The 55,649-nt window shown below is 67.1% G+C and carries 54 protein-coding genes (2 of these 54 running past the window's edge); 23 read left to right on the plus strand and 31 right to left on the minus strand.

The window, feature by feature from the left end:
- The 8 genes from hisG to F3I62_RS08220 form a co-directional block, all read right to left on the minus strand.
- Positions 1-348, minus strand: the 5' portion of a protein-coding gene (gene hisG, locus F3I62_RS08185) for an ATP phosphoribosyltransferase (RefSeq protein ID WP_160489149.1). It extends 285 nt beyond the left edge of the window; only the first 348 of its 633 coding nucleotides appear in the window; it begins with the start codon at positions 346-348; the stop codon falls past the left edge of the window.
- Between the two features lie 71 nt (positions 349-419).
- Positions 420-1,685, minus strand: coding sequence for a UDP-N-acetylglucosamine 1-carboxyvinyltransferase (gene murA / locus F3I62_RS08190; protein WP_160489150.1), 1,266 nt, complete (start codon positions 1,683-1,685; stop codon positions 420-422).
- A 22-nt stretch (positions 1,686-1,707) separates the two neighbouring features.
- Complete coding sequence (locus tag F3I62_RS08195; protein ID WP_160082024.1) at positions 1,708-1,947, minus strand: BolA family protein; 240 nt, start codon at positions 1,945-1,947, stop codon at positions 1,708-1,710.
- A 139-nt stretch (positions 1,948-2,086) separates the two neighbouring features.
- Positions 2,087-2,395, minus strand: coding sequence for a lipid asymmetry maintenance protein MlaB (locus F3I62_RS08200; protein WP_160489151.1), 309 nt, complete (start codon positions 2,393-2,395; stop codon positions 2,087-2,089).
- Positions 2,392-3,036 (minus strand): phospholipid-binding protein MlaC, encoded by a 645-nt coding sequence (locus F3I62_RS08205; RefSeq protein WP_160489152.1) that lies wholly within the window; start codon positions 3,034-3,036, stop codon positions 2,392-2,394. Before F3I62_RS08205 ends, F3I62_RS08200 begins: the two co-directional genes overlap by 4 nt.
- Before the next feature lie 11 nt (positions 3,037-3,047).
- Complete coding sequence (gene mlaD / locus F3I62_RS08210; RefSeq protein WP_160489153.1) at positions 3,048-3,515, minus strand: outer membrane lipid asymmetry maintenance protein MlaD; 468 nt, start codon at positions 3,513-3,515, stop codon at positions 3,048-3,050.
- Positions 3,515-4,312 (minus strand): lipid asymmetry maintenance ABC transporter permease subunit MlaE, encoded by a 798-nt coding sequence (gene mlaE / locus F3I62_RS08215; protein ID WP_160489154.1) that lies wholly within the window; start codon positions 4,310-4,312, stop codon positions 3,515-3,517. Before mlaE ends, mlaD begins: the two co-directional genes overlap by 1 nt.
- On the minus strand, positions 4,312-5,121 hold the full coding sequence (locus F3I62_RS08220; protein WP_160489155.1) for an ABC transporter ATP-binding protein: 810 nt from the start codon (positions 5,119-5,121) through the stop codon (positions 4,312-4,314). Before F3I62_RS08220 ends, mlaE begins: the two co-directional genes overlap by 1 nt.
- A gap of 245 nt (positions 5,122-5,366) precedes the next feature.
- On the opposite strand from F3I62_RS08220, the gene F3I62_RS08225 reads away from it, so the two are divergent.
- The 10 genes from F3I62_RS08225 to F3I62_RS08270 all read left to right on the plus strand — a co-directional run bounded on the left by F3I62_RS08225 (position 5,367) and on the right by F3I62_RS08270 (position 12,491).
- Complete coding sequence (locus F3I62_RS08225) at positions 5,367-6,341, plus strand: KpsF/GutQ family sugar-phosphate isomerase (RefSeq protein ID WP_160489156.1); 975 nt, start codon at positions 5,367-5,369, stop codon at positions 6,339-6,341.
- Entirely contained in the window at positions 6,342-6,866 is a 525-nt protein-coding gene (locus F3I62_RS08230; protein WP_160489157.1) for an HAD family hydrolase, read from the plus strand. It begins immediately after the preceding gene.
- 8 nt (positions 6,867-6,874) lie between these two features.
- Positions 6,875-7,444, plus strand: a complete 570-nt coding sequence (lptC, locus tag F3I62_RS08235) for an LPS export ABC transporter periplasmic protein LptC (protein WP_160489158.1) — start codon at positions 6,875-6,877, stop codon at positions 7,442-7,444.
- On the plus strand, positions 7,431-7,994 hold the full coding sequence (lptA, locus tag F3I62_RS08240; RefSeq protein WP_160489159.1) for a lipopolysaccharide transport periplasmic protein LptA: 564 nt from the start codon (positions 7,431-7,433) through the stop codon (positions 7,992-7,994). The genes lptC and lptA overlap by 14 nt, the downstream gene beginning before the upstream one ends.
- The gene (gene lptB, locus F3I62_RS08245; RefSeq protein WP_160082044.1) at positions 7,994-8,719 is read left to right on the plus strand and encodes an LPS export ABC transporter ATP-binding protein; all 726 of its coding nucleotides are present in this window, start codon (positions 7,994-7,996) and stop codon (positions 8,717-8,719) included. Before lptA ends, lptB begins: the two co-directional genes overlap by 1 nt.
- A 146-nt stretch (positions 8,720-8,865) precedes the next feature.
- Positions 8,866-10,359 (plus strand): RNA polymerase factor sigma-54, encoded by a 1,494-nt coding sequence (locus tag F3I62_RS08250; protein WP_160489160.1) that lies wholly within the window; start codon positions 8,866-8,868, stop codon positions 10,357-10,359.
- A gap of 182 nt (positions 10,360-10,541) precedes the next feature.
- Positions 10,542-10,850 carry a ribosome hibernation-promoting factor, HPF/YfiA family gene (gene hpf, locus F3I62_RS08255; RefSeq protein WP_160489161.1) on the plus strand — a complete coding sequence of 103 codons (309 nt, stop codon included), beginning with the start codon at positions 10,542-10,544 and terminating at the stop codon, positions 10,848-10,850.
- Positions 10,851-10,862: 12 nt separating this feature from the next.
- On the plus strand, positions 10,863-11,327 hold the full coding sequence (ptsN, locus tag F3I62_RS08260; protein ID WP_160082050.1) for a PTS IIA-like nitrogen regulatory protein PtsN: 465 nt from the start codon (positions 10,863-10,865) through the stop codon (positions 11,325-11,327).
- Positions 11,328-11,346: 19 nt separating this feature from the next.
- Entirely contained in the window at positions 11,347-12,204 is an 858-nt protein-coding gene (rapZ, locus tag F3I62_RS08265) for an RNase adapter RapZ (RefSeq protein ID WP_160489162.1), read from the plus strand.
- Between the two features lie 14 nt (positions 12,205-12,218).
- Positions 12,219-12,491 carry an HPr family phosphocarrier protein gene (locus F3I62_RS08270; protein WP_160489163.1) on the plus strand — a complete coding sequence of 91 codons (273 nt, stop codon included), beginning with the start codon at positions 12,219-12,221 and terminating at the stop codon, positions 12,489-12,491.
- Between the two features lie 64 nt (positions 12,492-12,555).
- Here the strand turns inward: F3I62_RS08270 and pmbA are convergent, their stop codons facing one another.
- Positions 12,556-13,902 carry a metalloprotease PmbA gene (gene pmbA, locus F3I62_RS08275; RefSeq protein WP_160489164.1) on the minus strand — a complete coding sequence of 449 codons (1,347 nt, stop codon included), beginning with the start codon at positions 13,900-13,902 and terminating at the stop codon, positions 12,556-12,558.
- A gap of 116 nt (positions 13,903-14,018) precedes the next feature.
- Here pmbA and yjgA point away from each other — a divergent pair, with 116 nt between their 5' ends.
- Complete coding sequence (gene yjgA / locus F3I62_RS08280; RefSeq protein WP_160489165.1) at positions 14,019-14,540, plus strand: ribosome biogenesis factor YjgA; 522 nt, start codon at positions 14,019-14,021, stop codon at positions 14,538-14,540.
- Between the two features lie 60 nt (positions 14,541-14,600).
- On the opposite strand, the gene F3I62_RS08285 is transcribed toward yjgA, so the two are convergent.
- The 9 genes from F3I62_RS08285 to mreB form a co-directional block, all read right to left on the minus strand.
- The gene (locus tag F3I62_RS08285; RefSeq protein ID WP_160489166.1) at positions 14,601-14,807 is read right to left on the minus strand and encodes a hypothetical protein; all 207 of its coding nucleotides are present in this window, start codon (positions 14,805-14,807) and stop codon (positions 14,601-14,603) included.
- Positions 14,807-16,264 (minus strand): metalloprotease TldD, encoded by a 1,458-nt coding sequence (tldD, locus tag F3I62_RS08290; protein ID WP_160489167.1) that lies wholly within the window; start codon positions 16,262-16,264, stop codon positions 14,807-14,809. The genes F3I62_RS08285 and tldD overlap by 1 nt, the downstream gene beginning before the upstream one ends.
- Entirely contained in the window at positions 16,261-17,115 is an 855-nt protein-coding gene (locus F3I62_RS08295) for a carbon-nitrogen hydrolase family protein (RefSeq protein ID WP_160489168.1), read from the minus strand. Before F3I62_RS08295 ends, tldD begins: the two co-directional genes overlap by 4 nt.
- A gap of 82 nt (positions 17,116-17,197) precedes the next feature.
- On the minus strand, positions 17,198-21,028 hold the full coding sequence (locus tag F3I62_RS08300) for a YhdP family protein (RefSeq protein ID WP_160489169.1): 3,831 nt from the start codon (positions 21,026-21,028) through the stop codon (positions 17,198-17,200).
- 30 nt (positions 21,029-21,058) lie between these two features.
- Positions 21,059-22,516: a ribonuclease G gene (gene rng, locus F3I62_RS08305; RefSeq protein WP_160489170.1), complete on the minus strand. Its 1,458-nt coding sequence runs from the start codon at positions 22,514-22,516 to the stop codon at positions 21,059-21,061.
- A gap of 60 nt (positions 22,517-22,576) precedes the next feature.
- A complete protein-coding gene (locus tag F3I62_RS08310) occupies positions 22,577-23,176 on the minus strand; it encodes a nucleoside triphosphate pyrophosphatase (RefSeq protein ID WP_160489171.1) in 600 nt (199 codons plus the stop codon).
- Between the two features lie 56 nt (positions 23,177-23,232).
- Positions 23,233-23,721 carry a rod shape-determining protein MreD gene (gene mreD, locus F3I62_RS08315; RefSeq protein ID WP_160489172.1) on the minus strand — a complete coding sequence of 163 codons (489 nt, stop codon included), beginning with the start codon at positions 23,719-23,721 and terminating at the stop codon, positions 23,233-23,235.
- Positions 23,721-24,650 (minus strand): rod shape-determining protein MreC, encoded by a 930-nt coding sequence (gene mreC / locus F3I62_RS08320; RefSeq protein ID WP_372240096.1) that lies wholly within the window; start codon positions 24,648-24,650, stop codon positions 23,721-23,723. The genes mreD and mreC overlap by 1 nt, the downstream gene beginning before the upstream one ends.
- A 139-nt stretch (positions 24,651-24,789) precedes the next feature.
- A complete protein-coding gene (gene mreB / locus F3I62_RS08325; protein ID WP_160082072.1) occupies positions 24,790-25,830 on the minus strand; it encodes a rod shape-determining protein MreB in 1,041 nt (346 codons plus the stop codon).
- Positions 25,831-26,049: 219 nt separating this feature from the next.
- Here mreB and gatC point away from each other — a divergent pair, with 219 nt between their 5' ends.
- From gatC to F3I62_RS08350, 5 genes are all read left to right on the plus strand, one after another.
- Positions 26,050-26,337 (plus strand): Asp-tRNA(Asn)/Glu-tRNA(Gln) amidotransferase subunit GatC, encoded by a 288-nt coding sequence (gene gatC, locus F3I62_RS08330; RefSeq protein ID WP_160489173.1) that lies wholly within the window; start codon positions 26,050-26,052, stop codon positions 26,335-26,337.
- Between the two features lie 16 nt (positions 26,338-26,353).
- On the plus strand, positions 26,354-27,805 hold the full coding sequence (gatA, locus tag F3I62_RS08335) for an Asp-tRNA(Asn)/Glu-tRNA(Gln) amidotransferase subunit GatA (protein WP_160489174.1): 1,452 nt from the start codon (positions 26,354-26,356) through the stop codon (positions 27,803-27,805).
- Positions 27,806-27,816: 11 nt separating this feature from the next.
- Positions 27,817-29,265 carry an Asp-tRNA(Asn)/Glu-tRNA(Gln) amidotransferase subunit GatB gene (gene gatB, locus F3I62_RS08340; RefSeq protein ID WP_160489175.1) on the plus strand — a complete coding sequence of 483 codons (1,449 nt, stop codon included), beginning with the start codon at positions 27,817-27,819 and terminating at the stop codon, positions 29,263-29,265.
- Positions 29,266-29,410: 145 nt separating this feature from the next.
- Positions 29,411-29,782 carry a septal ring lytic transglycosylase RlpA family protein gene (locus F3I62_RS08345; protein WP_160489176.1) on the plus strand — a complete coding sequence of 124 codons (372 nt, stop codon included), beginning with the start codon at positions 29,411-29,413 and terminating at the stop codon, positions 29,780-29,782.
- Between the two features lie 28 nt (positions 29,783-29,810).
- Entirely contained in the window at positions 29,811-30,188 is a 378-nt protein-coding gene (locus tag F3I62_RS08350; protein WP_160489177.1) for a carboxymuconolactone decarboxylase family protein, read from the plus strand.
- A gap of 95 nt (positions 30,189-30,283) precedes the next feature.
- On the opposite strand, the gene F3I62_RS08355 is transcribed toward F3I62_RS08350, so the two are convergent.
- From F3I62_RS08355 to F3I62_RS08395, 9 genes are all read right to left on the minus strand, one after another.
- A complete protein-coding gene (locus F3I62_RS08355; protein WP_160489178.1) occupies positions 30,284-31,084 on the minus strand; it encodes a YfaP family protein in 801 nt (266 codons plus the stop codon).
- 5 nt (positions 31,085-31,089) lie between these two features.
- Positions 31,090-32,727 (minus strand): DUF2300 domain-containing protein, encoded by a 1,638-nt coding sequence (locus F3I62_RS08360; RefSeq protein WP_160489179.1) that lies wholly within the window; start codon positions 32,725-32,727, stop codon positions 31,090-31,092.
- A 3-nt stretch (positions 32,728-32,730) separates the two neighbouring features.
- Positions 32,731-37,287, minus strand: a complete 4,557-nt coding sequence (locus tag F3I62_RS08365) for an alpha-2-macroglobulin (RefSeq protein ID WP_372240097.1) — start codon at positions 37,285-37,287, stop codon at positions 32,731-32,733.
- Positions 37,284-37,949 (minus strand): DUF1175 domain-containing protein, encoded by a 666-nt coding sequence (locus tag F3I62_RS08370; RefSeq protein WP_160489181.1) that lies wholly within the window; start codon positions 37,947-37,949, stop codon positions 37,284-37,286. The genes F3I62_RS08365 and F3I62_RS08370 overlap by 4 nt, the downstream gene beginning before the upstream one ends.
- Positions 37,919-39,760: a DUF2138 domain-containing protein gene (locus F3I62_RS08375; RefSeq protein ID WP_160489182.1), complete on the minus strand. Its 1,842-nt coding sequence runs from the start codon at positions 39,758-39,760 to the stop codon at positions 37,919-37,921. The genes F3I62_RS08370 and F3I62_RS08375 overlap by 31 nt, the downstream gene beginning before the upstream one ends.
- Before the next feature lie 37 nt (positions 39,761-39,797).
- Positions 39,798-40,586, minus strand: coding sequence for a YfaP family protein (locus F3I62_RS08380; RefSeq protein ID WP_160489183.1), 789 nt, complete (start codon positions 40,584-40,586; stop codon positions 39,798-39,800).
- Positions 40,587-40,897: 311 nt separating this feature from the next.
- Positions 40,898-41,839, minus strand: a complete 942-nt coding sequence (locus tag F3I62_RS08385; protein WP_160489184.1) for an AEC family transporter — start codon at positions 41,837-41,839, stop codon at positions 40,898-40,900.
- Positions 41,840-42,016: 177 nt separating this feature from the next.
- The gene (locus tag F3I62_RS08390) at positions 42,017-42,577 is read right to left on the minus strand and encodes a response regulator transcription factor (protein ID WP_160082103.1); all 561 of its coding nucleotides are present in this window, start codon (positions 42,575-42,577) and stop codon (positions 42,017-42,019) included.
- Positions 42,570-43,847 (minus strand): ATP-binding protein, encoded by a 1,278-nt coding sequence (locus F3I62_RS08395; protein WP_160489185.1) that lies wholly within the window; start codon positions 43,845-43,847, stop codon positions 42,570-42,572. The genes F3I62_RS08390 and F3I62_RS08395 overlap by 8 nt, the downstream gene beginning before the upstream one ends.
- A 166-nt stretch (positions 43,848-44,013) precedes the next feature.
- On the opposite strand from F3I62_RS08395, the gene F3I62_RS08400 reads away from it, so the two are divergent.
- The 7 genes from F3I62_RS08400 (at position 44,014) to F3I62_RS08430 (ending at position 51,420) form a co-directional block, all read left to right on the plus strand.
- Positions 44,014-44,727: an SIMPL domain-containing protein gene (locus F3I62_RS08400; RefSeq protein WP_160489186.1), complete on the plus strand. Its 714-nt coding sequence runs from the start codon at positions 44,014-44,016 to the stop codon at positions 44,725-44,727.
- A 222-nt stretch (positions 44,728-44,949) separates the two neighbouring features.
- A complete protein-coding gene (locus tag F3I62_RS08405; protein WP_160489187.1) occupies positions 44,950-46,551 on the plus strand; it encodes an ABC transporter substrate-binding protein in 1,602 nt (533 codons plus the stop codon).
- 182 nt (positions 46,552-46,733) lie between these two features.
- Positions 46,734-47,744: an ABC transporter permease subunit gene (locus F3I62_RS08410; protein ID WP_160489188.1), complete on the plus strand. Its 1,011-nt coding sequence runs from the start codon at positions 46,734-46,736 to the stop codon at positions 47,742-47,744.
- A gap of 12 nt (positions 47,745-47,756) precedes the next feature.
- Positions 47,757-48,668, plus strand: a complete 912-nt coding sequence (locus F3I62_RS08415) for an ABC transporter permease subunit (protein ID WP_160489189.1) — start codon at positions 47,757-47,759, stop codon at positions 48,666-48,668.
- Positions 48,669-48,678: 10 nt separating this feature from the next.
- The gene (locus F3I62_RS08420) at positions 48,679-49,653 is read left to right on the plus strand and encodes an ABC transporter ATP-binding protein (RefSeq protein WP_160489190.1); all 975 of its coding nucleotides are present in this window, start codon (positions 48,679-48,681) and stop codon (positions 49,651-49,653) included.
- Positions 49,653-50,624, plus strand: coding sequence for a peptide ABC transporter ATP-binding protein (locus F3I62_RS08425; protein WP_160489191.1), 972 nt, complete (start codon positions 49,653-49,655; stop codon positions 50,622-50,624). Before F3I62_RS08420 ends, F3I62_RS08425 begins: the two co-directional genes overlap by 1 nt.
- 325 nt (positions 50,625-50,949) lie before the next feature.
- Positions 50,950-51,420 carry a heme utilization protein gene (locus F3I62_RS08430; RefSeq protein ID WP_160489192.1) on the plus strand — a complete coding sequence of 157 codons (471 nt, stop codon included), beginning with the start codon at positions 50,950-50,952 and terminating at the stop codon, positions 51,418-51,420.
- Positions 51,421-51,515: 95 nt separating this feature from the next.
- Here F3I62_RS08430 and F3I62_RS08435 read toward each other — a convergent pair whose 3' ends face one another.
- From F3I62_RS08435 to F3I62_RS08450, 4 genes are all read right to left on the minus strand, one after another.
- Positions 51,516-52,436, minus strand: coding sequence for a biotin-dependent carboxyltransferase family protein (locus tag F3I62_RS08435; RefSeq protein ID WP_160489193.1), 921 nt, complete (start codon positions 52,434-52,436; stop codon positions 51,516-51,518).
- Complete coding sequence (gene pxpB, locus F3I62_RS08440; RefSeq protein ID WP_160489194.1) at positions 52,433-53,110, minus strand: 5-oxoprolinase subunit PxpB; 678 nt, start codon at positions 53,108-53,110, stop codon at positions 52,433-52,435. The genes F3I62_RS08435 and pxpB overlap by 4 nt, the downstream gene beginning before the upstream one ends.
- Entirely contained in the window at positions 53,107-53,850 is a 744-nt protein-coding gene (locus F3I62_RS08445; RefSeq protein ID WP_160489195.1) for a 5-oxoprolinase subunit PxpA, read from the minus strand. Before F3I62_RS08445 ends, pxpB begins: the two co-directional genes overlap by 4 nt.
- 153 nt (positions 53,851-54,003) lie before the next feature.
- On the minus strand, positions 54,004-55,649 hold the 3' portion of the coding sequence (locus F3I62_RS08450) for a sulfite reductase flavoprotein subunit alpha (protein ID WP_160489196.1). 727 nt of this gene lie beyond the right edge of the window; the window shows 1,646 of its 2,373 coding nt (coding positions 728-2,373); its start codon lies off the right edge, out of view; the stop codon is at positions 54,004-54,006.

Below are 55,649 nucleotides of genomic sequence, written 5' to 3' on the forward strand. Positions count from 1 at the left end.
GACGAACTTGGTGGCCACGCGCAGGCGGCCTTTCGGCTCCGGCGCGCCGACCTTGCCGGCGGTCATCAGCTTGCACTTGGCGATCTGCAAATCCAGCGGCTCGTAGAGCTGGCCGCCGTACTCGAGCAGCACGTCCTTGCCGGCCACGCCGATATCGGCCGCGCCATGCTCGACATAGGTAGGCACGTCGGTGGCCCGCACGATCAGCAGCTGCACATCCTCCTGGGTGGTGGGGATGATCAGCTTGCGGCTCTTTTCCGGGTTCTCGGTGGGCACGATGCCGGCTTCGGCCAGCAACGGCAGGGTGTCATCGAGAATGCGGCCTTTGGACAGGGCGATGGTCAGCATGAAGCGGTTTCCTTAGAACAATGACCAGCCCGTTCGGGCTGGCTGTTGGGCTTCGCCAGGCTCAGCCCAACCTACCCCGGCACGCGGCGGATCTTGGCGCCGAGCAACTGCAGTTTTTCCTCGATGCACTCGTAGCCACGGTCGATGTGGTAGATGCGGTCGATCAGGGTTTCGCCTTCGGCGACCAGGGCGGCGATCACCAGGCTGGCGGAAGCGCGCAGGTCGGTGGCCATCACCGGGGCGCCCTTGAGCATCGGCACGCCGGTCACCACGGCGGTGTTGCCCTCGACCAGGATCTGCGCGCCCATGCGGTTCATCTCGTAGACGTGCATGAAGCGGTTCTCGAACACGGTCTCGATGACGGTACCGGTGCCCTCGGCAATCGCGTTGAGGGAGACGAACTGGGCCTGCATGTCGGTGGGGAAGGCCGGGTACGGCGCGGTGCGCACGTTGACCGCCTTCGGCCGCTTGCCCTTCATGTCCAGCTCGATCCAGTCCTTGCCGGTGGTGATCTCGGCGCCCGCTTCCTGCAGCTTGGCCAGCACGGCCTCGAGAATGGTCGGATCGGTATCCTTCAGCTTGACCCGGCCACCGGTGGCGGCGGCGGCCACCAGGTAGGTGCCGGTCTCGATGCGGTCGGGCATCACGCTGTAGCGACCGCCGCCGAGGCGTTCGACGCCGTCGATGGTGATGGTATCGGTACCGGCACCGCTGACCTTGCCGCCCATGGCGTTGATGAAGTTGGCCAGGTCGACCACCTCCGGCTCACGCGCGGCGTTTTCCAGCACGGTACGGCCCTTGGCCAGGGCCGCGGCCATCATGATGTTCTCAGTACCGGTGACGCTGACGATATCGAAGAAGAAGTGCGCGCCACGCAGGCCGCCTTCCGGCGCCTTGGCCTTGATGTAGCCGCCTTCCACGTCGATCTTCGCGCCCATGGCCTCCAGGCCGCGGATGTGCAGGTCAACCGGACGCGAACCGATGGCGCAACCGCCGGGCAGCGCCACTTCGGCCTCGCCGAAACGGGCGACCATCGGCCCGAGCACCAGGATCGAGGCGCGCATGGTCTTCACCAGCTCATAGGGCGCGACCAGGGTCTTGATGCTGCTGGCGTCGACTTCGACGCTGAGTTTCTCGTCGATCACCGGTTGCACGCCCATGCGCCCGAACAGCTCGATCATGGTGGTGATGTCGTGCAGGTGCGGCAGGTTGCACACGGTGACCGGAGTATCGGCCAGCAGGGTGGCGGCGAGAATCGGCAGGGCCGCGTTCTTCGCCCCGGAAATGCGGATTTCGCCGTCGAGGCGGATACCGCCGGTAATAATCAGTTTATCCATTGCTATCTCGCTGCCCGCAGGCTCAGGAGCGCTCGGCCCAGGCGGCCTGGCTGAAGAATTTCATGGTCACTGCGTGGATACTGCCATCGGCGATCCAGGCATTGAGGTGGGCATAGACTTGCTGCTGGCGCTTGACCGGGCTGAGGGCGGCCAGCTCATCGCTGATCAGGTTCAGCTGGAAATTGCAGCCCTCGCCTTCCACCTCGATACGGGTGTTCGGCATTTTGGCTTCCAGGAGGCTTTTTACTTCGACGGCCTGCATGCTCAACCTCGATCGGCGCATAAGGAATCATTGGCGGGCCGAGGCTCGCGGGCCGGCCATGATACAAAAAAGCCCCCCGCCTGCGAAGCCCGGATGCCGGGATCGCTGACGGAGGGCTCTGCGGCCTGCGACGCGGCGCTCAAGCCGGCGGAACGAGCAGCTCGAGCAGGCCGGAAACCTTGGCGATTTTCTGCATGTCCGCCGGCAAGCCGCGAATGCTCAGGGTCTTGCCCGCCGCCCTGGCATCGCGCAGAAAGGCCAGCAGCAGCGACAAGCCGACGCTGCTGGACTTCTCCACCGCCGCACAATCCAGCACCAGGCTCGCCTGCTGGCTGGCCTGGATCAGCCGGCGCCCGGCCTCGCGCACGGCCGGACCGGTGCGGTAGTCGAGCGTACCGAGCAACTGCAGCTCGCCGCTGTCGGCCTGGCGCACGGAGCCGCCGTTCATTGCCCGGCGGCCTGCTGGCCTTCGGCGCTGTCCTTGGCCTTGGCGACCACGTCGGCCCAGCCGTCGATGGTCTTGTCCAGGTCGTTGCCGTTCTTCTGCATGCTGTCGGCGAACTGGTCGCGGAACAGCTTGCCGATGTTGATGCCGTTGATGATCACGTTGCGCAGCATCCACTGGCCGTTGATCTGCACCATGGTGTAGGACACCGGGTAGATGGTGCCCTTGCTGTCCTTCACTTCCATGCCGACGCTGGCGCGCTCGGCGCCCTCGGCCTTGGCCGGCAGCACGCGGATGCCCTGGTTGTCGTATTCGAGCAGGGCATTGCCGTAGAACTGCATCAGGCTGCGCTTGAAGTTGTCCTCGAAGCGCTTCATCTGCTCGGCATTGGCCTTGCGCGAGTACTTCACGGTCATGATGCTGCGCGAGATGCCTTCGCTGTCGACCACCGGGCCGAGGATGCGATCCAGCGCCGCATAGAAGTCCTGCGGGGCCTGCTTGTAGGTGGCCTTGTTGGCCTTCAGGTCGCCGAGCAACTGATCGGTGGTCTGCTGCACCACGTCATGGGCGCTGGGCGCCGCCTGGGCCAGCAACGGTAGGGCGGCGAGCATCACCAGCAGGCCGTTTCGCAGAGTCTTCAACATGGTGAAAATCCTCATTTGCTTTCTTTGTTCACCGAATTGATCAGGAACTTGCCGATCAGGTCTTCCAGCACCAAGGCCGACTGGGTGTCTTGGATCACCCCATCCGCCTTCAGCACCTCCTCTTCGCCACCGACGCTGATGCCGATGTATTTCTCGCCGAGCAGGCCGGCGGTGAGAATGGACGCCGTGGAGTCGGCCGGCAGGTTGTCGACGCGATTCTCGATTTCCATGGTCACCCGACCGGTGTAGCTGTCGCGGTCCAGGTCGATGGCGGTGACCTTGCCGATGGTCACACCGGCCATGGTTACCTTGGCTCTGACCGTCAAACCGGCAATATTGTCGAAATTCGCGTAGAGCTTGTAGGTGTCGCCCGAACTTGCGGCGGACAGGCCGCTGACGCGCAGGGCCAACAGCAGCAGGGCCAGCAATCCAGCCAGCAGGAACAGGCCGACGCCGATTTCCAGGGAGCGGCTTTGCATCAGAGATCTCCAAACATCAGGGCGGTCAGAATAAAGTCGAGGCCAAGTACGGCCAGGGAGGCGTACACCACGGTCTTGGTCGTGGCGCGACTGATGCCTTCCGAAGTGGGTTCGCAGTCATAGCCCTGGAACACGGCGATCCAGGTCACCACGAAGGCGAAGACGATGCTCTTGATCACGCCGTTGAGCACGTCTTCGGTGAATTCCACGCTGTTCTGCATGTTCGACCAGAACGAACCGTCGTAGACACCCAGCCAGTCCACCGCGACCATCGCCCCGCCCCAGATGCCGACCACGCTGAAGATGGTCGCCAGCAGCGGCATGGAGATGAAGCCGGCCCACAGGCGCGGGGCGATGATGTACTTGAGCGGATCGACGCCGATCATTTCCAGGCTGGACAGCTGTTCGGTGGACTTCATGTTGCCGATTTCGGCGGTCAGCGCCGAACCGGCACGCCCCGCGAACAGCAAGCCGGTCACCACCGGGCCCAACTCGCGCAACAGGGTCAGGGCAACCATCTGCCCGACCGCCTGCTCCGAACCGTAGCTGCTGAGGATGTTGAAGCCCTGCAGCGCCAGGACCATGCCGATGAACAGGCCGGCAACCACGATGATCGGCAGCGACAGCACGCCGACCGAGTACAGCTGGCGCACCAGCAGCTGGAAGCCATTGCGCAGGCCGCTGCGGCCGAACAGCGAGCTAAGCAGAAACAACGACGAGCGCCCGAGGACCTGGATCACATCGATCCCGGACCGGCCCAGCAGGCGGATGCGCTCGAGCGGGGACGACTTACGCATCAACGCGCTCCCAACAAATCATCAAGGTAATCCGGCGCCGGATAGTGGAAAGGCACCGGACCATCCGGAATGCCCTGCATGAACTGCTGGATGCGCGGGTTGTCCGAATGCATCAGCTCGGCCGGGGTGCCCTGGCCGAGCACCTGGCCATCGCCCACCACATAGAGGTAGTCGGCGATGCTGGCGGTTTCCGCCAGGTCGTGGGACACCACGATGCTGGTGATGCCTAGGGCATCGTTGAGCAGGCGGATCAGGCGCACCAGCACGCCCATGGCGATCGGGTCCTGGCCGACGAACGGCTCGTCATACATCAGAATCTGCGGATCCAGGGCGATCGCCCGGGCCAGCGCCACGCGGCGCTTCATGCCGCCGGACAGTTCGTCCGGCATCAGCTCGTAGGCGCCGCGCAGGCCCACGGCCTGCAGCTTCATCAGCACGATGTCGCGGATCATCTCGTCGGACAGGTGCGTGTGCACCCGCAGCGGAAAGGCCACGTTCTCGAACACATCGAGATCGGTGAACAGCGCGCCGCTCTGGAACAGCACGCCGAACTGCTTGCGCATGTCGAACAGCTCGCTGCGCGACAGGGTCGGCAGGTTCTGCCCGTTGACCCATACCTGGCCGCTGGCCGGCTTGAGCTGGGCGGCGATCAGGCGCAGCAAGGTGGTCTTGCCGCAACCGGAAGGCCCCATGATGCCGGTGACCTTGCCCCGCGGGATGCGGATATCGACGTTGTCAAAGATGGTGCGTGCGCCACGCTTGAAGGTCAGGCCCTTCAGCTCGACGGCGTAGGCATTTTCGGCGCTCATCCAAACTCCTTGTGATACAGCCTTCCATGGGCAGACGCAGCATTCCCGGGGCGGGATAGCACGCGACGCGGGCAGGCCGAACAGGCCGCGCAATATATCACTCCAGCCCGGCGCACCCAAGGCGCCGCGATGTTTTCAGGGAATTTCGCCGGCGCGTCGCGCAACCTGCGATCCACTAGAGGTGAGGCTGCGTCGCTTTCCCGTTATAATCGCCGACTTTTCTGCCGGCCACCGTGAATCCAGCCATGAGCCAGTCCACCGATCTGATCCAATCCGCCCAGCGCACCATGCGCCTCGAACTCGACGCCATCGAGGCCCTGCTGGGACGCATCAATGGCGATTTCGTCCGCGCCTGCGAACTGATGCTGGCCTGCAAGGGCCGTATCGTGGTGGTCGGCATGGGCAAGTCCGGGCATATCGGCAACAAGATCGCCGCCACCCTGGCCAGCACCGGCACCCCGGCGTTCTTCGTCCACCCGGCCGAGGCCAGCCATGGCGACATGGGCATGATCACCCGCGACGACGTGGTGCTGGCCCTGTCCAACTCCGGCTCCACCGCCGAGATCGTCACCCTGCTGCCGCTGATCAAGCGCCTCGGCATCACCCTGATCAGCATGACCGGCAACCCCGATTCGCCGCTGGCCAAGGCCGCCGAAGTCAACCTGGATGCCCAGGTCGCCCAGGAAGCCTGCCCGCTGAACCTGGCACCGACCTCTTCCACCACCGTATCCCTGGTGCTCGGCGACGCCCTGGCCATCGCCCTGCTGGAAGCCCGCGGCTTCACCGCCGAAGACTTCGCCTTCTCCCACCCGGGTGGCGCCCTGGGCCGCCGTCTGCTGCTCAAGGTGGAGAACGTCATGCACAGCGGCACCCGCCTGCCGCTGGTACAGCGCGGCACCAGCCTGCGCGACGCCCTGCTGGAAATGACCCGCAAGGGCCTGGGCATGACCGTGGTGGTCGAAAGCAACGGCCAGCTGGCCGGGATCTTCACCGACGGCGACCTGCGCCGCACCCTGGACAAGGGCATCGACGTGCGCGAAGCCAGCATCGACGCGGTGATGACCGTCCACGGCAAGACCGCCCGCGCCGAGATGCTCGCCGCCGAGGCCCTGAAAATCATGGAAGACCACAAGATCAACGCCCTGGTCGTGGTCGATGGCGAGGAGCGCCCGGTCGGCGCCCTCAACATGCACGACCTACTGCGCGCCGGAGTGATGTAAATGAACGATCAACTGCAACAGCGCGCCAAGGCGATCAAACTGGCCATCTTCGATGTCGACGGTGTACTGACCGACGGCCGCCTCTACTTTCTCACCGATGGCAGCGAGTTCAAGACCTTCAACACCCTCGACGGCCATGGCATCAAGATGCTGATCAACTCCGGGGTACGCACCGCCATCATCAGCGGACGCAAGACCCCGGTGGTCGAGCGCCGTGCGCAGAACCTGGGCATCCAGCACCTGTACCAGGGCCGCGAAGACAAGCTGGTGGTGCTCGACGAGCTGCTCGGCGAGCTCGGGCTAAGCTACGAGCAAGTCGCCTATCTGGGTGACGACCTGCCCGACCTGCCGGTGATTCGCCGGGTCGGTCTGGGCATGGCCGTGGCCAGCGCCGACGGCTTCGTCCGCCAGCACGCCCACGGCGTCACCGCAGCACGCGGCGGCGAAGGCGCGGCGCGCGAGTTCTGCGAATTGATCATGCGCGCCCAGGGCAGCCTTGAAGCCGCCCAAGCCGCCTACCTCTAGGATCAGTCATGCCTGCCAAACTGCGACCGCTCCTGATCTACAGCCTGATCGCCGCCCTGCTGGGCGCGATCGGCTACTGGAACATCCGCCCGGAAAGCTTCCTCGACAAGCCGACCGTCGGCGAAAGCAACAGCACCATCGACTTCTACGTGGTCAACGCGCGCACCCTGCAATATCAGGAGGACGGCCAACTGCAGTACGAGATGACCGCCGACAAGCTGGAACACATCAAGGCCAGCGACATCACCCTGCTGAGCCAGCCGGACCTGCAGCTGTACCGCGGCAGCGCCTACCCCTGGCACGTGCAGAGCGCGCGGGGCGAAGTGGCCCCGCAAGGCAAGGAAGTCGAACTGATCGATGACGTGCGCGTGGCGCGCACCGATGCCAAAGGCCGACCGACCGTGATCACCAGCAGCCGGATGACCGTATTTCCGGACAAGGAATATGCGCAAACCCAGCAAGCCGTTAGAATCGAGGCCGCCAACGGGGTGACCACGGCACAAGGAATGAAAGCGTACATGAATGACGGCCGGATACTCCTGCTGTCCAACGTAAGAGGCCAGCATGAGGTTCGTTAACCGTTTCCCCCTCCGGACCCTCCCCCTGTTGCTCATCGGCCTCGGCGCCGCGCTTGGAAGCGCGGGTGCCTGGGCTCTGCCGAGCGACCGCGAGCAACCGATCCGGGTTCAGGCCGACAGCGCCGAACTGGACGACAAGCAAGGCGTGGCGGTGTACCGCGGCGGCGTGGTGATCACCCAGGGCACCCTGAAGATCACCGGCGACACCGTGACCATCACCCAGGATGCCAACGGCGACGTCGAAGTCTTCACCTCGGTGGGCAAACCGGCCTACTACGAGCAGAAGCCCGCCGCGGACAAGGAGATCGTCAAGGCCTACGGCCTGACCATCCAGTACTTCGCCAGCAACGAGCGCATCGTGCTGATAGACCAGGCCAAGGTGATCCAGGAAGGCAACACCTTCGAAGGCGAGAAGATCGTCTATGACACCCAGCGCCAGATCGTCAACGCCGGCCGCGCCACTGGCACCGCCCTGAGCACGCCGCGGCCACGCATCGACATGGTCATCCAGCCGCGCAAGAAAACCGGCCAGCCGGAGCAAGCGCAGTAATGGCGACCCTCAAAGCCCAGCATCTGGCCAAGAGCTACAAGGGCCGCCAGGTGGTACGCGACGTCAGCCTTTCCATCGACAGCGGACAGATCGTCGGCCTGCTCGGCCCCAACGGCGCCGGCAAGACCACCTGTTTCTACATGATCGTCGGCCTGGTGCAGGCCGACCAGGGCCGCGTGCTGATCGACGACCTCGACGTCAGCCACCAGCCCATGCATGGCCGCGCCCGCGTCGGCATCGGCTACCTGCCGCAGGAAGCCTCGATCTTCCGCAAGCTGACGGTGGCCGACAACATCATGGCCATCCTGGAAACCCGCAAGGACCTCGACCGTGCCGGCCGCCGCGCCGCCCTGGAGAGCCTGCTGCAGGAATTCCACATCAGCCACATCCGCGACAACCTCGGCATGAGCCTGTCCGGCGGCGAACGCCGGCGCGTGGAAATCGCCCGCGCCCTGGCCACCGAACCCAAGTTCATCCTGCTCGACGAACCCTTCGCCGGCGTCGACCCGATCTCGGTCGGCGATATCAAGCAGATCATCCATCACCTCAAGGCCAAGGGCATCGGCGTACTGATCACCGACCACAACGTGCGCGAGACCCTCGACATCTGCGAGACCGCCTACATTGTCAATGACGGCCAACTGATCGCCGAAGGCGATGCCGAAAGCATCCTGGCCAACCAGCTGGTTAAAGAAGTCTACCTCGGGCACGAATTCCGCCTCTGATGCAGGCGCCGCCGCACTACATGGACGTTGTCAAGCCTAGGCAAAGCCGTCAGATTCAGGCATATAATTTGCTTACTGGCGGCGCCCCGGCGCCCTGTAGTGAATGGCGCGACTGCGCCGGCAAATAAGGTGCAAAGCTTCCTGCCATGAAACCTTCGCTAGTCCTCAAGATGGGCCAGCAGCTGACGATGACCCCGCAGCTGCAACAAGCCATTCGCCTCCTCCAGCTGTCCACCCTGGATCTGCAGCAGGAAATCCAGGAAGCCCTGGAATCCAACCCCATGCTGGAGCGCCAGGAAGACGGCGAAGATTTCGACAACAGCGACCCGCTGGCCGATGGCGAAGAGCAGAACACCCAGGCCGCCCCCCAGGACACCTACCAGGAAACCAACAGCACGCCCGCCGATGCCATCGAGGACGGCGAGTGGAACGAACGCATCCCCAGCGAGCTGCCGGTCGATACCGCCTGGGAAGACGTCTACCAGACCAGCGCCAGCAGCCTGCCGAGCAACGACGATGACGAGTGGGACTTCACCACCCGCACCTCCGCCGGCGAGAGCCTGCAGACCCATCTGCTGTGGCAGCTGAACCTGGCACCGATGTCGGACACCGACCGCCTGATCGCCGTGACCCTGATCGACTGCATCAACGACCAGGGCTACCTGGAAGAGTCGCTTGAGGAAATCGTCGAGGCCTTCGACCCGGAAATGGACGTCGAACTGGACGAAGTCGAAGCCGTCCTGCACCGCATCCAGAACTTCGACCCGGCCGGGGTCGGCGCCCGTGACCTGCGCGAATGCCTGCTCCTGCAGCTGCGCCAGCTGCCCGCCAGCACGCCCTGGCTGAGCGAGGCCCAGCGCCTGGCCGGCGACCACCTCGACCTGCTCGGCAGCCGCGACTACAGCCAGCTGATGCGGCGCATGAAGCTCAAGGAAGACGAGCTGCGCCAGGTCATCGAGCTGATCCAGAGCCTCAACCCGCGCCCCGGCTCGCAGATCGAAGCCAGCGAACCGGAATATGTGGTGCCGGACGTCATCGTGCGCAAGCACAACGAGCGCTGGCTGGTCGAGCTGAACCAGGAAGCGGTGCCGCGCCTGCGGGTCAACGCGCAGTACGCCGGCTTCGTCAAACGCGCCGACTCCAGCGCCGACAACACCTTCATGCGCAACCAGCTGCAGGAGGCGCGCTGGTTCATCAAGAGCCTGCAAAGCCGCAACGAAACCCTGATGAAGGTCGCCTCGCAGATCGTCGAGCACCAGCGCGGCTTCCTCGAGTACGGCGACGAGGCGATGAAGCCGCTGGTCCTGCACGACATCGCCGAGGCGGTGGGCATGCACGAGTCGACCATCTCGCGGGTCACCACGCAGAAGTTCATGCACACCCCGCGCGGCATTTACGAGCTGAAATACTTCTTTTCCAGCCACGTCAGCACCGCGGAAGGCGGCGAATGCTCGTCGACGGCGATCCGCGCCATCATCAAAAAACTGGTCGCCGCGGAAAACGCGAAAAAGCCATTGAGTGACAGCAAGATCGCTGGTTTACTGGAAGCACAGGGCATTCAGGTAGCCCGTCGCACCGTCGCCAAATACCGCGAATCACTCGGGATAGCGCCTTCGAGCGAACGCAAGCGGTTGATGTAACCCGCAAGCATTGCGGTGTGATGCGGCACTGAGGGAAGGCTTTTGCAAAACTGGATACGTGCCATGCGCCCTGCCCTTCGGGGGGATCCCAGGACAGTTCTGCAAAAGCCTTCTCGCGCCAGAGTGTTACGGTGGCAGGCCCGCTAGCCTGTCTCTTACACAAGGCAACAAGGAGAAGCGGTATGCAAGTCAACATCAGTGGACACCAACTGGATGTGACCGACGCCCTGCGCGACTACATCGGCGAAAAACTCGGCCGACTGGAGCGCCATTTCGACAAGATCACCAACGTGCAGGTGACCATGGCAGTCGAGAAGCTCAAGCAGAAAATCGAGGCGACCCTGCACGTTGCAGGCGGCGAAGTAGTCGCCAACGCCGAACACGACGACATGTACGCGGCGATCGACCTGCTCGCCGACAAACTCGACCGCCAACTGATCAAACACAAGGAAAAGCAGCTCGGCCGCCTGCAAGGCGCGACAGCCCGCTGAAATCCCCCACCCATGATCCGACTTGAAAATATCCTGACCGCCGGCCGTTCCCTGGTGAACGTGCCGGGCGGCAGTAAGAAGCGCGTCCTCGAACAGATTGCCAACCTGGTCGCGCGCGAACTGCCCGATCTCGACTCGCAGGACATCTTCGAAAGCCTGATAGCCCGTGAAAAACTCGGCTCCACCGGGTTCGGTAACGGCATCGCCATTCCCCACTGTCGCCTGCCCGGCTGCAGCGCCCCCATCAGTGCGGTGCTGCGCCTGGATGCGCCGGTGGACTTCGACGCCATCGACGGCGCCCCGGTCGATCTGCTGTTCGTCCTGCTGGTTCCCGAAGCGGCGACCGACGAGCACCTGGAGCTGCTCCGCCAGATCGCCAGCATGCTCGACCGCAGCGAAGTGCGTGAGCGCTTGCGCCAGGCGCCAAGCAGCGAGAACCTCTACCAGGTGGTTGTCGACGTACAGAGCGGCCAATAGGCCAGGGTAGGACAGCGTCATGCGCCTGATCATCGTCAGCGGTCGCTCCGGCTCGGGCAAAAGCACCGCCCTCGACGTGCTCGAGGACAACGGTTTCTACTGCATCGACAACCTGCCGGCGATCCTCCTGCCGGAACTGGCCGAGCGCGCCCTGCTGCAGACCGAGCTGCTGCACCCGCAGGTCGCCGTATCGATCGACGCACGCAACCTGCCCAGCCAGCTCAAGCGCTTCCCCGAACTGCTCGCCGAAGTGCGCTCGCGCCACATCATCTGCGACGTACTGTATCTGGATGCCGACGAAGAGACCCTGCTCAAGCGCTTCTCCGAGACCCGCCGGCGCCACCCACTGACCAGCGAGACGCGCTCCCTCGCCGAAGCCATCCGCGACGAAGCCGCCCTGCTCAGCCCGATCACCGACCTGGCCGACCTCAAGCTCGACACCACCCACCTGAACCTCTACCAGCTGCGCGACAGCCTCAAGCTGCGCCTGCTGAACAAGCCCGAGCCGGGCACCGCGTTCCTCATCGAGTCCTTCGGTTTCAAGCGCGGCATGCCGGTGGATGCCGACCTGGTGTTCGACGTGCGCTGCCTGCCCAACCCGTACTGGAAGCCCGATCTGCGCGAAATGTCCGGGCTGGAACAGCCGGTCGCCGAATACCTGGCCGCCCTGCCGGATGTCGAGGAGATGTACCAGGACATCCATGCCTACCTGCACAAGTGGCTGCCCCGCTTTGCCTCCAGCAATCGCTCCTACGTGACCATCGCCATTGGCTGCACCGGCGGCCACCATCGCTCGGTGTACCTGGCCAACCGCCTCGGCGCTGCCCTCAAGCCCACCCTGAAGAATCTCCAGGTTCGCCACCGCGAACTGGGTTAAGGACTGTCCGCCGCATGCCCGCCTGCGAAATCACCATCATCAACAAGCTCGGCCTGCATGCGCGCGCGGCGGCCAAGTTCGTCGGCGTGGCCGGCAGCTTCCCCTGCCAGATTCGCGCCGGGCGCTCGGCCGAGAGCCTGGTCGACGGCAAGAGCATCATGGCGGTGATGATGCTGGCCGCCGGCAAGGGCACCAGCCTGCACCTTCATACCGAAGGCGAGCAGGCGGACGAGGCGCTGAATGCGCTGGTCGAACTGATCAACAACCGCTTCGACGAAGGCGAATAAGTCGCCGACATGCAAAAGGGGCTGCCCGGCGAACCGGGCAGCCCCTTTTTCGTGGTGTCGCCGCTCAGCTGCCGGCGACGGTCATCTTCTCGATCAACACCGACCCGGTGCGGATATTGCCGCGCAGCTCCAGGTCGCAGCCGACCGCGACGATCTGCCGGAACATCTCGCGCAGGTTGCCGGCGATGGTCACCTCCTGCACCGGGAACTGGATCTCGCCGTTCTCCACCCAGAAACCGGCGGCACCGCGCGAGTAGTCGCCGGTGACCATGTTCAGCCCCTGGCCCATCAGTTCGGTCACCAGCAGGCCGCGGCCCATGCGCTTGAGCAGGGCCTGCTGGTCTTCGGCGCCATGGCTGACGAACAGGTTGTGCACGCCCCCCGAGTTGGCCGTGCTGGGCAGGCCCAGCTTGCGCCCGGAGTAGGTGCCGAGGATGTAGGAAACCAGCTCGCCTCCGGCGACGAAGGGCTTGGCATAGGTGGCCAGGCCGTCGCCATCGAAGGCCGCACTGCCCATCGCCCGCGGGATATGCGGACGCTCGTCGAGGCTCAGCCACTCGGGAAACAGCTGATGGCCCAGGGCGCCCTCGAGGAATGACGACTTGCGATACAGGTTGCCGCCGGAGATTGCCGCCAGGAAGCTGCCGAACAGCCCGGTGGCCAGCTCGGCGGCAAACAGCACCGGCACCTCGCAGGTCGGCACCGGCCGCGCGCCCAGCCGTGCCGCCGTGCGCCTGGCCGCATGGCGGCCGATCTGCAACGGATCGGCGAGCAGCTCGCCCTGGCGATTGACATCGTACCAGTAGTCGCGCTGCATCTGTCCCTCGCCCTCGGCGATCATCACGCAGCTCAGGCTGTGCCGGGTGCTGGCGTAGCCGCCAATGAAGCCGTGGCTGTTGCCATACACGCGGCAGCCCTGGTGGGTGTTGAGGGTGGTGCCGTCGGCCTTGGTGATCCGCGGATCGGCAGCGAACGCCGCCTCTTCGCAGGCCAGGGCCAGCTCGATACCCTGCTCGGGCGCCAGGGCCCAGGGATGGTAGAGGTCCAGTTCGGGGAACTCGCGCGCCATCAGTCCGGCATCGGCCAGGCCGGCGCAGTCATCCTCGGACGCGTGCCTGGCGATGGCCAGGGCCGCCGCCACGGTTTCGCGGATCGCCGCCTCGCCGGTCGCCGAGGTACTCGCCGAGCCCTTGCGCTGGCCGACATACAGGGTGATGCCGAAGCCCTCGTCACGATTGAACTCGACCGTTTCCACCTCGCGCTGGCGCACCGTGGTCGACAAGCCCTGCTCCATCGATACCGCCACCTCGCAGGCGCTGGCACCCTGGCGCCGCGCCTCGGCGATGATCTGCGCGACCTGCGCCTGCAACGCCGGCAATGCCTGCGGGCCAACCACTTCTGCTGCACTCATAAATCACTCCAGAAACTGCACTCTGGCAGCCCGCCGGCCAAGCCCTGTGCTTGCCGTGTGAGGCTTGCCGCTACCCTTGCTGCTATCATGGCGACGTTTCCCTCTGGACCGCCCCCATGGCTGATTCTTACGACGACGACTTCTCCGGCGAGAAGAGCAAAACCCAGATCAAGCGCGAACTGCATGCGCTGCAGGAACTGGGACAACGCCTGACCACCCTCAAGCCCGACATGCAGGCCAAGCTGCCGCTGACCGACGGCCTGCGCAAGGCCCTGGCCGAAGCACCGAAACACACCGCCAATGCCGCCAAGAAGCGCCATGTGCAGTTCATCGGCAAGCTCATGCGCGACCAGGACATCGAGGCGATTCTCGCCCTGATCGACCAGGTCGACAGCTCCACCCGCGAGTACAACGAGCGCTTCCATGCCCTCGAACGCTGGCGCGACCGCCTGATCAGCGGCGACGACACCACCCTGGAAAGCTTCGTCAGCGAATACCCGCAAGCCGACCGTCAGCAACTGCGCAGCCTGATCCGCCATGCCCAGCATGAGGCGGCGCACAACAAACCGCCGGCCGCCGCACGCAAAGTCTTCAAATACATCCGCGAACTGGACGAGGTCCAGCGCGGCCTGCGTTAACCTCCCGAGCGGGCCGGGCTGAGCGCAGGCGAAGCAGCGCCTCGCTCAATCCGCCTCCACTCAACCCGGCAACCCGCTGCTGCGGCTGCCCAGCCAGATGATCAACGGCACCACCCAGGCCAGCGTGAACGCCAAGCCAACCAGCGCCACCAAGCCTTCATTCCAGCGCCGCGGCTCGATGCGTCCACCCGACAGCACCCGCAACAGCCAATAACCCTGGCCGTACAGCAGCACCTCGACCAGGGCGTGAAACAGGGCCTCCCCCATCAGCCGCCGGTGCCGCCCACGGTGATCGCATCGATCTTCAGGGTCGGCTGGCCGACGCCCACCGGCACCGACTGGCCGTCCTTGCCGCAGGTGCCGACGCCGCTGTCCAGGGCCAGGTCGTTGCCGACCATCGACACCCGGCTCATCGCCTCCGGGCCGTTGCCGATCAGCGTGGCGCCCTTGACCGGGGCGGTGATCCTGCCGTTCTCGATCAGGTAGGCCTCGCTGGTGGAGAAGACGAACTTGCCGCTGGTGATATCCACCTGGCCACCGCCCAGGTTGGCGCAGTAGATGCCGTTCTTAACCGAGCGGATGATCTCTTCCGGATCGCTCTCGCCGGCCAACATGTAGGTGTTGGTCATGCGCGGCATCGGCAGGTGCGCATAGGACTCGCGGCGGCCGTTCCCGGTCGGCGCCACGCCCATCAGGCGCGCGTTCAGCTTGTCCTGCATGTAGCCCTTGAGCACGCCGTTCTCGATCAGCGTGGTGCAATGGCTCGGCGTGCCTTCGTCGTCGACGCTGAGCGAACCGCGGCGCCCGGCCAGGGTGCCGTCGTCGACTATGGTGCACAGGCTGGAGGCGACTTGCTCGCCGACCCGGCCGCTGTAGGCCGAACTGCCCTTGCGGTTGAAGTCGCCTTCCAGGCCGTGGCCGACCGCCTCGTGCAGCAGCACGCCGGACCAGCCCGGGCCCAGCACCACCGGCAGGGTGCCGGCCGGTGCCGGCTGCGCCTCGAGGTTGACCAGGGCCTGGCGCAGCGCCTCGCGGGCATAACCCATGGCGCGCTCCTCGCCGAGGCTGCCCGGTTCCAGGAAGAAGCGGTAGTCGGTACGCCCGCCACCGCCCTGGCCGCCACGCTCGCGGCGGCCGTTGTGCTCGACGATCACGCTGACGTTGAAGCGCACCAGCGGGCGGATATCGGCGCCCAGGCTGCCATCGCTGGCGGCCACCAGGATGCGGTCCCAGACCCCGGCCAGGCTCACGGTGACCTGCTTGATGCGCGGATCGAGGGCACGCGTGGCAACATCGATGCGCTTGAGCAGCTCGACCTTGGCCGAGCGATCGAGCACCTCCAGGGGATTGTCCGGGGCATACAGCGCGGTTGCCGGCGGGCTGCTGAACGCCTGCACGCTGCCGTGCTGGCCGGCCCGGGAGATCGAGCGGGCGGCCTGGGCGGCCTGGCCCAGCGCCGTGGCGGTGATCGCGTTGCTGTAGGCGAAGCCGGTCTTCTCGCCGGACTGGGCGCGCACGCCAACGCCCTGGTCGAGGTTGAAGCTGCCTTCCTTGACGATGCCGTCCTCCAGCACCCAGGTCTCGGAAATCTGGCTCTGGAAGTACAGGTCGGCCGCATCAATGCCCGGCCCGGCCAGATCGCCGAGGATCGCCGGCAACTGCTCGATGCTGAGGCCGCCGGGGGCCAGCAGGTGTTCGCTGACCGCTAACAACAGGTTGCTCATAACTTCTCCGTAGGCGCCGGCCCTGGAACGGCCGGTGCAAAAAATCGTCGGTGGCTGGCCACCGGCATGCGCTGGCGGATCGCCGCCTGCTCGGCGCTGTCGCGCGCGCCCAGCAGCACCGCCTCACCGCTCGGCTGTTCGGCCTGCACGCGCCCCCAGGGGTCGATGATCGCCGAGTGGCCGAAGGTCTCGCGCCCGCCCGGGTGCCCCCCGCCCTGCCCCGCAGCCAGCACATAGCACTGGGTCTCGATGGCACGCGCGCGCACCAGCACCTGCCAGTGCGCCGCGCCGGTCACCGCGGTAAAGGCCGCCGGCGCCGTGATCAACTCGGCCCCGGCCGCGCGCAGCCCGCTGTACAGCTCGGGGAACCGCAGGTCGTAGCACACCGTCAGCCCCAGGCGGCCCACCGGGGTCTCGGCGACCACCACCCGGCTGCCGAAGGCGTAGTCGTCCGACTCGCGGTAACGCCCGCGGCTGTCCGCCACGTCCACATCGAACAGGTGCAGCTTGTCGTAGCGGGCCACGCGCTGGCCATGCTCGTCGAACAGCAGCGAACAGGCATGTGCCTTGGCATCCGCCTGGCCATCGGGCGGCAGTGGAATGGTGCCGGCCACTATCCATAGCCCGAGGTCGCGCGCGGTCCGTTGCAACCAGGGCAGGATCGGTCCCTCACCGCTGGCTTCGGCACGGCCGAGCGCGGCCAGGTCGCGACGCCCCATGGCGGCAAAGTTTTCCGGCAACACGGCAAGGCGCGCGCCATTGGCGGCCGCCTGCTCGAGCAGACGGTGGGCGGTGGCGAGGTTGGCCAGCACATCATCCTGGCTGACCATCTGAATCACGGCAAACGACATAAAAACTACCGACTGGGTGATGACTGCATGCTACCCCATGTCGGCCTGCCTGGCCGCAGAACCTGCTCGGGTTCTGCGCGGTTCAGCGGGCCTTCTCGAAGGGTTTGTCGAACGTAATGCTCGGGTTCTGCCACGCCCCCTTGACGCTGTACTGCACGCTGGCGAAGCGGGCCACCCGATCGCCCAGCAGCTTGTCGACGACGAACAACGCGCCGCCGATTGCCGGCGCGCCGACGATCAGCGCCGCCAGCGGCAGGTTGTTGGTCACCGGCAGGGTCACCAGCAGCTTGGCGTCGATCTGGTCGTGGGCCATGTCCAGGGTGCCGTTGAGCTCCAGGCCGGTGGACGGCCCTTCCATCTTGATCGGCTTCTGGGTGAGGAACACTCCGTCCTTGGCCACCAGCAGGCCCTTGACCCGGTCGTAGCTGAGGCCCTTGCCGAGCAGGTCGGAGAAGTCCAGGCGCAGGCGCCGGCCGATCGAGTTGAAGTTGAGCAGGCCGAACACCCGTAACGCCGAGGCCGAACCCTGCACCTCGACGAACTGGCCCTTGCGCAGGCTGGCGTCCAGGCTGCCACTGAAGCGCTTGAGACTCATCCAGGCCGGCGAGCCCGGGGTACGCCCGTCGATATCCACCCGGAAGCGCTCGCTGGTGGCCGTCGGCGCGAAGTTCCAGGCCAGCAGCACATCGGCCAGGTTCTCGCCCTCGATGCGGCCCTTGTACCAGGTGCTGCTGGCCCCCGGCGCGCCTTCCCAGCCGGCATTGCCGCCGACCTGCAGGCCCTTGAGCTGTAGCGACAGCTGGTTGAACGCCACCCCCTGCGCCGTCGGCCGGGCCTGGAGTGACCAGGCGCCGAGCAGCTGCTCACCCTGCAGGACCCGCTCGATGCGCAGGTCCAGCGGCGGAATCTGCCGGGGATCGACGGCCGCCAGGCTGTCGGGCTTGTTCGGGTCGACCGGCTCGTTGGGCTTGCTCGGCGGGAAACTCAGGCGCTGCAGATTGACCTGGATCGGTGCGCCCTGGGCATCGGGCAAGCCGATGCGGCCCTGCAGCAGGTCGCTGTCGAGGTGCAATGCCCAGGCCTGCTCGGCGCGCGTCAGCTGCGCCTGCAGGTTGTCGAGCTGCAGGCCGAAGCCGGTAAAGCGCTCGATCTGTACATTGGCCCCGCGGAACGCCTGCACGCCGCTCGGGTTGCCCGGCCCGCCCAGGTAGCGCTTGCCCACCGCCTGCCAGGCACCCCAGTCGAGCGCACTGAGCCGCCCGTTGACGCGCAGGCCGGGGTCGCCCGGCAAGCTGGCGGCGCCGCCGCCCAGGCGCAGTTCGCCACGGCCCTGCAACAGCTGCCCCGGCGCGGCGGCAAAGGCCAGGCTGGCCAGCTCGGCGTAATCGAACCAGTAGCGCCGCTCGTTGCCCTGCAAGGTCATGCGCCAAGTCGCCGAGCCGCTGTCCGCCGCCGCCTTGCCGAAGGGCGCCGGCAGATCCACGGCCAGCCCCTTGAGGTCGGAACTGACGCGCAGCTGGCTGTCGCTGCCATCCAGGGTCAGGCGCAGGGCGTAGGGCAGCTCGCCGCTGAGCGGCAGCGCCTGGGTCACGCCCAGCCAGCCGCTCAGGGTCGGCAGCGGCACCCGGCCATTGGCCTCGATGCGCGTACGCTGCTGGCCGCGCGAGCCTTCGGCGACGGCCCGGCCGCGTACCGTCTGGCCGAACACCTGGGCGCGGATATCCGGGGCGCTGAGGCCGCTCGCCGTACTGAAGCGGAATGCGCCCTTGAGCCGGGTCAGTTCGAGAGACGGATTGCTCAGCTTCAGCGTGGCGCCTTCGGTGGCGAAATCCACCTGCACCTGCGGCGGCTGGCCCTGGGCCAGGGGGATATCGAGCTTCAGCTGGCCGCTCAGCGGCCCCTCCCCGCGCCAGCCGGCGAAGGTCGCCGCCGTACCCAGCGGCGCCTCCTGGAGGATCTTCAAGGCGTCCACCAGGCTGCTCTGCACCTGCCCCTGCAGCGCCAGCCGCGGTGCGCTGCCCGGCCTGGCCTGGGGAATCTCGACGCTGACCCGTTCGACCCGGCTATCCAGCAGACGCCCCTCGGGTACCCGCACGCGCACGCCGCTGTCTTCGATCAGCACCTCGCCGCGCGCCTCGCGCAGCGCCGGCCAGCCCGGCTGGAAGGCCAGTTCGGCAGCATGCACGCGGAAATACAGGCTGAGGCTGCGGGCCGCGGCGTCGGCCCCCTTGAGCAGCGAGCCCTGGTACTGGAAATAGCCTTGGTCGACCTTGCCGGCGCGGATGGCAGTGTTCAGCCACTCGCTGAGTTTGGGGCTCATGCCCGGGGAGCGGGTGGGCAGGTACTTGCCGGTAAACTGCGCATCACCATCACGCAGCCCCACGCGCAAGTCCATGTAGTCCTCTTCGAGCGGATCCTTGCGCAGGCGCACGAGGAAATCACCGGCGATCTTGCCCTCCTCGCCCTCTACCCGCAGGTATGGGCTGCGCAGGGTCAGGCCGGCGTCGTCGTAGTGCCAGAGCAGTTGCGCGCCGGCCGTGCCGTAGCGCCACATGGCGGGAAACAACTGATCGAAGTGCAGGCCGAAGTTCTCGCTGGCCAGGCGCCCCTCGCCATCGCTGAGGTTGCCGCTGACGCTGCCGCTGGCGTTCTCCACGGCGGGGATGCCATGCCAGGGGCTGATGCCGACCTGGCTCAGGTTGGCCGAGTACTGCAGGCGCTGAGCATCGCTCAACTGCGGGCGAAAGGCCACCTGCAGGTTGTTCAGGATGCCCCTCGGCTGCAGGGCATGCAGGGCCTCGGCCGCCTGTTCCGGCAGCGGCGCCAGGGCGCCGACCACCTGGGCCAGCGGCCCCAGGTCGAGGCGATCGGCGCTCAGCGACCAGAGTTCCTCGTGCCCCTCGCTGGCGTTCTGCCGGCGCAGGGCCAGCTGCACCTCGCCCCAGCGGGTCTCGTCCAGGGTCAGGGCCAACGGGTCGAGCAGCAGGTCGAAGCCGCTCGGCGTGCGCTCGTAGAACGCGCTCAACAGCAGATCCTGCAATTTCAGCGACTTGCGCTCGGCATAGCCGCCGGCCAGTTCCGGCGCATGCAGGCGCGCCACCGCGCGCTGCACCTGGCCGTCCCGCCAGGCGAGCCAGAACTCGCCGCCGGCCTTGAGTTTTTCCAGGCGCCAGGCGCGGCTCAGCCCCGCCGGCAGCCAGCGCGCCCAGTCGCTTTGCGGCAGACTGAGGTAGACATCGGCCTGGCTGGCACGCCAGTCCGGCACCTGCAGACGGGTATCCAGGCGCAGGGCCAGCGGCTGGCCGTCGGGCAGCAGCAGGCGGGCATCGATGCGCTGGCGGCCCAGCCCGTTGCGCAAGGTCAGGTTGGCATAGGTGAAGCTCAGGGGTTTCTGCGCGAAGGGTTCCAGGGTGAACTGGCTGTCCAGCAGGGAAATCGTCGCCACCCGCTGCAGGCCTTGCAGCAGTTGCTGCGGCTCGACCGGAGTGGGCTTTTCGCGGGCGGGCAGGCCCTCCACCCGCCAGGCGCCGGCCTCGTCCTGGCGCAGGCTCAGCTGCAGGCCTTCGAGCTCCAGGTTGGCAATGCGCAGCTGCCGGGCCAGCAGGCTGCCGAGCACGTCCGGCTGCACCCGCACCTGGTCCAGGCGTACCCGGCCGGCGCCGGCGCCCAGCTGCACATCGTGCAGCAGCAGCAAGGGGGCCATGCCGCGCCAGCGCCCTTCCAGGCTGCCGAGGCTCAGCGGCATGCCCAGTGCGGCCTGTGCCTTACCTTGCACCTCGTCGCGGTATTCGGCCACCAGCGGCACCAGCTCGCGGCCCAGGCTGACATACAGCGCGGCCAGCACCAGGCCCAGGGCGCACAGCCCGAGAGCGCTGCGCAGCAGGGCAACCAACAGACGCGCCAGCCGATTCATGCCGCTAGATCCACCCTGTTCCCCGGCATGTCAGAGCAGCACCACATCGTACTGTTCCTGCGAATACATGCTTTCCACCTGGAACTTGATGGTGCGACCGATGAAGGCCTCCAGGTCGGCGACATTGCCCGACTCCTCGTCGAGCAGGCAGTCGACCACCTGCTGGCTGGCCAGCACGCGGTAGCCCTCGGCCTGATAGGCGCGAGCCTCGCGGAGGATCTCGCGGAAGATCTCGTAGCAGATGGTTTCCGGGGTCTTCAGCTTGCCGCGGCCCTGGCAGCAGCTGCAGGGCTCGCACAGCACCTGTTCGAGGCTCTCGCGGGTGCGCTTGCGGGTCATCTGCACCAGGCCCAGCTCGGTGATGCCGATGATGTTGGTCTTGGCGTGGTCGCGCTCCAGCTGCTTCTCCAGGGTGCGCAACACCTGGCGCTGGTGTTCCTCGTCTTCCATGTCGATGAAGTCGATGATGATGATCCCGCCGATGTTGCGCAGGCGCAGCTGGCGGGCAATCGCGGTGGCGGCCTCGAGGTTGGTCTTGAAGATGGTCTCTTCGAGGGTGCGGTGGCCGACGAAGGCCCCGGTGTTGACGTCGATGGTGGTCATCGCCTCGGCCGGGTCGACCACCAGGTAGCCGCCGGACTTGAGCGGCACCTTGCGCTCCAGGGCCTTCTGGATCTCGTCCTCGACCCCGTACAGGTCGAAGATCGGCCGCTCGCCCGGGTAATGTTCCAGGCGGTCGGAGATTTCCGGCATCAGCTCGGCGACGAACTGGGTGATCTTCTGGAAGGTTTCCCGCGAGTCGATGCGGATCTTCTCGATCTTCGGGTTGACCAGGTCGCGCAGGGTGCGCAGCGCCAGGGACAGGTCCTCGTAGATCACCGAGGGCGTCTTGGCACTCTGCATCTGCCCGGCGATCTGCCCCCACAGGCGGCGCAGGTAGCGGATGTCGGCGAGGATCTCGTCGGCCCCGGCCCCCTCCGCCGCAGTCCTGAGGATAAAGCCACCGGACTCCTCGATGCCTTCGGCAGCCACGCAATCGGCGACCACCTGCTTGAGGCGCTCGCGCTCGGCCTCTTCCTCGATCTTCAGCGAGATGCCGACATGGCTAGTGCGAGGCATGTACACCAGGTACCGCGAAGGGATCGACAGGTGGGTGGTCAGCCGCGCGCCCTTGCTGCCGATCGGGTCCTTGGTCACCTGCACGATCAGGCTCTGCCCTTCGTGCACCAGGGCGCTGATGCTTTCCACCGCACTGCCTTCGCGGGTGGAGATTTCCGCGGCATGGATGAACGCGGCACGGTCCAGGCCGATATCGACGAAGGCCGCCTGCATGCCCGGCAGCACCCGGACCACCTTGCCCTTGTAGATGTTGCCGACGATGCCGCGGCGCTGGGTGCGCTCGACATGCACTTCCTGCAGCACACCGTTTTCCACCACCGCCACGCGCGACTCCATCGGCGTGATGTTGATCAGGATCTCTTCGCTCATGCATCCCACTCTGCGCGATGAAGCTGCCGGTCCTGAACCGCGGGCCGAAGCGGCAGCCTCTTAACTGTTGACCGGCACTGTCTGCCAGCACGGAATTGCGAATTCGTTGAGCATCTGTGCAGTTTCGCACAAGGGCAAGCCGACCACCGCCGAGTAACTGCCCTGCAGCTGGCTGACGAACACCGCCGCCAGGCCCTGGATGCCATAGCTGCCCGCCTTGTCGCAGGGCTCGCCCGTGGCCCAGTAGGCCTCGGCCTCACCGGGACGCAACGGGCGGAAGGTCACGCGACTAGTCACCACCTGCACCGCGCTGCGCGAACGGCTGGCCAGCGCCACGGCCGTCAGCACCTGATGCTCGCGCCCGGACAGGGCGGCCAGCATCGCCAGGGCCTCGCTGCGATCCTGCGGCTTGCCGAGGATCTGACCGTCGAGCACCACGGCGGTGTCGGCACCCAGTACTACAGCATCGGTGTTATCGGCCAGGCTGGCCAGCCCCGCGCGCGCTTTCTCCAGCGCCAGGCGCTCTACATAGCCATGCGCCGGCTCAGCGGGCAATGCACTTTCATCGATGGCGGCGCCAAGCGTGACGAAGGGCACACCAATTTGCGCCAGCAACTCGCGCCGGCGGGGGGAACCGGAGGCCAGGTAGAGCGAGGCCATGCAGACTTCTCCCTGTCGAGGAATGGCGGCTGCCGGCGCACCGGCCGGCAACCGGTTCAATAAACGCGGAAGCGTTGCTGCAGCCAGCGCAGGGTGGCGAACACCCAGGGCCAGAGCAAGGCGCTGACCAGCGCCGGGAAGACGAACTCGAGGGTCGGCTGGCGGTTGCCGGTCAGGGCGTTGAGCCACAGGTGCACCAGCTGGGCCAGGCCGAAGACCACCAGCAGCACCAGGCTCTGCTGCCACATGGGAAACATGCGCAGGCGCCGCTGCAGCGACAGCACGAGGAACACGATCAGGGTCAGGACCAGGGCATTGAGCCCCAGCAGCGAGCCGTTCAGCACATCCGCCAGCAAGCCGAAGACCCAGGCCGAGACCATGCCCAGGCGGTGCGGCACGGTCAGCGCCCAGTAGGACAGGAACAAGGCCAGCCACAGCGGCCGGCCGATTTCCATGAACTTGAGCATGGGCGCCACGCTGAACAGCAGGGCGAACGCCAGGCTGACCCAGATCACCCAGCCATTGGCGGAACGTGCAGCCACCATCAGTCGTTCTCCTCGGTCGCCGGTGCAGGCGCGGCGGCCTCGGCCGGCATCTGCGCGGGGGGCTGCGCCGCGGCCGGCGCCGCTTGCGCGGCAGCGGGCTGGCCATCGGCCTCCTGTTGGGCCTCGGCGGCATCGGTGGCGCGCTCCTCGGCCGTACGCCGGTCGACATCCACCAGCAGCATGTGGCGACTGCGGTTCAGCGCGGCGGTCGGCACGGCCCGCACTATGGCGAACGGCTGACCGGAGTCGTGGATCACCTCGTTGACCATGGCCACCGGGTAGCCGGCCGGAAAACGCTGGCCCATGCCCGAGCTGACCAGCAGATCGCCGACCTTGATATCGGCGGTATCGGCGACATGGCGCAGCTCCAGGCGCTCCGGATTGCCGGTGCCGCTGGCGATGGCGCGCAGGCCGTTGCGATTGACCTGTACCGGGATGCTGTGGCTGGTGTCGGTGAGCAGCAGCACGCGGGCCGCGTAGGGCATCACCTCGACCACCTGGCCCATCAGGCCGCGGGCATCGAGCACCGGCTGGCCGACGAAGGCGCCGTCTTTCTCGCCCTTGTCGATCAGGATGCGGTGGGTGAAGGGGTTGGGGTCGACGCCGATCAGCTCGGTGGCGATCACCTTGTCGTCGACCAGCGCGGAGGAGTTGAGCAGCTCGCGCAGGCGCACGTTCTGCTCGGTCAGCGCCGCCAGCTTCTGCACGCGGCTCTGCAGCATGAGCATTTCCGCCTTGAGCTTCTCGTTCTCGGCGGCCAGTTCGTTGCGGCTGCTCAGCTCCTGGGTCGCCGCCTCCCACAGGGTCAGCGGCAGGCGCCCTACCCAGTAGACCGGCTCGACCAGCAGGCCCATCTGCGTACGCAGCGGCTTGAACACGGTGAAGCGCGCATCCACCACCATCAGCACGGCCGACAGCACGACCAGCACCAGCAGTCGTACGCCCAGCGATGGCCCCTTGGCAAATAGCGGTTTGATGGCAGCTCCCCTTTGAACAGACCCTTAACCGAAACCTAGAAAACAGAAAGCCGGAAGTACGAACCTCCGGCTTCGGTTTAACCCATCAGGATCATTCCGAGGAGAGCAGATCCATGGAGTGGCGATCCATCATTTCCAGCGCACGGCCACCGCCACGCGCCACGCAGGTCAGCGGGTCTTCGGCGACGATCACCGGCAGGCCGGTTTCCTGCGACAGCAGTTTGTCCAGGTCGCGCAGCAGCGCGCCACCGCCGGTCAGCACCAGGCCGCGCTCGGCGATGTCGGAGGCCAGCTCCGGCGGCGACTGCTCCAGGGCGCTCTTGACCGCCTGGACGATGGTCGCCAGGGATTCCTGCAGCGCTTCCAGCACTTCGTTGGAGTTCAGGGTGAAGCTGCGCGGTACGCCTTCGGCCAGGTTACGGCCACGCACGTCGACTTCGCGCACTTCGCCACCGGCGTAGGCGGTGCCGATTTCCTGCTTGATCCGCTCGGCGGTGGATTCGCCGATCAGCGAACCGTAGTTGCGGCGCACGTAGGTGATGATGGCTTCGTCGAAACGGTCGCCGCCGACCCGCACGGATTCGGCATAGACCACGCCGTTCAGCGAGATCAGCGCGATTTCGGTGGTGCCACCGCCGATATCGACGACCATCGAGCCACGGGCTTCTTCGACCGGCAGGCCGGCACCGATGGCGGCGGCCATCGGCTCTTCGATCAGGAACACTTCGCGGGCACCGGCACCCAGGGCCGATTCGCGGATGGCACGGCGCTCGACCTGGGTCGACTTGCACGGCACGCAGATCAGCACGCGCGGCGACGGCTGCAGGAAGCTGTTTTCGTGAACCTTGTTGATGAAGTACTGCAGCATCTTCTCGCAGACGCTGAAGTCGGCGATCACGCCGTCCTTCATCGGACGAATGGCGGAAATGTTGCCCGGGGTACGGCCGAGCATGCGCTTGGCTTCGGTGCCGACGGCGACCACGCTCTTCTGGTTGTTGGCGCTGGTACGGATGGCAACCACGGACGGCTCGTTCAGGACGATGCCGCGCTCGCGCACATAAATCAGGGTATTGGCAGTGCCCAGGTCGATCGACAGATCGCTGGAAAACATGCCACGCAGTTTCTTGAACATGGGGGGATAACCCTAGACAGAGCGTGGTGAAAACGCTGGGTAAAAAAGTGCGGCAAACTCTATCAACGACCAGCCTTTTGGGCAAGGCGCGTGATGTGCTAAATTGCCAGCTTTTCCGGGCTTTACGGCCCACAATTCGCGGCTTTCGACCGCAGCACGCGGTATCCGTTCCCCGCCCGTATTTCGTCCGGCCACCCGGCCCGCTCTTGGAGAATCCCGATGGCGCTTGAACGCTCCGACGTGGAAAAGATCGCCCATCTCGCCCGCCTGGGCCTAAATGAGGCGGATATTCCGCGAACCACCGAGACCCTCAACAACATTCTCGGCCTGATCGACGCCATGCAGGCGGTCGATACCGACGGCATCGAGCCGCTGGCCCACCCGCTGGAAACCACCCAGCGCCTGCGTGCCGATCGGGTCACCGAGCAGAATCGGCGCGATGCCTACCAGGCCATCGCCCCGGCCGTCGAGAACGGCCTGTACCTCGTGCCGAAAGTCATCGAATAAAAGGAAAGGGTTCCCCATGCATCAACTGACCCTCGCCGAGATCGCCCAAGGCCTCGCCGGCAAGCAATTCTCCGCCGAAGAGCTGACCCGCAGCCTGCTGGCGCGCATCCAGCAACTCGATCCGCAGCTCAACAGCTTCATCACCGTCACCGAAGACCTGGCGCTGGAACAGGCCAAGGCCGCCGACGCCCGCCGTGCCGCCGGCGAAAACGCTGCCCTGCTCGGCGCACCGATCGCCCACAAGGACCTGTTCTGCACCCAGGATGTGCTGACCAGCTGCGGCTCGAAGATCCTCACCGGCTTCAAGGCCCCCTACAACGCCACCGTGGTGGAGAAACTCGCCAGCGCCGGCGCCGTGACCCTGGGCAAGCTGAACATGGACGAGTTCGCCATGGGCTCGGCCAACGAATCCAGCCACTACGGCCCGGTGAAGAACCCCTGGGATCTGACCCGCGTACCGGGCGGCTCCTCCGGCGGTTCCGCAGCCGCTGTCGCTGCGCGTCTGGTTCCGGCGGCCACCGGCACCGACACCGGCGGCTCGATCCGTCAGCCGGCCGCGCTGACCAACCTCACCGGGATCAAGCCGACCTACGGGCGCGTCTCGCGCTGGGGCATGATCGCCTACGCCTCCAGCCTCGACCAAGGCGGCCCGCTGGCCCGCAACGCCGAGGACTGCGCATTGATGCTGCAGGCCATGGCCGGTTTCGACGCCAAGGACTCGACCTGCGTCGATGCGCCGGTGGACGACTACCTGGCCGCCCTGCAGCAGCCGCTCGCCGGCCTGCGCATCGGCCTGCCGAAGGAGTACTTCGGTGCCGGCCTCGATAGCCGCATCGCCGACAAGGTGCTGGCGGTGGTCCAGGAGCTGAAAAAGCTCGGTGCCACGGTCAAAGAGATCAGCCTGCCGAACATGCAGCACGCGATTCCCGCCTACTACGTGATCGCCCCGGCCGAGGCCAGCTCCAACCTGTCGCGCTTCGACGGCGTGCGTTTCGGCTATCGCTGCGAGAACCCGGTCAACCTCGAAGACCTGTACAAGCGCTCCCGTGGCGAAGGCTTCGGCGCGGAAGTCAAACGCCGCATCATGGTCGGCACCTACGCCCTGTCCGCCGGCTACTACGACGCCTACTACCTGAAGGCGCAGAAGATCCGCCGCCTGATCAAGAACGACTTCGTCGCTGCATTCAATGACGTCGACCTGATCCTCGGCCCGACCACGCCGAACCTGGCCTGGAAGATCGGCGCGAAGAACAACGACCCGGTCGCCGAGTACCTGGAAGACATCTACACCATCACCGCCAACCTGGCCGGCATCCCCGGCCTGTCCATGCCCGCCGGCTTCGTCGATGGCCTGCCGGTTGGCGTGCAACTGCTTGCGCCCTACTTCCAGGAAGGTCGCCTGCTGAATGTCGCCCATCAGTACCAACAGGTCACTGACTGGCACAAACAAGCACCGACCGGTTTCTGAGGACAGTAAATATGCAATGGGAAACCGTGATCGGGCTGGAAATCCACGCCCAGCTCAGCACCCAATCGAAGATCTTCTCGGCCAGCGCCACCACCTTCGGCGCCGAGCCCAACACCCAGGCCAGCCTGATCGACCTCGGCATGCCCGGCACCCTGCCGGTGCTGAATGCCGAGGCCGTACGCATGGCCTGCAAGTTCGGCCTGGCGATCGACGCGCACATCGCGCCGAGCAACGTCTTCGCCCGCAAGAACTACTTCTACCCGGACCTGCCCAAGGGCTACCAGACCAGCCAGATGGACCACCCCATCGTCGGCAAGGGCTTCCTCGACATCACCCTGGAAGACGGTACCACCAAGCGCATCGGCATCACCCGCGCGCACCTGGAAGAAGACGCCGGCAAGAGCCTGCACGAAGACTTCCACGGCATGAGCGGCATCGACCTCAACCGCGCCGGCACCCCGCTGCTGGAGATCGTTTCCGAGCCGGACATCCGTTCGGCCAAGGAAGCGGTGGCCTACGTCAAGGCGATCCATGCCCTGGTGCGCTACCTGGGCATCTGCGACGGCAACATGGCCGAAGGCTCGCTGCGCTGCGACTGCAACGTCTCGGTCCGGCCCAAGGGCCAGGCCGAGTTCGGCACCCGCGCCGAGATCAAGAACGTCAACTCCTTCCGCTTCATCGAGAAGGCGATCAACCATGAGGTTCAGCGGCAGATCGAGCTGATCGAGGACGGCGGCAAGGTGGTGCAGGAAACCCGCCTGTACGACCCGAACAAGGACCAGACCCGTTCCATGCGCAGCAAGGAGGAAGCCAACGACTACCGTTACTTCCCCTGCCCGGACCTGCTGCCGGTAGTGATCGAGCAGAGCTTCCTCGACGAAGTGCGCGCCAGCCTGCCGGAACTGCCGGTACAGAAGCGCGAGCGCTTCGAGGCGCAGTTCGGCCTGTCCGCCTACGACGCCAGCGTACTGGCCGCCAGCCGCGAACTGGCCGACTACTTCGAGGCGGTCAACGGCGTGTGCGGCGACGCCAAGCTGGCCGCCAACTGGGTGATGGGCGAGCTGTCCAGCCTGCTCAACAAGGACAACCTGGAAATCGACCAGTCGCCGGTCTCCGCCGAACAGCTGGGCGGCATGATCCTGCGCATCAAGGACAACACCATCAGCGGCAAGATCGCCAAGATGGTGTTCGAGGCCCTGGCCGCCGGTGAAGGCGCCAGCGCCGATGAGGTGATCGAGAAGAAAGGTCTCAAGCAGGTTACCGACTCCGGCGCCATCGAGTCGATGCTCGACGAAGTGCTGGCGGCCAACGCCGAGCAGGTCGAACAGTACCGCGCCAGCGACGAAGCCAAGCGCGGCAAGATGTTCGGCTTCTTCGTCGGCCAGGCTATGAAGGCCTCGAAAGGCAAGGCCAACCCCGGCCAGGTCAACGAGCTGCTGAAGAAGAAGCTTGAAGGCTGAGGTCTCACCGCAGTGAACACGACGCCGGGCTTGCCCGGCGTCGTGTTATCCGTAGGGTGGATGGCCACCCCGTGGAAAACCGCGCAGCGTTTTCCACCAAGTCCGGTGAATGTGCTGCGCGACATCCACCCTACGCGGAGTTCGCATGCTTAGAAGCCTTCTGCTCACCAGCCTGATCCTGCTACTTGCCGGCTGCGCCAGCCAGGGCGTGGTCGACCCGCAGGGTTACCGCGCCGAAGGCCAGGCCTCCTGGTATGGCGCCAGGCACCACGGGCGCAAGACCGCCAGCGGCGAGCGCTTCGACCAGAACGCGCTGACCGCCGCGCACCGCGAACTACCGTTCGGCACCCGCGTGCAGGTCACCAACCTGAGCAACAACAAGCGCGTGATCGTGCGTATCAACGACCGCGGGCCAAGCTCGCGCAAGCGCCTGATCGACCTGTCCCGCCAGGCCGCCGAGCAGCTCGACATGCTGCGCGCCGGCGTGGCACCGGTACGCGTCGAAGCCCTCGAATAACGTAACTATTTCCCCAAGGAGAACCCGCATGAGCGAAGAGAAGAAAAGCGGCCTGCAGGTGCGCCGCGAAGTGATGGGCGACGCCTTCGTCGACCGCGCCCTGGGCAATGCCACCGAATTCAGCCAGCCACTGCAGGACTTCGTCAACGAGCACGCCTGGGGCGGCGTGTGGAACCGCGAAGGCCTGGACCGCAAGACCCGCAGCCTGATCACCCTGGCCGCACTGACCGCGCTGAAATGCCCGCAGGAGCTCAAAGGCCATGTACGCGGCGCACTGAACAACGGCTGCACGGTGGAGGAAATCCGCGAAGCCCTGCTGCACTGCGCGGTGTACGCCGGCGTACCGGCGGCCATCGACGCCTTCCGCGCCGCCCAGGAAGTCATCGATGCCTGGCAGGCGCCGTAGGTTGGGTTGAGGAGCACAGCTACGAAGCCCAACGAGCAGAAACCGTTGGGCTTCGCTGCGCTCAACCGCAACCTACCCCATGTTAGCTGTCGGGCTTATGGGTAGCTGAACTGCTTGACCAGGGTCAGCTCGCCCGGCGCGCGCATGGGTACGAGGAAGGACTGCTGCTTCTCGTTCGGCGTACCCTCCTCGCTGATCAGGGTGATCTGCGCCGTGGTCAGGGCCTGCGCCGCACTACCCTCGCTGCTGTAACCGCCTCCGTAATAGTTGACGTAGACCAGGTACTGGCCCTTGAGCGGGGTCGGCGAGGCGATCATTTCCGGGCCGAAGCCGCTGGTCACGTCGACGTCCAGCGCCGCGCCGTTGGCCAGCGAGCGCTCGCCGTACCAGACATGGCCGCCGTCCGGGGTCACCAGGTGCAGGTCGAGGTCGGTGTTGTCGCTGTCCCAGGACAGCAGCACGCGCAGCTTGGCCGGCGTCTCGCCGCGGCCCTGGTTGTAGAACTGCACGCGGCGCACCTGCTGGCCGTCCGGGCTGCGTACCTCGACGTTGTTACTGCCGGCCGGGAACACGAACGGGCGGTCGAAGCCGCCATCTTCCTGCACCTTGAGCGGCATGCTGATGCCGTTGACGATCAGCCGCGCCGGCGTGCCCTCGACCTTGGCCATGTTGTTGATCTGGCCGAGGATGCGCGCGGTGTCGGCCTGGTCCGGCGCGCTGTTGACCGAGGAGGCCGGGTAGTTGACCTCCTGGATGAAGTGCGCGCCATCCGCCGAGCCCTGGCGCCAGCCTGCGCGCGGGGTGTCCAGGCGCACGTCGGCAACAGCAACGGCACTGGCGGTCAGCGGCAGCAGGCCGAGCAGGAACAGGGCAACGGGGTGCAAGCGAAGGGTCATGGGATCTATTCCAGAAGCAGGTGACGGGCGAGGCTTTCGATGTAGCCCTCGTCCTGGCCATTGGGGTGGGCCTCGAAGGCCAGGTGCAGGTATTCGTGAGTCAGGTCGAGGCGGTCCTGCAGCGACAGCAGGCCGCGTACATAGATGCGCCGGCGCTCGCGGTCGACATGGGGATTGCCGGAGAGCAGGCGGCACACAGCGAACTGCGCGGTATCGCTGTAGCCGGGCTGCTCATCCAGGCGCGTGCGCCACTGCCGGCGTTGCGCCTGTAGCCAGTCCGTCGCCGCATCCAGCGGCTGGCAGGCGGCCGCCGGCTTGTCCCAGCGACTGAGACTGGCACGCGGGAAGGCGCGGGCGAGGATGGCGTCGTAGCGCAGGCCGGACTCGGCCTGCTCGACCGCCTGGCTCCAGGCCAGCCGCTCGGGCCCGGGCAGCTCGGAGTGATAGGTGACGGCGCTGCCGGCCAGCACCAGGTCGGCACTCCAGGCGGCGATGGCGCGCGCCGCCGCCGAAGCCGGGCGCGGCGCGACACGCTGGCTGGCGCTGCTGTCGCGGATCGCCAGGCATTCACCACGGCGTTCGGCGTTCTGCAGCAGATAGGTACGGATGGTCACCGCCAGGGCCTTGGCCGCCTCGGCCGGCTGCGCCGCCGCCTCGCGATCCAGCACCCGCGCCACATATTCCTCGCGGCTCAGGTGCGCGACCAGGCGCGACTGCTCACCTTCGTGCAGGAGAAACAGCTCGCCGGCGCTCTCGATGGGCAGCCGGTTACCGTTGGCGAACTCCACCTCATAGTGCCCGCGCAGCGCCCCGCTGGCCGCGACTTGTTCCTGCTGGCGCACCTGGCGCAGCGGATAACGGTCGAACAGCGCCACTTCCACGCACGCGCCAGGCTCCTGCGGCCAGGGCGTCGGCAGCGTGCGCCCAAGCACTTCGGCGTAGCCGCGCAGGACGCTCTGACTGGTACCTGAGCCGCCGGCCCACAGCGGCGTGCCATCCACCAGCCAGCCGGCGAAACCGCCCTGGCGCGCCTGCGCATCGCCATCGGCCAGCCAGCTCCAGGTCTTCACCCGCAGGCGCCCGCCCAGGGCGCCGAGCGCGGCGGCATCCGGCGCATTCAGCGGCACGTCGAGCAACACCCGGCGAGCCTCGGCCTGGGCCGGCAGGCTGGCCAGCACCTCGAGCAATTCGCTGACCGCCACCCGTTTCTGCGGCTGCAGGCCGTTAAGATCAGTGAGCCAGGCCGGCGCCTGATGGGCGCGCCAGTAGTTCGACCACTCCCCTGGCTGCAGCTCCAGACGTGCCGGAGCGAAATACAGCCCACAGGACTTGGCCAGGGCCTGGTCGCGGTCGATGCGCTCGCCGGTCTGGCAGCAATAGACTTCCTCGCGATCCTGGCCGGTGCAGGTATAGCCGGGGTCGGCCTGCCGGTTGTCCACCAGGTAGGCGTAGACGAACAGCTTCCACAGGCTGCCCAGCGGCGTGTCCAGTTGCGCCGGCAGGCTATCGCGCGCCAGCACCTGCTGGCGATCCAGCTGCAGCAACTGGTCGCCCTGGCTGGTGCGCCAGGCCAGCTGCAACGGTGCCTGCCCCGCCTCGACGAGCAGGGGCAGGCACAGCGCCAGCCAGCAGAGTGCGCGCATGGCTTATTCGACCCTCAGCTCGGCCAGTGCCGCTTCCTGCTCCACGGCCTGCTGCTGCGGGTCGTACATGCGCACGTAACGCGCCGGCGGCAGGTGGAACTGGCCTTTCTGCGAGAAGCGCACCAGGTGGCGCAGCTGCAGGCTGCCTTGCAGGCTGTCGACCGGCACCGCATAGAGCATCTGCCCCGGTTCGTGGCGGGCCTTCTCCAGCGGCGCCGCCTCTTCCGAGTCGAGACCGCTGATCTGGATACCCCAGGTGGTGCGCTCGACATCGGCGCCCGGCGGCAGCGGTACCTCCAGCAGGCCGTAGCGATAGGCATGTTCCTCGTCGCCGCCTTCCAGGGTCACTTCGTCGAGGTACAGCTCGTCGCTGGACAGCGGACCGTCGCCGACTTCCTCGACGCTGAAACTGAAGGCAGCCTCGCCCGGCACCAGGCGCAGCAGACGGCGGCTGACCTTGACCGGCAGCTCGCCGCTCGGCGCGGCGGCGCTGTCGTAGCTCAGTGCGGCATGCACGGCGCCGCTCTGCTCGGCCGGCAGGGCCAGTTCCTTGGGCGGCTGCTGGCCTTGCCATTGCCACCAGCTCTCGCCAGTCGCGCCCTGCTGGGCCAGCCAGCCGGCACCCGGTTCCGGCAGCGCCAGCGGCGGTGTCTGCTCGATGCGATCCTGCAGCCAGGTCAGCGCCAGTGCGCGCTCCAGGGTCGCCTGCTCCGGCGCCAGGCGCTGCAGCAGGGCGTTGATCTGCAAGGGATCGAGCGGGCCACGGGACAGGCGCAGCGCCTCGGCGAACGGCTGGGTGCTGCTCGCCACCTGCTGGCGGGCGCCATCCAGGCCAGCCGCGAAGGCCGCCGGCAGGCTGACCTTGGTGGCGGCCGCCAGCTCGGCAGCCAGTACCCGCGCCAGCGCCAGACCCAACTGCGAGTTCGGCGCAGCCATCACCGGGCTGGTCAGACCCGCATCGTCCAGAATGACTTCATCGCCTTCACCGGCCTGACCCAGCTCGACCAGCAGGCCTTCCAGCAGGGTATTCACCGGTAGCTGCATTTCGCGGGCGAAGTCGAGGATCAGCGCGCGCTGCAGCAGCGGCGTGTTCGCCGCCTGCTTGGCGTAGACCTCCAGCACGCGCTGCCAGTGCTCCGGCGGCAGGCTGATGTGCAGCGCACGGCTGGCATGCCAGTCGGCGTAGTAGGCGTAGGCAGTGAGGAAGGCATCCGCCTCGCCGTCTTCGCCCCACCAGGTGAAACCGGCTTCCGGGCCAGCCATCTGCACCAGGCGCAGGCGGCTGTTCTGCATGATCAGGCGCAGGCGCTCACCGATGCGCGCCTCACCTTTGGCCAGGGTCGGGTAGGCCAGACTGAGTGGCAGCAGACGGCTGGCGGTCTGCTCGACGCAGCCGTAGGGGTACTCGATCAGGTCGTCGATAGCCGAGCGGAACAGCGCTTGTGAGCTGTTATCCAGACGCAGGCGGATATTGCCGGCATCGGCCGGCAGGCTCAGCGGGTTGCTGCCCGGATTCAGGTTCAGGCTCTGCGTGTGCAGGCGCTGCCAGCCTTCGCCGGCCACGCGCAGGGTCACGCCGAGGGCATCCACCGGCTGGCCGCCCTGCACCAGTTCGGCACGCCACTCGCCGGCCACCAGGGCGGTCGGCGGCAGCGCCAGGTAGTTCACGCCCTTTTCCAGCTCGACCGCCTGACGCTGCTCCTGGCCGGCATAGTGGGTGACCAGCTCGGCCTTGGTGCTCTCTTCGCCTTGGTTGAAGGCGAACAGGCCCAGCTGTGGCTTATCACCCGCGCGGAACAGGGTCGGCCCGCTCCACTTCAGGTACAGCGGCTTCTCGGAACGGATGAACTGCTTCTTCTGCCCCACTTCGCCAGCCTCGTTGACCGCGCGCACGGTGATGCGCCAGCGGGTCAGCGAGTCGGGCATGCGGAAGCTGAAGCGCGCCTTGCCGTCGGCATCGGTAACCAGGTCGGGTTGCCAGGCGGCGGTATCGACTTCCTCGCGGCGCGGCCGCTCCAACACCTTGACCCCACGTTCGCTGCGGTTGGCGCGGCCCGGTGCGGTTGGGTTGCCCGGCAGGGCCACGTCGTAGCTGATAAAGGACAGGCTGGCGCTGGTGCGCACGTTGTTGCGGCGCGGGTGGTAGAAGAACTGGTCGATGCCCGGGGCGATTTCCGGCTGCAGGGCGTAGATCATCTCGTCGACCACGCTGACCGTCAGGCGCGTGGCCGCCGGCTTGCCCTGGAACTGGGTGGAGAGGTCGACGGTGACCGTGTCGCCCGGCTGGTAGCGTTCCTTGTCGGTGCTCACGGCGATCTGCACCTGCGCCTTGGCTACCTTGATCCCGGCGTTCTGGAAGCTGTAGTCGCCGCCCTTGGTGTAGAGCACGGAGAAGGTCAGGTTGGGCGCGAAGTGGTCATCGACCGGAATGCGCGCGCGGTACTGAGTGTCGTTGAGTTTCTCCAGCTTGAGCCAGTCGCCACCCTTGGACAGCAGCGCGGTGGCTTCCACCCGGTCGCGTTCCAGGGTCAACAGGGCATCGCCGACCGGCTCGGGGAAGGTGATCAGCGCCAGGGCTTCGGCACCGGCCTGGTACTCGTCCCGGTCGAACACCACTTCCACGGTACCGGCCACCGCCTTGACCCCGTCGCCGCTGACCGCGTGGCCGGTGGCGCCGAGGATCAGGCCGTGCTTGTCCTTGAGGGTGATGCTGTAGGTGCCGGGGCGCTCGAAGCTGAGGCTGAAGCCCTGCTCGTCGTCATCCAGGCTGGCGCTGTGCTGACTCTGGTCTTCCAGGCGCACCCACTCATAGCTGGCCGGTTTGAGTTCGCTGGCCTGCTCGCTGTGGTAGCTGAACGGCACCGCCTCGCCCACCGCGCTGAAGCGCTGCGGCGCTTGCAGACGATAGCGCGCGGCGCCGCGCTCGATAAGGATTTCCTTGCTGACCTTGACCCGGTAGGCAGCGCCGTCGCTGGCGAACACGGTGAGCAGGTAGCGGCTCGGCTTGTCCGCCGCCGGCAGTTCGAGAGCGGCGCGGCCCTGGTCGTCGGTGCTCAGCTCGCTGCTGGAAAGCTCGACCGGGAATTGACCGAGGTACTGCAGCTCGTTGTCGATCATCGACAGCTGTTGGGCGCGCAGGCTCAGTTGCAGGCGCGCGTTCTTCACCGGCTTGCCGTCCGGGTAGAGCAGCACCAGATTGCCGCTGACCTTCTCGCCGGTACGGAAGTCCGGTTTGCTCAGGTCGAGGGCGATCTCGAAGTGCGGCTTGATGTAGTCGGCGACGCGGAAGGCGCTGCTGTATAGCTGGTCGCGATAGCTGAAGCGCAACTCGTAGCCGCCGGCCACGGCGTTGTCCGGTAGCTGGAAGCGGCCCTGGGTGCCGGCCTTGCTGTCGAGGGCCAGGTCAAGGTTGTGCAGCACGGTGCCGGTGGCATCCAGCACGCTGAGCTTGAGCGGCGCGGCCTGGGCAGCCACCGAGTCGCGGGCGTTCTTGAACTCGCGGCCGACGATTTTCACCTCCACCCAGTCGCCGGGGCGGTACAGCGGACGATCGGTGAAGGCGTAGAGCTTGGTGTCGTAGATTTCGCTGTCGTAATAGAAGTTCTCGGAGACGAACACCCCGCCTTCGCCGTCCTCGCCAAGCACGTAGGAACGCTCCGGGCTGGCGTGCTTGAGGCGCAGCAGGCCCTGCTCGCCGGTGCTGCCGCTGCTCATCACGCCCAGGCCGTCGCTCCACAGTACCTTGGCCCCGGCCACCGCCGCGCCGTCACGCTTGTGCGCGGTCCACACCAGCAGCTCGTTGCCGGCGATCTTGCTCACCGCCACCGTGTTGGAGACGAACACTATTGTGGTTGCACGGAACTTGCCGACCAGCGCCTCGACCAGGTACAGACCCGGCGTGAGCTTGCCCAGCGGGATATACACGTTGCCCGGATTGACGCTGACGAAGGAGCTGGACGAGCCGGCCAGCTCGACGCCCTTGGGCGGCTGGATCGGCTTGGCGTCCCACAGCGGGTAGCGGAACTGCGCGATCAGCGGCAGGCCCTTCATCGGTGCGTACTGCGGCTGTGCCTCGAACGGCGTGGGCGCCTTGATCGCGTCACCCATCTTCAGCTCCGGCGCTTCCTCGGTGACCTGCTTGCGCGACTCGTAGGAGAAGGCGCGCTGCATCACCCGCCGCGAGGTGCGGTACCAGCTGTCCCACAGGTAGCTCAGGGTGTTGGACAGGCCCTCACCCTTGAACTCACCCTCGGCCACCACCCGGTGCAGGTTCTTCTGCCGCTTGAGGAAGTCCAGCGGCTTTTCGATGCGGTACACGCGCATGTCGACGCCGCCGTAGGGCTCCATCATGTAGCGCCGGTAGTCGCGCCCCGGCGCCTCCAGGCGCACCTGGGCCACTTCGTCGGTGGCGAAGCTGGCGTCGGCCAGCAGGAAGAACGACTGCCCGGCCACCGGCGAGTAGTTGCTCGACTCGACGTTGTCATCGGCCTGGACGCCCAACGGCAACAGGCCGAACAGCAGGGCCGCAGCGGCTAGACGCGGCAAGTGCAGAGCCCTCATCGGCTGAGAAAGTGCAGTCGATAGACGCCGATAAAATTGGGGTTGGATTCGTCGGGTATCCATCGGGTGTCCTTCCATGTCATGAGTTGTTGCAGGCTCACCGAGCGCATGCCGTTGTCTGTTTGGGTGGTGGTGCCAGTGTGATAGGCGATGTTGCGGCCCATCCAGATCATCAGGTGCTGGTCGTCACCCTGGTCGAAGAACATCAGGTCGCCGGGGCGCGCCTGGTTGAGGTCGCGGCCGAGGAACTGGCTGTTGTACTGGATCAGCTTGATCGCGTTGACGTAGGGGCCGACCTGCCCGCCGCCCTGCTGCCACTGCTGGGCGAGCTGGCGCTGCTGCGCGCTGAGTTCCAGCTCCGGCGGCAGGTAGCGGTTGGACAGGCCGTTGGCGCGCAGCCACTTGGCGTCGTGCAGCTTGAGCGCCTCGTTGGCGGCGAAGCGCACCAGGCCGGCACAGTCCTGCTGCTGCCAACGCGGACTGGGGCCCTGGCGCAGTTGCTCCTGGGCAATGCGCACGAACCAGGCGCGGAACACCTGGGACTGCTGCGCGTCCAGCGCCGGCGCGGCCTGGGCCAGCAGCGCCGGGCTGCACAGCAGCAGGTAGGCGACCGCCAGGTACTGCCGAGCTCTCACAGGGCGCGCCACTGCAGCGGCAGCCATTGCCAGGCGCTGCTGGCTTCGCTGTCGGCCGGCAGAGTCAGGGCGTACTTGCCGTGGGTGGACAGGGCGCGCAGCTTGGGCAGCAGGTTGCTCTGCGCAGCGTTGCGGAACACCGGTTCCATGTCTTCCGGCAGGCTTTCCAAGGTCTCGCGTTCGAACAGCGCGGCCAGGGTCTGCGGCGCCAGGTAGGCCGGCACCAGGGCGTCCTTGGGCAGCACGTCGGCCAGCGGCGGGAAACGCTTGTCCAGGGTATCCAGGGCCTTGCTCACCAGGCGGTCATCCAGCGAGAACAGCAGGGTCGAACCGTGCCGCGCCAGGCTGACGCGGAAGAACCCGGTGGAGGACAGCGCATCCGGGTTCTCGGCTTCGCCGCCCGGGTACTGGCCGAAGTTGGAGCCGACCTGGCGCTGCCACTTGTGCGTGCTGCCCTGTTCGCTGTCTTCGACCGGGAACTGCCCGCCCTCGACATTGGCTTCCCAGGCGCCGATCAGGCTGTTGAACAGCTTACCCAGCTCGGCGTCGGTCTGCGCGCCGGCCTCGCCCTTGAGCGTGCCGACCAGCAGCGGCGAGTGCAGGCGCGACTCGGCGTACCAGCACAGGCCGGCGGTGCCGCTGAGCTGGCCACCCAGCTCGGCGGCCACCTTGGCCTCGGCGCCGACCTTGCTCAGCAGGCGCTCGGGCACCGCCGCCGCCACCGGCAGGGCGACGCAGGCGCTGGCACCCATGGGCATGGCGCGCCACACCGGGGTGAAGTCGAACTGGCCCTGATCCTCTACCTCGTTGAGGGCCAAGAAACTGTGCCAGCCCTGGGCATCCATTTCGAAGCGCAGGCCGGCGAAAGCCGGGATAAAGCGCTGATAGCCGAGCGCGAGGAAGTCCGAGCTGAGGCTGATGCGCTGCCCCAGTGCGCCGCGTGCCTCCAGGCCGAAACGCTCGGGGAAGGGATGCTGGCCAGCCAGCAGCGCCTCGGCCGCATCGGTCGATACCTTGGCCAGCAGCGGGCCACGCGGCTCTGCGGGTTCGACCGGCTCGGCGACGACCTCCTCGGCGGCGGTCGCCGCTTCCGGATCGACGGCAGCCACCTCGGTCTGGTCATCCGCACTGGCCGCCTCGGCAGACGCCGGCTCAGGCTCTGGCTCGGGGGCGAACAGCATGTCGACGCTGGACAGCAGCAACAGCTGGTCGCCATGGGAGGCGAACAGCAGGGAACGGTCGTTGTTGTAGCGCAGGCGGTAGAACGGCACCGTCTCGCCATCGACAATGAACTCGCCGGCCTGGCTCAGCTGGCTATCGTCCAGCGCCACCTTGGCCAGCGGCTCCAGGGCCTTGGCCAGGCCGCCGCGCTCGATCACCACCAGGAAGTGCTTGAGGCGGCCGCCGGCATCGCGCCACAGGGCGACCTCGGCCGGCTGGTCGAGCAACTCGTCGAGCAGGTTGTCGCGCAGCTGCAGGTCGTGTTCGTAGATGATCCGCCGCAGGCTGCCGGTCAGGCCGAGGCGGTCGGCGTTGGCCTCGTAGTAGAACACCAGGTCCTCGGTCAGGGTGTCGCGCAGCAGCGGCACGGCCAGCAGGTCCTTAGGCAGGCGGCTGAGCGAAGCGCTCTCGATCAGCACGTCGGGGCGCGCCAGGTCCAGGCCCAGCAGGTTCGCCTCGCCCAGCTGGCGCTCGCCCTGCTGGTTCTGCCACAGCCAGCCGAAGATCCCGGCGGCCGCCACCGGCACGGCTACCGCCAGGGCGATCAGCAGCGGACGCATGCGCCGACTGGCCGGTGCGCCTTCGCTGGCGGCGACGGGTGTGGTGTTTTCGCTCATGTCTGCAAACCCCGGTTCATCCCTGCTCAGGGAACAATCAATAGTTGAAGGACTTGATCAGCAGCAGATCGCCGATGGTGCGCAGCGGCACCACGAACGTCTCGCGCTTCTCGTTGACGGTGTTCTCGTTGAACACCAGGCTGATCTGCGAGGTGATCACCTCGTTGAGGTTGCTGCCGGCCTGGAAGTTGTAGCCCTGGCTGTTCAGGTTGCCCCAGTAGTTCACGTAAATCAGGTAGGTGCCGTGCAGCGGCGCGGTCATGCTGAACATTTCCGGGCCGGGGCCGTCGACACTGTCGACATCCAGGCCACCGCCATTGCTCATCACCGGGTCAGCCCAGAAAGCGTGCTGGCCGTCGGGGGTGACCACGTGCAGGTCGAGCTCGGCCTGCGGGTCATCCCAGCCGAGGACGATGCGCACCCGCGCCGGGGTCTTCTGGGTGTTGGCCTCATAGAACTGCACGCGGCGCAGCGGCTGGCCGTCGGCACGCAGCTCGACGCTGTTGGAGCCGGCACCGAAGTTGTAAGGCCGGGCGAAACGCCCTTCGGCGTCGGTATAGAGAGGCAGCGGGTTGCCGTTGACCGCCAGCACATGGGGCTGGCGCAGGCCCTGGGTACCGGCGAGCCTGCCTTCGATCAGGCTGCGGTTGCGCTGCGCGCCACGGTCGATCGGCGGCGTCGGGTAGGCCACACGGGCGTTTTCCGTACGGTCGAGCAGGCCGGAATAACGCCAGCCGGCGGTCGGGCCATCCAGGCTCGCGGTGGGTTCTGCCAGGGCCGCCGACGCAAACAGCGTCAGGCATAGCGGCAACAGCGCAGGGCGCATGATTAATCCTTTAATGGCGCTAAGTCGCCAAGGCTAGCGAGCGCGAGCGCGCCTGGCAATCATGGGCCGCCAGAACTGCAGAACGCTTGGCAGCGAAAACGCTTCAATCGTCACGCAGGCATGTGACAGCCAGGGATGGCAAGTGCCGATCGACCAAGCACGCCGCAACCGGGTCGCTAGTGGCAGCCACGCCCTGCGGGTGGACTTCCTGCCGTAGGTTGCGGTTGAGCGCAGCGAAGCCCAACGCGAGGAAGCGCAGGCCGGCACCGCCCGTTGGGCTTCGTCGCAGAGCTCCTCAACCCAACCTACATCTAGATCCAGCCGCCCCACTGCAGCACGAACAGGCCGATATTGGTGTTCAGCACCGCCGCCAGGGTGGTGAGGACGATGATCGACGCCGCCAGTTCGTGGTTGCCGCCGCTGGCCTTGGCCATGACGAAGCTGGCCGCCGCCGTGGGGCTGGCGAAATACAGGAAGAGGATGCCCAGTTCGGCATTGCGAAAGCCGCAGAGGAAGGCGCCGAAGGTGGCCAGCAACGGCAGCCAGAGCATCTTCCACAGGCTGGCGCTAAGGGCCAGGCCGCTACCCTGGCGCAGCGAGGCCAGCGACAGGGTGCCGCCGATGCAGATCAGCGCCAGCGGCAGGGTCATGCTGGCGAAATAGTCGCCGGAGGTGAGCAGCCAGGTCGGCAGCTTGACCTGCCAGTAGGCGAACGGGATCGCCGCCAGCACGCCGAGGATCAGGGGGTTGCGCAGGATGCTCTTGCTGATGCTCCACAGGTCGGCCTTGGCCTGCGGGCTGTAGATGGCCAGGACGATGGACGACAGGCTGTTGTAGGAGAGGATCACCACCCCGCCGAGGATGCCGCCCAGCGACAGGCCGTAGTCGCCGTACAGGCTGGTGGCCAGGGCCAGGCCGACGATGCCGTTGTTGCCGCGAAAGGCGCCCTGGGTATACACGCCGCGCTCCTCGCGTGGGATGCGCAGGATCGCCCAGCCCCAGACCAGCAGAAAACCCAGCAGCGTGGCCAGCAGGAAGTAGCCGAGCAGCGCCGGCTGCAGCGCGGTGTTCAGGTCGGCATGCAGGATGGCGAGGAACAGCATGACCGGCATGGTGCCCTTGAACACCAGGGCCGAGGCGGTATCGATGAAGCGCGCGTCGATCCAGCCCAGGCGCTTGAGGCCCACGCCGAGGAACAGCATGGCAAACACCGGGGCGGTGATGGCGAGGGTCTGCTGGATAACGGCGAGCATGGCGGCCCCGGCTAACTAGGTAGGGGGCTAATGATAACCGTGAAGAGCGGCGAAAAGCTTTCGCCAAGCTTTCAGCCGCTGAATTCCCGGCTCATCGGCGGTAGATGCGTGAGAGCGGCATTAGCCAGGCGGTGAGGCCTTTTCGCGGCTGAAGTCGCTCCCACTCATGCCGGAGGTTCAGCGGCGTACCGGGCGCTTCTGCAGCTTGCGCTGCAGGGTACGCCGGTGCATGCCCAGGGCGCGGGCGGTGGCGGAGATGTTGCCCTCGTGCTCGGCCAGCACGCGCTGGATGTGCTCCCACTGCAGGCGGTCCACCGACATCGGGTTTTCCGGCACCAGGCTGTCCAGGTCGGCATGCTCGGAAAGCAGCGCGGTGAGCACGTCGTCGGCATCGGCCGGCTTGCACAGGTAGTTGGTGGCACCGCGCTTGATCGCCTCCACGGCGGTGGCGATGCTCGAATAGCCGGTGAGAATCACCACGCGCATTTCCGCATCCAGCTCCAGCAGCTTGGGCAGCAGAACCAGGCCGGAGTCGCCCTCCATCTTCAGATCGACCACGGCGTAGTCGGGCAGGTCCTCCTTGGCCAGGGCCAGGCCCTCCTCGGCCGAGTTGGCCACGCTGACGCGCAGGCCGCGACGATCCATGGCCCGCGCCATCACGCGGGTGAAGGTGGCGTCGTCGTCCACCAGCAACAGGTGCGGTTGCTCTTCGCCGTCGATCAGGGGTTCGTCACTCATGTTCATCTCCGGGGGCCAGTCTGGGCAGGCGTAGCTCGGTCAGCGTACCGCCGTCTTCATGGTTGTACAGTTTCACCGACCCGCCGGCTCGCGTCACGCTGGCCTGGCTGAGGAACAGGCCGAGACCGAAGCCCTTGCCCTTGGTGGTGAAGAAGGGTTTGCCGAGCTGCTCGGCAATCGCCAGCGGCACGCCGGCACCGTGATCGCGGATGCTCAGGACCATCCACTGGTGGTCCCAGTCCAGGCGGATATCCAGCTTGTCCGGGCAGGCATCGGCGGCGTTGTTCAGCAGGTTGAGCAGGGCCTGGGTCAGGTCGGCCGGCGGCAGCAGGCGCGGCACGGCGCCCAGGCCCAGGCACTGGTAGCGGTAGGTGGCTTCCGGGCGCATCAGGTGCCAGCGGTTGAGGGTCGCCTCCAGCCACTGCACGGCGCTCTGCTCGGCCACGGCCTGACGGCGATCGGCCTCGGCGGCGCGCACCAGGTGCTGCAGGGTTTCCTTGCACAGCTTGACCTGTTCCTGGAGCAGCGCCAGGTCGTCCTGCAGGGCCGGCTTGTCGCGGTATTCCTGGCGCAGTTCCTTGAGCAGCACGCTGATGGTCGCCAGCGGCGTGCCCAGTTCATGGGCCGCGCCGGCGGCCTGGGTGGCCACGGCGAGGAGTTGCTGGTCGCGCATGCCCTCCTCGCGGCGCAGCGCCTGCAACTCGTCCTGGCGGCGCAAAGCACCGGCCATCTTGACCACGAAGAAGGTGATGAAGGCCGCCGACAGGGCGAAGTTCATCCACATGCCGAACAGGTGCAGGCTGATCAGCATGGCTTCGTGCTGCACATTGTTCAGGTGCAGCGGGTGGTACCAGATCAGCAGCGCGGTGTAGCCGCTCAAGGCCAGGCCGCTGAGGACCATGGAGTAGAACCACGGCAGGGTCGCCGCGGCGATGGTCAGCGGCACCAGGTAGTAGGAGACGAAGGGGTTGGTCGAGCCGCCGGAGAAATACAGCAGCACGCTGTGGATGACCAGGTCGAAGGCCAGCTGGGTGGCGTACTCCAGCTCGGTCACCGGCCACGGTCCGCGCAGGCGCAGGGCGGTGAGCAGGCACAGCACCAGGGAAATGCCGAGGGTGACGCTCAGCGCCAGCCAGGGCAGCGGCAGCAGGTCGGACAGGTAGGCGATGCCCACCGAACCGGCCTGGGCGGCCAGCACCAGCAGGCGGATCAGGGTCAGGCGCCAGAGGTTCTGCCGGCTGGCGGAAAACAGTTGGACAGTCGCGTACATGGCGGCTCCGGTGAATTGCGGCGAGTATAACCACCACCCGCCTCCGCCCGCCTGCCTGCGGCAACTCGCCGCAGGCCGTCAAGCGGGAAAAATAGCGAACCGGATCTAACCCGCCTGGTCAGATATTCGCGTCTATACCTAGGACAACTACCCGCAAGGAGTCTCCATGCACGCTCTCAACCGTATCGCCGCCACCCTGGTGTTCGGCGTCATAGCCCTGACCAGCCTGTCGACCCAGGCCGAGGAGGCCCGCTACAACCAGGTCGCCCTGCGCGCCGAGGTCAGCCAGGAAGTGGCCCACGACCGTATGTACGTAACCCTCTACAGCGAGGCGCAGGACCGGGACCCGGCCAAGCTGGCCGCGGCCATGACCCAGACCCTGAACCAGGCCCTCGAACGGGCGCGCCAGGTCAAGGGCGTCAAGGTCAGCCTGGGCAGCCGTCACAGCTACCCGGTGTACGAGGATGAAGGCAAGAAGATCAGCGCCTGGCGCGAACGTGCCGAGGTACGCCTGGAAAGCGCCGACTTCGCGCCCCTGGCGCAACTCAGCGCCGACCTGCTCGGCGAGCTGAAGATGGCCGAGATGAGCTTCGCCGTGGCCGACGAGACCCGGCAGAAAAGCGAAGACGCGCTGATCAAGGACGCCGTGGCCGCGTTCAAGGCCCGCGCCCAGCTGGCCACCGAGGCGGTCGGCGGCAAGGGCTACAAGCTGGTCAACCTCAACCTCAGCAGCGGCGGCTTCCAGCCGGTGCTGCCGATGCGCGCCATGGCCATGGACAGCGGCAGCTTCAGCAAGAGCGCCCCGGCGCCGCAGATCGAGGCCGGCAGCAGCAAGGTGAGCATGGCCGCCGATGGGGTGATCGAGGTACAGATGCCCTGAGTCTGTACGCGCGCCGTTACCTGCGGTGACTCCGCGGGTAACGGCCAGCCAGGGCAACAATCGCCCGACTTGTAAAAATGCGACACCGACTTACAGCTTCCCCACGTCTTCTACACTGATCTCGGCTCAACCCTTGTGCGCGGTATATGCCGTGCGTAATTTCACGCAAGGCGCCCACAAGGCGTCCCTCATGATGACAACCACAACAAACCTGAGGTCAACATGCGTAAACACGCCGTCATCCAGACACTTCTCGCCGCTGGGCTGATCGCCAGCGCGCCTTTCGCCAGCGCCGCCAGCAACCTGGTGTTCTGCTCCGAAGGCAGCCCCGCCGGCTTCGACCCCGGCCAGTACACCACCGGTACCGACTTCGACGCCGCGGCGGAGACCATGTTCAACCGCCTGACCCAGTTCGAACGTGGCGGCACCGCAGTCGTCCCCGGCCTGGCCGAGAAGTGGGATATCGCCGCCGACGGCCTCAGCTACACCTTCCACCTGCGCCCGGGTGTGAAATTCCACAGCACCGAGTACTTCACCCCGAGCCGCACCTTCAACGCCGACGACGTGCTGTTCACCTTCCAGCGCATGCTCGACAAGGAACACCCGTTCCGCAAGGCCTACCCCGCCGAATTCCCCTACTTCACCGACATGGGCATGGACGCCAATATCGCCAAGCTGGAAAAGCTCGACGACATGACCGTCAAGTTCACCCTGAACAGCGTCGATGCCGCCTTTATCCAGAACCTGGCGATGAGTTTCGCCTCGATCCAGTCCGCCGAGTACGCCGAGCAGCTGCTCAAGGCCGGCAAGGCTGCCGACATCAACCAGAAGCCGATCGGCACCGGGCCGTTCGTGTTCAAGCGCTACCAGAAGGATGCGCAGATCCGCTTCACCGGCAACAAGGACTACTGGCTGCCGGAAGACGTGAAGATCGACAACCTGATCTTCGCCATCAACACCGACGCCTCGGTGCGCATGCAGAAGCTCAAGGCCGGCGAATGCCAGATCACCCTGTTCCCGCGCCCGGCCGACCTGGCGTCGCTGAAGCAGGATCCGAACCTGGCCATGCCCGACCAGGCCGGCTTCAACCTCGGCTACATCGCCTACAACGTCACCCACAAGCCGTTCGACCGGCTGGAGGTACGCCAGGCGCTGGACATGGCGGTGAACAAGCAGGCGATCATCGACGCGGTCTACCAGGGCGCCGGCCAGTTGGCGGTGAACGGCATGCCGCCGACCCAGTGGTCCTACGACGAGACGATCAAGGACCCGGCCTTCGACCCGGAGAAAGCCAAGGCCCTGCTCAAGGCCGCCGGCGTCAAGGAAGGCACCGAGATCACCCTGTGGGCCATGCCGGTGCAGCGCCCGTACAACCCCAACGCCAAGCTGATGGCCGAAATGCTGCAGGCCGACTGGGCCAAGGTCGGCATCAAGGCCAAGATCGTCAGCTACGAGTGGGGCGAGTACCTCAAGCGCGCCAAGGGCGGCGAGCATGACGCCATGCTGATCGGCTGGAGCGGCGACAACGGCGACCCGGACAACTGGCTGGGCACCCTGTACGGCTGCGACGCGGTAGACGGCAACAACTTCTCCAAGTGGTGCGACCCCGCCTACGACAAGCTGGTCCAGGCGGCCAAGCGCACCACCGACGTGGCCGAGCGCACCGCCCTGTACAAGCAGGCCCAGCACATCCTCAAGGCCCAGGTGCCGATCACCCCGATCGCCCACTCCACCGTGTACCAGCCGATGCGCAAGAACGTGCAGGACTTCAAGATCAGCCCGTTCGCGCTCAACTCCTTCTACGGCGTCAGCGTCGGCAAGTAAGCGTTCGGCCGGCGGGCCCTGCACCGGCGGGGCTCCCGGCCAACCTGACATCCCTCGCCGCCTCCACCGCGGCGCTTGCCTGCTGCACCCGCACGGGAATCATGCCCGCCAGGGCGCAGGCCACATGTCCGCGCTGTCCACTTGGACGCGCAAAGCCGATCGATGCGGAGTAGTAACCCACCATGCTGTCCTTCATAGCCAGACGCCTGGGGCTGCTGATCCCCACCTTCTTCGGCGTCACCCTGCTGACCTTCGCCCTGATCCGCCTGATCCCCGGCGACCCGGTGGAAGTGATGATGGGCGAGCGCCGGGTCGACCCCGAGATGCACGCCGAAGCCATGCACCGCCTGGGCCTGGACAAGCCGCTGCCGGCGCAGTACCTGGACTACATCGGCCAGTTGGCCCAGGGCGACCTGGGCCAGTCGCTGCGCACCCGCGAGGGTGTGTGGAGCGAATTCATCACCCTGTTCCCCGCCACCCTGGAGCTGTCCCTGGCCGCCCTGCTGTTCGCCGGCACGCTCGGGCTGATCGCCGGGGTGATCGCCGCGCTCAAGCGCGGCTCGCTGTTCGACCACGGGGTGATGGGCATCTCCCTGGCCGGCTACTCGATGCCGATCTTCTGGTGGGGCCTGCTGCTGATCATGTTCTTCTCCGTGTACCTGGGCTGGACCCCGGTATCCGGGCGCATCGACCTGCTCTACGACATCACCCCGGTCACCGGCTTCATGCTGATCGATACCCTGCTCAGCGAGGAAGAAGGCGCCTTCGTCGACGCCCTCCGCCACCTGATCCTGCCGGCCATCGTGCTGGGCACCATTCCCCTGGCGGTGATCGCGCGGATGACCCGCTCGGCCATGCTCGAAGTGCTGCGCGAGGACTATATCCGCACCGCCAGGGCGAAAGGTTTGAGCCCGGCGCGGGTGGTGTTCGTGCATGGCCTGCGCAACGCGCTGATCCCGGTGCTCACCGTGTTCGGCCTGCAGGTCGGCACCCTGCTGGCCGGCGCCGTGCTGACCGAGACCATCTTCTCCTGGCCGGGCATCGGCAAGTGGCTGATCGAGGCCATCGGCGCCCGCGACTACCCGGTGGTGCAGAACGGCATCCTGCTGATCGCCTGCCTGGTGATCCTGGTCAACTTCGTCGTGGACATCCTCTACGGCCTGGTCAACCCGCGCATTCGCCATCAGAACTAAGGAGGCCCGGACATGAGCCAATCCACCGCTATGCCCAGTGCCGACCAGGCACTGCTCTACCCCTCGCCGCTGAAGGAGTTCTGGCAGGCCTTCGCCCACAACAAGGGTGCCGTCGGCGGCCTGCTGTTCATGCTGCTGATCGTCGTCTGCGCGCTGTTCGCGCCCTGGGTGGCGCCGCATGATCCCAGCGAGCAGTTCCGCGACTTCCTGCTCACCCCGCCGGTGTGGCTAGACGGCGGCCAGGCGCAGTTCCTCCTCGGCACCGACGAGCTGGGCCGCGACCTGCTGTCGCGACTGATCTTTGGTGCGCGCCTGTCGCTGCTGATCGGCCTGACCTCGGTGCTGCTGTCGCTGCTGCCCGGTGTGCTGCTGGGCCTCACCGCCGGCTTCTTCCCGCGCCTGCTCGGGCCCTCGATCATGCGCCTGATGGACGTGATGCTGGCCCTGCCCTCGCTGCTGCTGGCGGTAGCCATCGTCGCCATCCTCGGCCCCGGCCTGCTCAACACGGTGATCGCCATCGCCGTGGTCTCGCTGCCTTCCTATGTACGCCTGACCCGCGCCGCGGTGATGGGCGAGCTGGGCCGCGACTACGTCACCGCCGCGCAGCTGGCCGGCGCCGGTACCCTGCGCCTGATGTTCGTCACTGTGCTGCCCAACTGCATGGCGCCGCTGATCGTGCAGGCCACCCTGAGCTTCTCGGCGGCCATCCTCGACGCCGCCGCCCTGGGCTTCCTCGGCCTCGGCGTGCAGCCGCCCACTCCCGAGTGGGGCACCATGCTGGCCTCGGCGCGCGACTACATCGAGCGGGCCTGGTGGGTGGTCTCGCTGCCGGGCCTGACCATCCTGCTCAGCGTGCTGGCGATCAACCTGATGGGCGACGGGCTGCGCGATGCGCTCGACCCGAAACTGAAGAATGCGCAGTAAGGAGCCAGGCATGAGTCTTCTCGAGATCCACAACCTCAGTGTGCGCTTCGGCGACGCCAGCGCCATCCCGGTGGTCGACGGCCTCGATCTCAGCGTGGACAAGGGCGAAGTGCTGGCCATCGTCGGCGAGTCCGGTTCCGGCAAGTCGGTGACCATGATGGCGCTGATGGGCCTGATCGACGCCCCCGGCATCGTCAGCGCCGACAGCCTGCGCTTCGACGGCCACGACATGCTCAGGCTCAAGGGCAAGCAGCGCCGGACTGTCGTCGGCAAGGACCTGGCCATGGTCTTCCAGGACCCGATGACCGCGCTCAACCCCAGCTACACCGTGGGTTTCCAGATCGAGGAAGTGCTGCGCCAGCACCTCGGCCTCAAGGGCAAGGCCGCCCGCACCCGCGCCCTGCAGCTGCTGGAACGGGTGGAGATTCCCGCCGCCGCCAGCCGCCTGGATGCCTACCCGCACCAGCTCTCCGGCGGCATGAGCCAGCGCGTGGCGATCGCCATGGCCATCGCCGCCGAGCCCAAGCTGCTGATCGCCGACGAACCGACCACCGCGCTCGACGTGACCATCCAGGCGCAGATCATGGACCTGCTGCTCGACCTGCAGCGCGACGAGGGCATGGGCCTGGTGCTGATCACCCACGACCTGGCCGTGGTCGCCGAGACCGCCGACCGGGTGTGCGTGATGTACGCCGGCCAGGCCGTGGAGATCGGCAGCGTGCCGACGCTGTTCGATGCACCGACCCACCCCTATACCGAGGCGCTGCTCAAGGCGATCCCCGAGCACAGCCTGGGCGCCAGCCGCCTGGCCACCCTGCCCGGCATAGTGCCCGGCCGCTACGACCGCCCTGCCGGCTGCCTGCTGTCACCGCGCTGCCCTTATGCCCAGGACCATTGCCGCGCCCAGCGACCGGCGCTGGAAGCCCATGAGCGCGGCGCGGTGCGCTGCTTCTACCCCCTCAACCTGACTGCGGAGGTGGCCTGATGAGCACTGTGCTGACGGCCCGTGACCTTACCCGCCACTACGAAATCTCCCGCGGCCTGTTCAAGCCAGCCGCCCTGGTGCGCGCCCTCAATGGTGTGTCCTTCGACCTGGCCGCCGGCAAGACCCTGGCGGTGGTCGGCGAGTCCGGTTGCGGCAAGTCGACCCTGGCCCGCGCCCTGACCCTGATCGAGCAGCCCAGCTCCGGCTCCCTGCAGATCGCCGGGCAGGAGGTGGCCGGCGCCGACAAGGCCCAGCGCCAGCAGCTGCGCCGCGACGTGCAGATGGTGTTTCAGAACCCCTACGCCTCGCTCAACCCGCGGCAGAAGATCGGCGACCAGCTGGCCGAACCGCTGCAGATCAACACCAAACTGAGCAGGGCCGAACGGCGCGAGCGGGTGCAGGCGATGATGCAGCAGGTCGGCCTGCGCCCCGAGCACTACCAGCGCTACCCGCACATGTTCTCCGGCGGCCAGCGCCAGCGCATCGCCCTGGCCCGGGCGATGATGCTCAACCCCAAGGTGCTGGTGGCGGACGAGCCGACTTCGGCGCTGGACGTGTCGATCCAGGCCCAGGTACTCAACCTGTTTATGGACTTACAGGAAGAGTTCAACACCGGCTACGTGTTCATCTCGCACAACCTCTCGGTGGTGCGGCACGTGGCCGACGAGGTGCTGGTGATGTACCTCGGCCGCCCGGTGGAGATGGGCCCGAGCGAGGCGATCTATGCGCGGCCGCTGCACCCCTACACCCAGGCGCTGCTGTCGGCCACGCCGACCATCCACCCGGACCCGAGCAAGCCGAAGATCAAGATAGCCGGCGAGCTGCCCAACCCGCTCGACCCGCCGTCCGGCTGCGCCTTCCACCAGCGCTGCCCGCACGCCAGCGAGCGCTGCCGTAACGAGGTGCCGCAGCTGCGCCTGCTGGAGGCACGGCAGGTGGCCTGTCACCACGCGGAAAACATCAACGGCTGAACGGTCAATGGATCCGGGCGACGCGCCCCATCGCTGTGCGCCCTGTCCGGCCCATGCAGGCTAACCTGAACCACTGCATGCATTCCGCCGGAGCGGCCTCGCCTGCACCCGGGAGGCGCCGCTCGAGAGCCCGGACAAAGCGTCGGAACATCACCGAGGCGATTCGCCATCGCCCCCACAGCCAGCTTGAACCGCCAGGCTAGAGCCCTCACAAACAGTATCGACGAGCTCGATATAGACCATTGCCGGGATCAACTTTTCTATCGAATTTTCGCCAGTAACATGGGCCCCGTACTCACCTTCCAGCCCGATAACGGAGCCACCCATGAACAAGCAGATCCTCACCGCCCTGTTCCTCTCCACCCTCACCTTCAGTGCCTTTAGCCTGGCCGCCGATGGTGCCGACCGCACCAGCAGCAACCGCATCGCCGCCGATGGTTTCGATCGCACCGGTGCGGCCCACATTGCTGAAGATGGCTTCGATCGTACCGGCAGCCATGTCGCCGAAGACGGTTTCGACCGCACCGGCAGCCATGTCGCCGAAGACGGTTTCGACCGTACCGGCAGCCATGTCGCCGAAGACGGCTTCGATCGTACCGGCAGCCATGTCGCTGAAGACGGTTTCGACCGCACCGGCAGCCATGTCGCCGAAGACGGCTTCGATCGCACCGGCAGCCATGTCGCCGAAGACGGCTTCGACCGCACCGGCAGCCATGTCGCCGCAGACGGCTTCGATCGCACCGGCAGCCATGTCGCCGCAGACGGCTTCGACCGCACCGGCAGCCATATCGCCTGAAATCGAATCGCAGTCCGGGGCTAGCAAGCAATGAAGTGTGCACAGCTCGAAAGCCAGAAGGCGCCCACCGTGGCGCCTTCGCCTTTTCTGGGCCGCTACCGACCGAAGAAACGATAGAACGCGCGCAGCTCGGTCTGGGCCTCGCCGAGGCTCACCGGGGTGAAGCGCAGCGCCTGCTGCGCCGGGCACTGCGCCAGGCGCCAGAGATCCAGCGGATGCAGCCAGCCGAGCAACGGATAGCCGCCCATGCTCTGGTGATCGGCCTGCAGGATGATCGGCTGGCCATCGGGCGGCACCTGGATGGCGCCGCGAGTCACCCCCTGCGACCACTGCCGCAGCGGCGCGCGCAAGGGCTGCCCCTGCAGGCGGGCGCCCATGCGGTCGGATTGCGGGCTGAGTTGCCAGTCTTGCGCGAAGAACGCCTGCACCTGCGCCGGGTCGAACGCCTCCGCATCGCCGCCGCTGATCACCCGCAGCAGCGGCGCAGCGCGGTAGTCGGGCCGGTAGCGCCAGGGCACGCTGGCGGCGCGGGCAAGGTGCGCGGTGCCGCAGGGCAGCAGGTCGCCGGCAGCCAGCGGGCCGCCCTGCCCGTCCAGGCCACCCAGGCCTTCGCGCACCTGAGTGCTGACGCTGCCCAGCACCGGCGCGGCGCGAAAGCCGCCGGCCACCGCCAGGTAGGCGCGCTGGCCACTGCGGGCGAAACCCAGGCGCAGGCATTGCCCGGCGCGCAGGGCGAAGCTGGACCAGCCCGGCAGCGGCTGGCCATCGCGGGTCGCCGGCAGCTCGGCGCCGGTCAGCGCCAGCCAGGTATCGACCTCGGCGCGCAGCTCGACATCGCCGAGGGCGATCTCCAGCAACGGCGTGCCCCAGGGATTGCCCAGCAGGCGGTTGGCCCAGGCCGCGGCATGCTCGTCCAGCGGCCCGCCCGGCGAGACGCCGAGGTGCTGCCAGCCGCGCCGGCCGCCATCCTGCAGCAGGCTCAGCGGCCCGCCGCGCAGCACGCGCAGGCCGCTCATGGCGGACCGCCCGCCGCGCGGTAGGCGGCGGCATCGATCGGCACGAAACGCACCCGGTCGCCCAGCTGCAAGGGACAGGGCGGCGTGCGCCGGGCATCGAACAGGCGCCAGGGACAAAGCCCCAGCAGGTGCCAGCCGCCAGGCGAGGCCTGCGGGTAGATGGCCGTCTGCCGCTCGGCGATGGCCAGGCTGCCGGCCGGCACCCGGGTGCGCGGCGTGGCCCGGCGCGGCAGCTGCAGGCGCTCGTCCAGTTCGCCGAGATAGGCAAAGCCCGGGGCGAAGCCGATGGCGCCGACCCGGTACTCGCCGGCCGCGTGCAGCTCGATCACCTGGGCGACGCTCAGCCGGCAGGCCCGCGCCACCTCGGCCAGGTCCGCGCCGGCGTACCAGATCGGGATCTCGTGCCGGCGCCCCGTCTCGGCCGGCAGCGGCTCGGCCAGCCACTGCTCGAGCAGCGGGGCCAGCCGCGCGGCCAGTTGCAGGTGGTCGGTGCGCAGCAGGTCGTAGTGCAGCAGCAGGCTGGTCCAGCCCGGCACCAGATCGCTCAGCAGCGGCCCCAGTTCGGCGCGGATGCGCTCGGCCAGCACGGCGAGACGCTGCGGCAGCTGCGCGTCCGGCGCCTCGGCCAGCACCAGCAGCAGGGCTTCGGCGCCGGCCGGTTCGAGGCGGATCATGCGGCGTCCAGCTGGGCCCGCAAACGGCGCAACACGGCCAGCGACTCGGCGTTGTCGCCGTGCACGCAGAGGCTGTCGGCGTGCAGCTGCAGGGGCCGGCCGTCGATGTCAGCGAACGGCTCGCCGCGGGCGATGGCCAGGGCCTGGGCGAGGATGCGCTCGCCGTCATGGTGCACCGCCCCGGCCAGGCGCCGCGGCGCCAGCTGGCCGTCGGCCAGGTAGGCGCGGTCGGCGAAGGCCTCGAACAGCAGGGGCACCCCGGCCGCCTGTGCCAGGCGCCGCTCGCGGCTGTTGTCGGCCAGGGCCAGGACCATCAGCGGCAAGCCCGCGCGGTAGCTGGCGCAGGCCTGCAGCACGGCAGTGAACAGGGCGTCGTCGCGCACCAGGTCGTTGTACAGCGCGCCATGCGGCTTGACGTAGGCGACCTGGGTGCCGGCCGCGCGGCAGAAGGCATCCAGCGCACCGATCTGATACAGCACCAGGGCCGTGACCTCCTCGGCCGAACAGGCCAGGTGGCGGCGACCGAAACCCTGCAGGTCGGGGTAGGACGGGTGCGCGCCGATGCTGACGCCATGCTGCACGGCCAGGGCCACGCTGTGCTGCATGATCAGCGGGTCGCCGGCGTGGAAGCCGCAGGCCAGGTTGGCCTGGTCGATCAGCGGCATGGCGTGCAGGTCGTTGCCCATGTGCCAGGCACCGAAGCTCTCGCCCATGTCGCAGTTGAGGAGGATTCTGTTCATGTCGCCAAGCTTAGAGCCGCCGGGCGCCGGCGCCTAGCCCGGCAGCAGCCGGGCCAGGCGCCGGGGCACTCGGCCTGGCAGGGTGGATAAGGCGTAGCCTATCCACCCTGACGCCTGCACGGAGCGAACCGGAACGAGACCCTGAGCCGGCTCTCAGTACACGTCGCGGCGGTACAGCCCGGCTTCCTGCAGCTGGTCCAGCCGCTCGCGGCCGAGCAGCTCGCGCAGCACCCGGTCGACCCCGCCGGCCATGCCGTCCAGGCTGCCGCAGACATAGATGGCGGCGCCTTCGGCGACCCAGCGCTGGACTTCGGCCGCCGCCTCGCGCAGGCGATCCTGCACATAGACCTTGGCCGCCTGGTCGCGGGAGAAGGCCAGGTCGAGGCGCGCCAGATCGCCCCGCGCCAGCCAGCCCTGCAGCTCGTCGCGGCAGTAGAAGTCGTGGGCCGCGTTGCGCTCGCCGAACAGCAGCCAGTTGCGCGAGCGGCCGGCCGCGATGCGCTCCTTGAGCAGGCTGCGCAGCCCGGCCAGGCCGGTGCCGTTGCCGATCAGCAGCAGCGGGCGGTTTTCCTGCGGCGCATGGAAGCCCGCATGGCGGCGCACCCGCGCCAGCACAGGCGCGCCCAGGCTGGCCTCGACGCACAGCCAGGCGGAGCCGAGACCGAGGCTGCCGTCGCTGCGCCGCTGCTGGCGCACGATCAGCTCCAGCACGCCGTCGCTCGGCAGCGAGGCGATGGAGTAGTCGCGCGCGCCCAGCCCGGCCTCGTTGCGCGGCAGCACCTCGAGCAGGTCGCCGGCCTGCCAGTGCCCGCCCACCGGCATCTGCAGGCGCACCCGGAAGGTCGGCGCGCCGCTGCTGCCGGGGTTGAGGCATTCGCGACCGAGCAGGCGCCATTCGCCGAACGACGGCTCGACGGGCGCCGGCACGGCGGCGCCCGTCAGCTGGCCGAGTTGCTGCTGCCAGCTGGCCAGGGCGGCCTGGTCGCCGTTGTCCACCTCCACCGGGGCGAACAGGCTGTTGGCCCCCTGCTGGCCCAGCCAGTCATGCAGGCGACGGGCGAAGCCGCAGAACTGCTGGTACTGGCGATCCCCCAGGGCCAGCACGGCATAGCTCAGCTCGCCCAGGGCCAGCTGGCTGCCGAGCAGCTTGCGCTCGAAGCCACGGGCATTGTCCGGCGCCTCGCCATCGCCGAAGGTGCTGACCACGAACAGCGCGCGGCTGGCCTGCTGCAGCGCCTGCTCATCCAGCCGCGCCAGCGGCTGCACCTGCACCGGCAGGCCGGCGGCCTGCAGCTGCCCGGCGGTGCGCCAGGCCAGCTGTTCGGCCAGGCCGCTCTGGCTGGCGAAGCCGATCAGCCAGCTCTCGGCGCCGCCCTGCGCCGCCACCGCCCCGCGGGCAGCCCGGGTCGCGCGTTGCTTGCGGCGGCGATCGAGGTAGAGCAGCCAGCCGGTGATGAAGAACAGCGGCATCAGACCGCTGGCCACGGCCATCAGGATGCGTCCGGTCAGGCCGAAATACTCGCCGACATGCAGGGCATAGACGCTGGCCAGCAGCTGCGCCTTGAAGCTCTTGTCGGCGTAGCGCTCGTGCTGTTTGACCTGGCCGCTGGCCGGGTCGAGGCTGAGCTGGTTGAGCGCACGCGGGTGGGCGGCCTCCTCCAGCAGATAGAACACCGTCGCAGGCGCGCCGGCCACCGGCGGCAGGCGCAGGTTCCACGCCACCAGTTGCGGCCCGGCGGCCTGCTGCAGGCTGCGCCACACGGCGTCGTAGTCGACCGTCGGCGGCGGCCCGGACGGCG

This window comes from Pseudomonas sp. R-28-1W-6, from assembly GCF_009799925.1.
In the GTDB taxonomy this organism is placed as follows: Bacteria; Pseudomonadota; Gammaproteobacteria; order Pseudomonadales; family Pseudomonadaceae; genus Aquipseudomonas.

Excerpts from the sequence above, each read along its gene's own strand:
- F3I62_RS08380 (WP_160489183.1), bottom strand. The coding sequence starts at position 40,586 with ATGCGCCCTGCGCTGTTGCCGCTATGCCTGACGCTGTTTGCGTCGGCG.
- F3I62_RS08350 (WP_160489177.1), top strand. The coding sequence starts at position 29,811 with ATGAGCGAAGAGAAGAAAAGCGGCCTGCAGGTGCGCCGCGAAGTGATG.
- F3I62_RS08405 (WP_160489187.1), top strand. The coding sequence starts at position 44,950 with ATGCGTAAACACGCCGTCATCCAGACACTTCTCGCCGCTGGGCTGATC.
- pmbA (WP_160489164.1), bottom strand. The coding sequence starts at position 13,902 with ATGAGTGCAGCAGAAGTGGTTGGCCCGCAGGCATTGCCGGCGTTGCAG.
- F3I62_RS08445 (WP_160489195.1), bottom strand. The coding sequence starts at position 53,850 with ATGAACAGAATCCTCCTCAACTGCGACATGGGCGAGAGCTTCGGTGCC.
- F3I62_RS08205 (WP_160489152.1), bottom strand. The coding sequence starts at position 3,036 with ATGTTGAAGACTCTGCGAAACGGCCTGCTGGTGATGCTCGCCGCCCTA.
- F3I62_RS08375 (WP_160489182.1), bottom strand. The coding sequence starts at position 39,760 with ATGAGCGAAAACACCACACCCGTCGCCGCCAGCGAAGGCGCACCGGCC.
- F3I62_RS08220 (WP_160489155.1), bottom strand. The coding sequence starts at position 5,121 with ATGAGCGCCGAAAATGCCTACGCCGTCGAGCTGAAGGGCCTGACCTTC.
- gatB (WP_160489175.1), top strand. The coding sequence starts at position 27,817 with ATGCAATGGGAAACCGTGATCGGGCTGGAAATCCACGCCCAGCTCAGC.
- rapZ (WP_160489162.1), top strand. The coding sequence starts at position 11,347 with ATGCGCCTGATCATCGTCAGCGGTCGCTCCGGCTCGGGCAAAAGCACC.
- hpf (WP_160489161.1), top strand. The coding sequence starts at position 10,542 with ATGCAAGTCAACATCAGTGGACACCAACTGGATGTGACCGACGCCCTG.
- mlaD (WP_160489153.1), bottom strand. The coding sequence starts at position 3,515 with ATGCAAAGCCGCTCCCTGGAAATCGGCGTCGGCCTGTTCCTGCTGGCT.
- F3I62_RS08270 (WP_160489163.1), top strand. The coding sequence starts at position 12,219 with ATGCCCGCCTGCGAAATCACCATCATCAACAAGCTCGGCCTGCATGCG.
- F3I62_RS08355 (WP_160489178.1), bottom strand. The coding sequence starts at position 31,084 with ATGACCCTTCGCTTGCACCCCGTTGCCCTGTTCCTGCTCGGCCTGCTG.
- F3I62_RS08200 (WP_160489151.1), bottom strand. The coding sequence starts at position 2,395 with ATGAACGGCGGCTCCGTGCGCCAGGCCGACAGCGGCGAGCTGCAGTTG.
- F3I62_RS08285 (WP_160489166.1), bottom strand. The coding sequence starts at position 14,807 with ATGGGGGAGGCCCTGTTTCACGCCCTGGTCGAGGTGCTGCTGTACGGC.
- lptC (WP_160489158.1), top strand. The coding sequence starts at position 6,875 with ATGCCTGCCAAACTGCGACCGCTCCTGATCTACAGCCTGATCGCCGCC.
- F3I62_RS08430 (WP_160489192.1), top strand. The coding sequence starts at position 50,950 with ATGAACAAGCAGATCCTCACCGCCCTGTTCCTCTCCACCCTCACCTTC.
- gatA (WP_160489174.1), top strand. The coding sequence starts at position 26,354 with ATGCATCAACTGACCCTCGCCGAGATCGCCCAAGGCCTCGCCGGCAAG.
- lptB (WP_160082044.1), top strand. The coding sequence starts at position 7,994 with ATGGCGACCCTCAAAGCCCAGCATCTGGCCAAGAGCTACAAGGGCCGC.
- lptA (WP_160489159.1), top strand. The coding sequence starts at position 7,431 with ATGAGGTTCGTTAACCGTTTCCCCCTCCGGACCCTCCCCCTGTTGCTC.
- F3I62_RS08230 (WP_160489157.1), top strand. The coding sequence starts at position 6,342 with ATGAACGATCAACTGCAACAGCGCGCCAAGGCGATCAAACTGGCCATC.
- yjgA (WP_160489165.1), top strand. The coding sequence starts at position 14,019 with ATGGCTGATTCTTACGACGACGACTTCTCCGGCGAGAAGAGCAAAACC.
- mreD (WP_160489172.1), bottom strand. The coding sequence starts at position 23,721 with ATGGTGGCTGCACGTTCCGCCAATGGCTGGGTGATCTGGGTCAGCCTG.
- F3I62_RS08435 (WP_160489193.1), bottom strand. The coding sequence starts at position 52,436 with ATGAGCGGCCTGCGCGTGCTGCGCGGCGGGCCGCTGAGCCTGCTGCAG.
- F3I62_RS08360 (WP_160489179.1), bottom strand. The coding sequence starts at position 32,727 with ATGCGCGCACTCTGCTGGCTGGCGCTGTGCCTGCCCCTGCTCGTCGAG.
- F3I62_RS08400 (WP_160489186.1), top strand. The coding sequence starts at position 44,014 with ATGCACGCTCTCAACCGTATCGCCGCCACCCTGGTGTTCGGCGTCATA.
- F3I62_RS08370 (WP_160489181.1), bottom strand. The coding sequence starts at position 37,949 with ATGGCTGCCGCTGCAGTGGCGCGCCCTGTGAGAGCTCGGCAGTACCTG.
- F3I62_RS08395 (WP_160489185.1), bottom strand. The coding sequence starts at position 43,847 with ATGTACGCGACTGTCCAACTGTTTTCCGCCAGCCGGCAGAACCTCTGG.
- F3I62_RS08415 (WP_160489189.1), top strand. The coding sequence starts at position 47,757 with ATGAGCCAATCCACCGCTATGCCCAGTGCCGACCAGGCACTGCTCTAC.
- pxpB (WP_160489194.1), bottom strand. The coding sequence starts at position 53,110 with ATGATCCGCCTCGAACCGGCCGGCGCCGAAGCCCTGCTGCTGGTGCTG.
- mreB (WP_160082072.1), bottom strand. The coding sequence starts at position 25,830 with ATGTTCAAGAAACTGCGTGGCATGTTTTCCAGCGATCTGTCGATCGAC.
- F3I62_RS08225 (WP_160489156.1), top strand. The coding sequence starts at position 5,367 with ATGAGCCAGTCCACCGATCTGATCCAATCCGCCCAGCGCACCATGCGC.
- rng (WP_160489170.1), bottom strand. The coding sequence starts at position 22,516 with ATGAGCGAAGAGATCCTGATCAACATCACGCCGATGGAGTCGCGCGTG.
- F3I62_RS08310 (WP_160489171.1), bottom strand. The coding sequence starts at position 23,176 with ATGGCCTCGCTCTACCTGGCCTCCGGTTCCCCCCGCCGGCGCGAGTTG.
- F3I62_RS08385 (WP_160489184.1), bottom strand. The coding sequence starts at position 41,839 with ATGCTCGCCGTTATCCAGCAGACCCTCGCCATCACCGCCCCGGTGTTT.
- ptsN (WP_160082050.1), top strand. The coding sequence starts at position 10,863 with ATGATCCGACTTGAAAATATCCTGACCGCCGGCCGTTCCCTGGTGAAC.
- F3I62_RS08390 (WP_160082103.1), bottom strand. The coding sequence starts at position 42,577 with ATGAGTGACGAACCCCTGATCGACGGCGAAGAGCAACCGCACCTGTTG.
- F3I62_RS08345 (WP_160489176.1), top strand. The coding sequence starts at position 29,411 with ATGCTTAGAAGCCTTCTGCTCACCAGCCTGATCCTGCTACTTGCCGGC.
- murA (WP_160489150.1), bottom strand. The coding sequence starts at position 1,685 with ATGGATAAACTGATTATTACCGGCGGTATCCGCCTCGACGGCGAAATC.
- F3I62_RS08365 (WP_372240097.1), bottom strand. The coding sequence starts at position 37,287 with ATGAGGGCTCTGCACTTGCCGCGTCTAGCCGCTGCGGCCCTGCTGTTC.
- F3I62_RS08410 (WP_160489188.1), top strand. The coding sequence starts at position 46,734 with ATGCTGTCCTTCATAGCCAGACGCCTGGGGCTGCTGATCCCCACCTTC.
- F3I62_RS08250 (WP_160489160.1), top strand. The coding sequence starts at position 8,866 with ATGAAACCTTCGCTAGTCCTCAAGATGGGCCAGCAGCTGACGATGACC.
- gatC (WP_160489173.1), top strand. The coding sequence starts at position 26,050 with ATGGCGCTTGAACGCTCCGACGTGGAAAAGATCGCCCATCTCGCCCGC.
- tldD (WP_160489167.1), bottom strand. The coding sequence starts at position 16,264 with ATGAGCAACCTGTTGTTAGCGGTCAGCGAACACCTGCTGGCCCCCGGC.
- F3I62_RS08420 (WP_160489190.1), top strand. The coding sequence starts at position 48,679 with ATGAGTCTTCTCGAGATCCACAACCTCAGTGTGCGCTTCGGCGACGCC.
- mlaE (WP_160489154.1), bottom strand. The coding sequence starts at position 4,312 with ATGCGTAAGTCGTCCCCGCTCGAGCGCATCCGCCTGCTGGGCCGGTCC.
- F3I62_RS08195 (WP_160082024.1), bottom strand. The coding sequence starts at position 1,947 with ATGCAGGCCGTCGAAGTAAAAAGCCTCCTGGAAGCCAAAATGCCGAAC.
- F3I62_RS08300 (WP_160489169.1), bottom strand. The coding sequence starts at position 21,028 with ATGAATCGGCTGGCGCGTCTGTTGGTTGCCCTGCTGCGCAGCGCTCTC.
- F3I62_RS08295 (WP_160489168.1), bottom strand. The coding sequence starts at position 17,115 with ATGTCGTTTGCCGTGATTCAGATGGTCAGCCAGGATGATGTGCTGGCC.
- F3I62_RS08425 (WP_160489191.1), top strand. The coding sequence starts at position 49,653 with ATGAGCACTGTGCTGACGGCCCGTGACCTTACCCGCCACTACGAAATC.